This is a genomic window from Sutcliffiella sp. NPDC057660 (genome assembly GCF_042800035.1).
Classification (GTDB): domain Bacteria; phylum Bacillota; class Bacilli; order Bacillales; family Bacillaceae_I; genus Sutcliffiella_A.
This window is the reverse complement of the sequence record NZ_JBHVHV010000005.1, coordinates 230328-275995: the sequence shown is the minus strand read 5'-3', so window position 1 is coordinate 275995 and position 45668 is coordinate 230328. Positions and strand designations below refer to the sequence as shown.

Below are 45668 nucleotides of genomic sequence, written 5' to 3'. Positions count from 1 at the left end.
AATACTATTAACACATAAGTATAAAAGATTGGGTACGCATATTGGATAAGGGTGAAGTAAAAATCACTTCACCCCAACATTTGACGTAGAACCAAAATCCTTCAAAAATTGTATTCTACTATCGGCATAAACTGACAGACTTTCCGGGAGGCAGTAATATATACTAGTTTCAAATACAAAAAGGTATAAATGAGGGACTAATTTGACCGTTTATTTAGATGCCATCTGGCTCCTGAACTTTGGTTTTGATTTTCTTCTTTTAAGAATGACCGCCTTCATATTAAAACGTCAGATTGCTACTTGGAGAATGGTGATAGGTGCACTCATTGGATCAGTGATTGTTGTATTAATGTTTACGCCACTACAATATATTGTGACCCATGTTGCAGTAAAACTAATTTTTTCTGTATGTATGATTCTCGTTACCTTTGGCTTCCATCGGGCACGTACTTTTCTAGAAAATCTGGTGGTTTTCTACATCACTACTTTTGCTGTAGGCGGGGGAATGTTTGCTACCCATTATTTTTTGAGGGTCGATCATCAATTTGCAAATGATACGATTCGAACTTTGACAACAGGTCTTGGTGACCCTGTATCCTGGATGTTTGTGCTTGTTGGATTTCCGATCCTTTTATACCTTACGAAAAAACAGTTCAGTACCGTTGAAACCAGAAAATACCGCTATGATCAATTGGCCGCTATTACCATTAATCTGGAAGAGGATGTGATTGTATTATCAGGTTTGGTTGATAGTGGAAATCAGCTCCAGGACCCCATCACTAAAACCCCTGTGATGATTGTGGAAGTGGACCGTCTTCAAGAAATCATACCAGAAGAAATTGTACATGCCATGAGTTCCATCGAGAATACACAAGGCTGGCCTACATTTTCCGACGAGACGAAATGGGTGGAGAGAATTAGGATCATCCCATATCGTGCAGTCGGAAAAGAGACCACCTTGATGCTGGCACTTAAACCGGATAAGGCAATTATTCTGCATGACAATAAACAATATGAAACAACCAAATTCCTCATAGGGCTGACACGAACGGAACTTTCCTCAGAAGGGGATTATGCATGTATCCTTCATCCGAAAATGCTGCAGGGCGAAACTGCCGCAGAGCAAGTCTCCTGAGCATAGGCTGTTTACACAATCAGTCTACTTATCTGTGAGTTTTTCTATATATAAATACGCATTATCTTCATAAATAGAAGGAGGAATTCAGTTGGGAAAGCTAAAAATAAAAATCACCTACCTATGGTATAAGCTACTCATTAAGCTGGGGATAAAAACGGATGAAATATACTACATAGGTGGAAGCGAAGCATTGCCACCGCCATTATCGAAAGAAGAGGAGGCTCTTCTATTAGTTAAGCTTCCTGTTGGAGATCAAGCAGCACGATCCATCCTTATCGAAAGGAACCTGAGACTCGTCGTATACATTGCCCGGAAATTCGAGAATACCGGGATCAATATTGAAGATCTGATCAGTATTGGAACAATCGGCCTTATAAAAGCAGTAAATACTTTTAATCCCGAAAAGAAGATCAAGCTTGCCACCTATGCTTCGAGATGTATTGAAAATGAGATTTTGATGTATCTGAGACGTAACAATAAAGTTCGTTCTGAGGTATCTTTTGACGAACCGCTCAATATTGATTGGGATGGAAACGAGCTGCTGCTTTCGGACGTCCTAGGAACCGATGAGGATATCATTACAAAAGATCTAGAGGCAAATGTGGATCGGAAGCTGCTTTTAAAAGCTCTGGAGCAATTGAATGACAGGGAAAAACAGATCATGGAACTTCGGTTCGGCCTGATTGGCGGCGAGGAAAAAACGCAAAAGGATGTAGCGGATATGCTTGGTATTTCGCAGTCCTACATTTCCCGACTAGAAAAAAGAATCATTAAACGGCTGCGAAAAGAATTCAACAAAATGGTCTAAAAAAATTATTTGAGATTTTTTCCAGATTTCATAAGGGTTGGATTTATTTGTCAGAATAGATAGATTATAGCTTGTGCATATTTTTCCCTCCGGAGGAGATACTTAACTCTGAAACAGCAACTCCTGTTAGGAGGGGAAAGAATGACACGTAATAAAGTAGAAATCTGCGGAGTAGATACCTCCAAGCTTCCTGTTTTGAAGAATGAAGAAATGAGGAAGTTATTTCGTGAAATGCAAGGCGGAGAACTTTCTGCAAGAGAAAAGCTCGTGAATGGGAATTTAAGGCTTGTTCTAAGTGTTATTCAACGGTTTAACAACCGTGGTGAATTTGTAGATGACTTATTTCAAGTAGGCTGCATCGGGTTGATGAAGTCGATTGATAATTTTGACCTGGGTCAGAATGTAAAGTTTTCTACATATGCAGTACCAATGATAATCGGGGAGATAAGGCGCTATCTGCGAGATAATAATCCGATCAGGGTTTCCCGCTCATTGCGTGATATTGCCTACAAAGCCTTACAGGTCAGGGAAAGGCTGATGAGTGAAACATCAAGGGAGCCCACCGCAGAAGAAATTTCAAAAGTACTTGAAGTCCCGCATGAGGAGATTGTTTTTGCTTTAGATGCTATTCAGGATCCCGTGTCCTTATTTGAGCCTATTTATAATGATGGTGGAGATCCGATTTATGTATTGGATCAGATCAGTGACGAAAAGAACAAAGATATCCAATGGATAGAAGAGATAGCACTAAAAGAAGGAATGAGACGCCTCAATGACAGGGAAAAGCTCATTTTAAGAAAACGGTTTTTTCAAGGGAAAACGCAAATGGAAGTTGCTGATGAAATCGGGATATCGCAAGCACAAGTATCAAGACTTGAAAAAGCTGCGATCAAACAGATGAATAAAAATATTCAAAGCTGAATGCATGTAGTGATACAATGCCGTAATAAAACAAGCACCGGTCCTTCTTTTCACCGAAGAGGATCGGTGTTTTTATATTTGGCTGTACTCGCACTCATTTGTGTTATTTAGATTATATTGTACACATCAAATCTAGCCCGTTGATTGCAGCGAGGGACACAAGATTCGCCGGGGACGGATGGGAGCCTCCTCGGCTTCGCCTGCGGGGTCTCCCATGGCCTCTACTCTCCCGCAGGAGTCAAGTGTCCTCAGCTACAATCAACTCACGGGTTAAACATTATTTGCTATTAGGACCTTTTAAAAAAATTATATTAGCTATTGAAATGAAAAAATGCAATATCTGTAGCTTTAGTAAGGCACATTTTTCACTATTAGTCGCCCCTGTTGGTTGGAGTGCAAGGCGTGAGACTCCTGCGGGAGCAGCGTGTCAAGGGAGACCCCGCAGGTGCGCAAGCACCGAGGAGGCTCCCGAGGCCGCCCGCGGAAAGGGAACGCCTGGAACGGAGACCAACAGGGTGTTTAATTTGCAAATCTTATCTTTAGCCCAGCCCCATTCTTAAAGCAACAAACTTTACGAAAAGTACCTTTTATTTTGTTTCAAGAATTTTCGCCGATTAATTTGAAATACTCTTCATGAATACTGAGACCAGAATCATATATTTAACTATGATGCAATTATATGGAGGTAAGGATATGGTGAAAATTTCAGAATTCCAGATGAAAGATGTTGTGAGTGTTTCGGACGGAAAGAAGCTTGGGAATATTGGGGATATTGATATTAATCTATCCAATGGGAAAATAGAGGCAATCATAATCAGCGGCGGGGGGAGGATGTTAGGTTTTTTCGGGAAAGATGAAGAGTTTGTCATTCCTTGGAGAAACATCGTAAAAATTGGAGCAGATGTCATACTTGTCAGGTACCAGACTTCTTTGGAAACGAAGTACGAGGAATAGGAAAAGGCGAAAATTCGTGTCGAAAGTGACTTATTCATTCTTTTTTTGAAGAAAAATGTGGTACAATGTGAAGTAATATGTGTAAACAAGCAAAGAGGGTGTCTAGCATGCGAGAGCCTTTTATTCAACAATCAGAACAATATTTGTCGATACCAAATTGGGAAGGGGCCAACTCCAAACTTGTTGCAGGTTTTACGACGAAAATAGGTGGGGTAAGCAAAGGGCCATATACTTCCTTCAACATGGGATTGCATGTGTTCGATCAGGATGAGGCAGTACGAGAGAACAAAGAAATTCTTGCCCGGTCCATTCATTTCCCTCTTTCTAACTGGGTGGGATGTGATCAGGTGCATGATGCCCAAATTGAAAAAATAAATGAATCATACATCGGTAGAGGGGTAACAAGCTATGATACAGCGGTACCTAAGACAGATGGGATTTATACAGATAAGGAAGATATTCTACTAACCTTGTGCTTTGCAGATTGCGTACCATTGTATTTCCATTCACCCAATAATTCTCTTATAGGCTTGGCACATGCAGGCTGGAAGGGGACCGTTCGGGACATCAGTGGCAAAATGGTACAACGTTGGATGGAGGAGGGAGTTTTTCCAAATGAGATTCAAGCGGCAATTGGACCCTCCATCTCCTCAAATGCTTATATTGTGGATGACTACGTTCTTGGCCAAGTAAAAGGCATATTGCCAAAAGAAATCTTTCCGACTGTTTATAAAGAGGTTTCCCAAGGGCAATACAGCTTAGATCTTAAACTGATTAATCTGGAATTGCTTTTGCTTGCGGGAGTACCAAGAGAGAACATCAGCTGTAGCTCCTATTGTACAAGCACTCATGATAAGCTGTTCTTCTCCCATAGGAGAGATAATGGAAAGACTGGGAGAATGATGAGTTTTATTGGGATGAAAGGGGTACAGAACAATGGATGAGCGCATTTCTGTTCAGCTGAATCTGACTACTATCAAGGAAAATATTCATCAGGCATGCCTTCGTTCCAATAGAAATCCTGATGAGATCAAGGTAGTGGCAGTAACGAAATACGTATCGGTCGAAAGAACGGAAGAGGCCATATCATGTGGAATCGTCCATTTTGGGGAGAACCGGGACGAAGGGCTGTTGGAAAAGTGGAATCACTTGTCCAATGAGGCTGTCTGGCATTTCATCGGTTCCCTGCAAACAAAGAAAGTGAAGAAAATAATTGATAAGGTCTCCTATATTCACTCATTGGACCGAATTTCTTTGGCGGAAGAAATACATAAACGAGCAACCCAACCTGTAAAATGCTTTATTCAAGTAAATGTATCCGGTGAAGAATCCAAGCATGGACTTGAGCCGGAAGAAGTAGCGGGATTTGTGAAGGATTTATCACCTTTTACAAATATTGAATTAGTTGGCTTAATGACGATGGCACCTTACACCGAGGATGAAAAGCTTTTAAGAACATGCTTTCGTGACCTGAAGGACCTGCAGGAAAATATCAAAGCCATGAATCTATCTTATGCACCGTGCACGGAGCTTAGCATGGGAATGTCCAATGATTACATGATTGCCATTGAGGAAGGGGCTACTTTCATTAGAATTGGCAGTGCTCTTGTCGGGAGCGAACAATAACTTGGAGGTGTAAGGAATGACAATTAAATCAAAATTCAAAAGCTTTTTTGCTCTAGAGGATGAATATGAATACAAGGAACAAGAAGAATATGAAGAGGAAATGGTGGAAGAGACAAGGAAAACCAGGTCCGCTACGCATCAGCCTAAACAAAATGTGGTAAGCTTGCAAAGTGTGCAAAAATCCTCCTCTTCTAAAGTGGTTCTTTTTGAGCCCAGGTCCTATTCGGAAGCACAGGATATTGCAGACCATCTGAAGGGACGCCGCGCCATCATTGTGAATCTCCAACGGATTGATCACGATCAGGCAAAGCGAATCGTTGATTTTCTAAGTGGAACCGTATATGCTTTGGGCGGCGACATCCAGCGTGTAGGCCAAAACATATTTCTTTGTACGCCTGATAACGTGGATGTTTCCGGATCCATTTCGGAAATCATGCACCAGGAGCAGGACGACTTTAGCGATAAAAGGTGGTAGAAGTTTATGGGATTAGTATTAAATTTAATTCAACAGCTGGTCGGCTTTTATATGATAGCACTGATCATCTATATTTTCATGTCCTGGTTCCCAGGTGCCAGGGAGTCTTCCATTGGAAGGATATTGGCTAGAATCTGTGAACCATATTTGGAAATGTTCCGCAGGTTCATCCCGCCGCTGGGTATGATTGATATTTCCCCGATCGTGGCAATTTTGGTGTTGCGTTTTGCATCAGCAGGACTAAGACAGCTTTTCATTATGTTAGGGTTAGTTTAAATCAAGTAGGGAAACCACCAAGGTTCCCTACTTATATTTTGTAAAGTTGAAGTAACCTATGTGATGGTGATTCTAATGAGTATTTATATGCATTTCCGGCCGGAAGAACATGAATTTATCGATCAGGTTCTTGAATGGAAGGAAACGGTTAATGAGCAGTATGCTCCAAAACTGACAGATTTTCTTGATCCTCGTGAGCAGGAGATCATCCAGAGTATTATTGGAGCAAACGATGAAGTCAAGATTCGGCTTTTTGGTGGTGCAGAGGGTGCTGAAAGGAAAAGAGCGTTTCTGTATCCTTCTTACTATTCTCCAGGCATAGAAGATTTCCAGCTTAAAGCATACGATATTTCTTATCCGGAAAAGTTTGTCCAAATCGAGCACCGACAGATTCTTGGTTCATTGATGGGAATCGGATTGAAACGGAGCAAGTTTGGGGATATCTATTTCCACGACAAGAAAGTGCAGTTGGTCATTGGCGAAGAAGTCAGTTCGTATGTGGAATTGCAGCTACAGGAAGTGGGCAGGGTGAAAGTGTCCTTGCAGCATATTCCCCTCTCCAATCTTGTAAGCCCTCAAACCGTCTGGGAAGAAGCTTCCACTACAGCCGCTTCGCTGCGCTTGGATGTCATGCTGGCATCCATCTATAACCTCTCAAGGCAGAAGGCCCAGTTGCTGATTGGAGCAAAAAAGGTCAAGGTCAATTGGAAAGTGGTGGAGCAGTCTTCCTTCGAATGCAGGGAAGGCGACATCCTTTCTGCGAGAGGCTTCGGACGAAGCAAGCTGCTGACGATTGATGGAAAGACGAAAAAGGAAAAATGGAGAATTATTGTAGGAAAACAAAAATAATTCAACTTCCAGAAGGAATTTCCGTACTACTGTCGAATTATGTTTATAAATAATAGAGATTTTAATGGAGGTGGCATCTATGCCCTTAACACCGCTTGATATTCATAATAAAGAGTTTAACAAGGCTTTCAGAGGCTATGATGAAGATGAAGTAAACGAGTTTCTGGATCAGGTAATCAAAGATTATGAATTGGTCATCCGTGAAAAGAAGGATTTCGAAGAGAAGGTCAAAGAACTTAACAGTCGCTTGACCCACTTCAACACAATTGAGGAAACTCTGAATAAATCCATCCTTATCGCGCAGGAATCTGCAGAAGATGTCAGACGTAATGCTCAAAAGGAAGCAAAGCTTATCATTAAAGAAGCAGAAAAAAACGCGGATCGCATCATTAATGAATCCCTATTAAAATCAAGAAAGCTTCAAGTTGAAATTGACGAATTGAAGAAGCAATCCAAAATTTTCCGCAATCGTTTCAAAATGCTGGTTGAGGCACAGTTGGAACTGATCGATAACGATGATTGGGATCATCTGATGGAATATGAGGAAAAAGAGAAAGAATTAGAAGAAAATAGAGTATAACCTTGACTAATTAAGGCTATATTCAGTATAATAACGAAACAATTATCGTTTTTACCATAAGCTATTTATATATGTGAACTTATCATACTTATAAAACGTTGAAAGGGATAGTAGTTTCTTCACACACTTTTACAAGCGACTCGGGGATGGTGGAAGCCCGTGAAAAGCGAAGAAGCGAATATCACCCTGGAGTATCGGACTGAACGCAGCCTGCCTGTAAGTTCGATCGGTTTATCCACGTTAAGGATACTAAAGCGGACTTATTTTTTGCTAAGTCAATTTAGGGTGGTACCACGGGAGTTCTCTCGTCCCTTTTAGGGATGAGGGGACTTTTTTATTTTTTTATAAAATGGATTGTTGGAGGAAAGACAATGGAGTATAAAGATACGTTATTGATGCCAAAAACCGATTTCCCGATGAGAGGGAATTTACCTAACCGCGAACCACAGATTCAACAGAACTGGGATGAAATGAAGATCTATGAAAAAGTACAGGAGCGCACCAAAGGACGTCCAATGTATGTCCTTCATGACGGACCTCCATATGCGAATGGCGACATTCACATGGGTCATGCACTGAATAAAGTATTAAAGGACTTTATCGTCCGCTATAAGTCAATGAGCGGCTATCATGCTCCTTATGTACCAGGCTGGGATACACATGGACTTCCTATTGAAACGGCTTTGACAAAAAACAAAAAAGTGAAGCGCAAGGAAATGTCAGTGGCAGACTTCCGCAAGCTTTGTGAAGAATATGCGTATGAACAGGTTGACCGCCAACGTGAACAGTTTATGAGACTTGGTGTACGTGGAGACTGGTTCAACCCTTATATCACGCTTAAACCGGAATATGAAGCTCAGCAGATCAAGGTATTTGGTGATATGGCGAAAAACGGACTGATCTATAAAGGATTAAAGCCTGTTTATTGGTCCCCTTCCAGTGAGTCTGCACTTGCGGAAGCGGAAATCGAATACCAGGATAAGCGTTCTCCATCCATCTATGTTGCATTCAAAGTTGCAGATGGAAAAGGCGTATTGGAGGATAACGAGCAGTTTATCATCTGGACCACTACTCCATGGACGATCCCTGCAAACCTAGGGATTGCCGTACATCCAGAATTGGAGTATAGCGTTGTGGAAGTGGAAGGAAGCAGATATGTAATCGCATCTGAGCTTGTAGAGTCCGTTTCCAAGACAATGGAGTGGGAAACAGCTCATGTTGTCAAAACAGTGAAAGGTGCCGAGCTTGAGCATATCGTAGCAAAACACCCATTGTATGACCGCGAATCCCTTGTAATGCTTGGCGATCATGTTACTACTGATGCCGGTACAGGATGTGTTCATACTGCACCAGGACATGGGGAAGATGATTTTGTCATCGGTAAAAAATACGGCTTGGATGTACTATGTCCGGTTGATTCCAGAGGGAATATGACAGAGGAGGCGCCAGGATTCGAAGGTCTTTTCTATGATGAGGCAAACAAGCCGATCACGGAAAAACTTCAGGAAGCCGGAGCATTGCTGAAGCTGAACTTCATCACTCACTCCTATCCACATGACTGGCGTACGAAGAAGCCAACCATCTTCCGTGCCACAGCTCAGTGGTTTGCATCAATCGATAAAATCAGAGATCAACTTCTACAAGCGGTTGCGGAAACGAAATGGGTACCTGCTTGGGGAGAAACCCGCCTGTATAACATGGTTCGCGACCGTGGAGACTGGTGTATTTCTCGCCAGCGTGCATGGGGGGTTCCGATTCCGGTATTTTATGCGGAGAATGGCCAGGAAATCATCACGGATGAAACGATTGATCACGTATCTGCACTATTCAGAGAGCACGGCTCCAACATCTGGTTTGAAAGAGAAGCGAAAGATCTTTTACCGGTGGGCTTCACACATGAAGGCAGCCCGAATGGAACCTTCTCGAAAGAAATGGACATCATGGATGTCTGGTTTGACTCGGGATCTTCCCATCAATCAGTTCTTGAGGAAAGAGATGACTTGCAGCGCCCGGCAGACCTTTACCTTGAAGGCTCTGACCAGTATCGCGGCTGGTTCAACTCTTCCTTGACAACAGGTGTGGCAGTTACTGGAAAAGCGCCTTACAAAGGGATCCTGAGCCACGGGTTTGCTCTTGATGGAGACGGACGAAAAATGAGTAAATCCCTTGGGAACGTTGTATTGCCTTCCAAAGTAATGAACCAATTGGGAGCGGATATTCTTCGTCTTTGGGTCGCTTCCGTTGACTATCAATCGGATGTTCGCGTTTCAGATAACATTTTAAAGCAAGTTGCAGAAGTGTACCGCAAGATCCGTAATACATTCCGCTTCCTGCTCGGAAACCTGGCTGACTTTGATCCGACGGTTGATGCAGTTGCGGTGAAAGATCTTCGTGAAGTCGACCGTTATATGGTCGTAAAGCTGAACAATCTGATTACAAAAGTGAAAAAGTCCTATGAAGACTATGAGTTTGCCGGAATCTACCATGCAGTCCATAACTTCTGCACGATTGAACTGAGCTCATTCTATCTTGACTTTGCCAAGGATATCCTTTATATCGAAGGAAAAGACCAGCATGACCGCCATGCCATCCAAACAGTTCTTTATGAGACACTACTTGCTCTTACGAAGCTTGTTACACCAATTCTTCCGCACACTGCAGATGAGGTTTGGTCACATATTGAATTTGTGAAAGAGGAAAGCGTACAGCTGGTTGATATGCCTGATGTGTTGTCAGTGGACGATGCTGCTGCAATCGAAGAGAAGTGGGATAACTTTATGACATTACGTGATGATGTTCTTAAGGCCCTTGAGATTGCCCGTAACGAAAAAATAATCGGGAAATCCTTGGCTGCTAAAATCACGTTATACCCTAACGCTGAAACAAAAGCTTTGCTTGAATCAATCGAGGAAAATGTACAGCAGCTGTTTATCGTTTCAGGACTTGAAATTTCCGATTCGAAGGAACAGGCACCAGCAGAAGCTCAAAGCTTTGAAAATGTTGCCATTGTCGTTGCACCAGCAGAAGGCGAAACATGCGAACGTTGCTGGGTTGTCACACCAGAGGTAGGACAGGATTCCGATCATCCGTCTCTATGTCTGCGTTGTGCATCAGTTGTGAAAGAAAATTATACTGCTTAATATGTTTGACTCCGCCAGGCCTTTGCTTGGCGGAGTTTTTTGTTTTTTAGGTCCATTGGGGGTGGGCGGGGACAGTGAATACGGGTAATGGTTCTCATGCGGCCATCGGATTGCAAGCGAGGGGGAATTTCCCTGTTAAAAAGAGAAGCGTGGGAATGATAGGGAGTTACGTGAGGATAAATTCGAGTTGTGTGAGAATAAGGTAGAGATACGTGAGAATATGAGCGGGCTGTGTGAGAATAGTCGGGAGTTACGTGAAGATAGACAAATTAATCCCTGGAAAAGCCCTGTAAACTTGAACCAAATATGCATGTAAGACAATGGTTTTTATAAGACTGTTTTCGGATTCATTTTTGCTAAATTGATAAAATGTAGCCCGATGACTGCAGCGAGGGACACAAAATTCCCCGGGGACCGATGTGAGCCTCCTCGTCTTCGCCTGTGGGGTCTCCCATGCCCTCCACTCTCCAGAAGGAGTCAAGTGTCCTATGTTACAATCAACTCAGTTTTTCTATATTAATTGCTCCGCTGAATGAAAAGATGAGACAAAGTCCAATTTTCCAACTCAGCCCCTTTCACCCCTCGAGCATGGTAAAAGGTCCATCATAAGCGAGATGAAAGCCCTTTTCACCCCTTGGGCATGGCAAAAGGTCCATCATAAGCGAGATGTAGAAGGCAAATATTATACTTGGAGCCACCCCTGTTGGTTGGAGTGCAAGGCGTCAGACTCCTTGTAAATGCAAGCATTTTCTGCGTGCGATGTATCGCTGCAGGAGACTTTCTTGTACTGCGGTAGGCAGCGTGCCAAGGGAGACCCCGCAGGCATAAAAGCGCAGAGGAGGCTCCCGAGGCCGCCCTGCGGAAAGGGAACGCCTGGAACGGAGGCCAACAGGGGGTTATTGTTCACATTTTATCCTTAGTCCAGCTCCCTATGCTTAAAGCAGCAATCTTTACTAAAAAAGCCTTTTATAAAAATCAGGTAATAAACCTCGTGAATTTCCACAATCGGATACAGTAGATTGCGAGCGAAAGGAAATTTCATGAGAAATAGATAAGCGTGAGAATAATACGGGGTAACGTGAGGATAAAAGCGAGTTGCGTGAGAATGGGAAGTGTTTCGTGAGGATAAAACGATCTGCGTGACAATGTTCGGCAGATACTTAAGAATAACCCGACCGAGTTCCGTTTCTAAGGCATCAACCTGACCATCATGAAACTGCCCGACATAAAAACTATTTACGTCCTAGCCCGAATGAAACGCCAATCCTGACCAACATCTTTAGTAATTCCCCGTCACTTCAACAACCAGCTTTATTTACAATCCCTTATTTGCTATAATTCAAAGGTACATATAATAGGGCTGGGGGTACCATTGGTGATATATTATTTAATTGCACTTTTTATCATAATAGTGGATCAAGTAACAAAATATCTGGTTGTACAATACATGGAACTCGGGGAGAATATCCCGATAATCGAAAACTTTCTTTATTTATCTTCCCATCGCAACCAGGGAGCTGCCTGGGGAATCCTGCAAGGACAGATGTATTTCTTTTACATCATTACCATGCTGGTTGTGATTGGATTGATCATCTATCTGCAGAAGCTGCCGAATGATCAGAAATGGATGAAGTTTGCCTTAAGTCTCATGCTTGGAGGCGCTGTCGGAAACTTTATCGATCGCCTGCTTCATCAGGAAGTGATAGATTTTATCAACACCTTTATTTTCTCGTACGATTTCCCGATCTTTAATGTAGCGGATTCTGCATTGGTGATTGGTGTTGGAATAATTTTAGTGTTAACCTTACTGGAAGGTAAGAAAGAGAAGGAGCTATCAAATTAATGGAAGAAACAGTACAGATTCACATCGATGAAACACAGAAGAATGATCGGATCGACAAGGCGATTTCCACTCAGCACGATGAATGGTCAAGGTCACAGGTTCAGCAATGGATCAAAGAGGGACATGTTCTAGTAAATGGCGAAAAAACGAAACCGAATTATAAATGCAGCGTGGGAGACACGATTACTGTAATTATTCCAGAACCGGAAGCATTGGATGTTGTTCCTGAAGAAATGGATCTGGATATCTATTTTGAGGACTCCGATGTAATTGTCGTAAACAAGCCTAGAGGCATGGTAGTGCATCCGGCTGTTGGCCATGCGTCAGGAACGCTTGTTAACGGACTTATGGCTCATTGCAAGGACCTTTCCGGCATTAACGGAGTTTTGCGCCCTGGAATCGTGCATCGAATCGATAAGGATACAAGTGGCCTTTTGATGGTGGCAAAAAATGATTTTGCTCACGAAAAATTGGTGAATCAGCTTGTAGCCAAATCCGTGACCAGAAAATACGAAGCGATTGTCCATGGCGTGATCTCCCATGATGTCGGAACGATTGATGCACCTATCGGCCGTGACAAAAAAGATCGTCAAGCGATGACAGTAACGGATGAAAACAGCAGAAATGCCGTTACTCATTTTAGAGTGCTGGAACGGTTCAAGGATTTCACGCATGTGGAATGCCAGCTTGAAACGGGCAGAACGCATCAAATCCGTGTTCATATGAAATATATCGGTTATCCACTAGCAGGTGATCCGAAATATGGACCAAAAAAGACATTGGATATTGAAGGCCAGGCCCTGCATGCTGGCGTTTTAGGTTTCGATCATCCCCGTACAGGCGAATACATCGAATTTCAGGCACCGATTCCTGCAGATTTCGAGCATATTCTCAAAGTTTTAAAAAACCGTTGACAGCCTAAAGTTATTTTGAGATAATCAAACAAACGAATAAGACCTTTAAACGACAGTCCCGTGAGGCTGAGAAGGTAACGGATATACGAAAATTGGATGTGTTCTATACTATCCCTCTATTTTCGTGTGCAAAAACCTCTCATCATACGGTGAGAGGTTTTTTGTACGAGTCGTTACGAAAACACTGATAAAAGAGGAGGGCTTAGAATGTCGGAAAAAGCGATAATTTTAGATGAACAAGCCATTCGAAGAGCCTTGACCCGCATTGCACACGAAATCATTGAACGCAACAAAGGTGTTGATGATTCGGTCCTGGTTGGAATAAAAACAAGGGGAATTCATCTTGCCAAACGATTGGCTTCGAGAATCAATGAAATAGAGGATAAGGAAATTCCGGTAGGTGAACTGGATATCACACTATATCGCGATGACCTTACCACGAAGACACAGGATAATGAGCCTTTGGTAAAGGGATCGGATATTCCGGTTTCCATCACTAATAAAAAAGTGATTCTGGTGGATGACGTGCTTTTCACTGGTAGAACGGTTCGTGCAGGGATGGATGCCCTGATGGATTTTGGAAGACCGTCCCAGATCCAGCTCGCTGTTCTTGTTGACAGAGGTCATCGGGAGCTGCCGATCAGAGCGGACTTTGTTGGAAAGAACATTCCGACAGCTAGCTCGGAAAAAATTGTCGTCGAATTATCTGAAATAGACAATAACGATCAAGTAAGTATACATGATAAATAACAGACCCTTTTAAAAGCAGTCCCGTGAGGCAGCAAAGGGGTAAATTGGCTCTAGACCCGCTTTTACGCAGGTGTTATAGGGACCTCTCTACCTCTTTGTGCCCCAAAAAGCACAAAGAGTTTTTTTATGAAAAAAATTGGAGGTCCTACCCTATGAGAGAAAAACCTGTTTTAGACATACATGAAATACCAAGTAAACCGAAGTGGTTGATTCTGAGCTTGCAGCACCTGTTCGCCATGTTCGGTGCGACGATTTTAGTACCGATGCTGGTAGGATTGAGCCCTGCAGTGGCCTTGATGTCTAGTGGATTGGGGACGCTCGCCTATCTATTGATTACAAAAGGACAAATCCCGGCCTATCTGGGTTCCTCATTCGCCTTTATCGCTCCAATCATTCTTGTATCGCAGTTACATGGCCCTGGGGCAGCGATGATCGGGAGTTTCATGGCTGGACTTGCATATGGAGTTGTAGCCCTTCTGATTAAAAAGCTCGGACATCAATGGATATTGAAGTTGTTGCCACCGGTAGTTGTAGGACCTATCATCATTGTTATCGGATTAGGCCTGGCAGGAGTGGCGGTTGACATGGCAATGTATGAAAATCCAGGGGCACCTGAAGCGGAATTGATCTATAGTGTGAAGCACCTGATGGTTGCATTGACAACCTTGGCCATAACAATTGGTTGTACCATCTTTTTAAGAGGGATTTTCAGTCTCATACCGATCTTGATCGGGATCGTCGGAGGATATATCACCGCCTACTTTGCAGGATTGGTTGATTTGAGCGTAGTGAAAGCAGCGAATTGGATTGAAGCACCAGACTTCCTGATACCTTTTGTCAGCTATTCACCAAATTTCAATCTCTCCATCCTGTTCATCATGGTACCGGTTGCGATTGTGACCCTATCTGAACATATCGGACACCAGATGGTATTAAGCAAAGTAGTGGGGAGACCCTTTGTAGAAAAGCCTGGACTTCACAGGTCAATCCTTGGAGATGGAGTTGCCACGATGATTGCTTCCTTAATCGGAGGACCTCCAAATACAACTTACGGTGAGAATATCGGAGTACTAGCAATCACGAGAGTGTTCAGTGTCTTCGTTATCGGGGGCGCGGCGGTCATCGCCATCCTGTTCGGATTTATCGGCAAAATCTCGGCATTGATCAGTACGGTTCCAAGCGCAGTAATGGGAGGCGTTTCCATCCTACTCTTCGGGATCATCGCATCAAGCGGTCTGCGTATGCTGATTGATAATAAAGTGGATTTCAGCATCAATAGAAACTTGATCATCTCATCCGTCATCACGGTCATCGGTGTCGGGGGAGCTTTTGTGAAAATCGAAGACTTTCAGATTGCAGGCATGGCGTTAGCTGCCATCATCGGGGTAGCATTGAACCTGATCCTGCCTGAGCAAAATGCAGGAAAAAAAGCAAATGAAAAGCAAAATAAAGTAGCTTAACCTTTTAAAAGGAAGTCCAGAGAGGCTAAAGAAGGGTGAACGGCTAAAAGCAAAGGCACAAGGGGATTGGGATGTGTATCTGCATCCATCACTTGTAAACTTGCGCATGCCCAAAAACACCCTTCCTACCCAGGACAGGGTGTTTTTTTATCAATGGGAGGGTGGAGAATGAGACATTTACGTACAATGGGTGATTTAAGAAATGAAGAGATTTTCGAGCTTATAGAAGAAGCGATCTCGTTCCAGCAGGGCAAGCAGTGGACCCCTGAAAAGCAGACTTTCGTTGCCAACCTGTTCTATGAATCCAGTACAAGGACAAAATGCAGCTTTGAAGTAGCGGAAAGAAAACTTGGATTGCAAGTACTACCTTTTGAAGTGGGCACATCAAGTGTCAACAAGGGGGAAAGCTTGTATGATACCGCCAAAACACTGCAGTCCCTTGGAGTGAATGCACTTGTCATCCGACATCCGTCCGAGGCGTATTTTGAACAATTACATACTATTGATGCCGTAATCATAAACGGTGGTGATGGCTGTGGGCACCATCCGACACAGTCCTTGCTTGATCTGATGACGATCTATCAGGAATTCGGAACCTTTCATGGATTGAAAGTAACCATCATCGGAGATATCCGCCATAGCCGGGTAGCCCGCTCCAATGCGGAGGTGCTGGAAAGACTGGGCACGGAAGTGAAGTTTGTCGCACCACCGGAATGGAAAGATAAAAGCTTTCATGATGATGCCTACATCACAATGGAAGAAGCGATTGAAACAAGTGATGTCGTCATGCTGCTTAGAATTCAGCATGAAAGGCACCTAGCCAAAGAAAACGTAGTGGATGAGTATCACCAGCAATACGGATTGACATTAGAGCGAGAAAAGAGAATGAAATCGACAAGCATCATCATGCATCCAGCTCCAATAAACCGCGGAGTGGAAATTGCCACGGAACTGGTAGAATGTGAGCGTTCAAGAATCTTCAAGCAGATGGAAAATGGCCTGTATATGAGAATGGCAGTTTTAAAGAGAGCCCTGACAAAAATTGAAGGAGGAAGTAAACATGACAACATTACTAAAGAATGGGAAATGGCTTAATTCCAAAGGAGAAATGGAAAAGGTGGATGTCCTGATTCAAAACGGTAAAATAGCGAACATCTCCTCCTATATTGAAGGAACTGGGACAGAACATGTGATAGAGCTTGATGGAAACCTGGTTTCTGCAGGTTTCATTGATGTGCATGTACATCTGAGAGAACCGGGCGGCGAAAAGAAGGAAACGATTGAAACCGGAACAAAGGCAGCGGCAAAGGGCGGTTATACAACAATCTGTGCGATGCCAAATACAAGGCCAACACCGGATACGAAAGAGAGGCTGGAATGGCTGAACAAAAGAATAGCAGAAACGGCAAATGTACGGGTGCTTCCATACGCTTGCATCACGACAAGACAGCTTGGGGAAGAGCTTACCAACTTTGAAGAATTGAAGAGATCTGGTGCATTTGCTTTTACCGATGACGGAGTAGGAGTACAGGATGCATCCAAAATGCTTGCAGCCATGAAAAAAGCAGCATCGCTGAACATGGCGATTGTGGCGCACTGTGAAGAAAACACACTGATTAACAAGGGTGCGGTACATGAAGGGAAATTCTCAAAGGAACATGGACTGAACGGTATTCCTTCCGTTTGTGAATCCGTGCATATCGCAAGGGATATTCTTCTTGCAGAAGCGGCTGGCTGTCACTATCATGTGTGCCATATCAGCACAAAAGAATCGGTACGAGTGGTACGAGATGCCAAAAAAGCAGGAATTAATGTAACAGCCGAGGTAAGTCCTCATCATCTGCTTCTTTCCGAGGAGGATATTCCTGGTCTTGATTCCAACTTCAAAATGAATCCTCCATTAAGAGGAAACCAGGATCAAGAGGCACTGATTGAAGGTCTGATGGATGGGACCATCGATTTCATTGCTACAGACCATGCACCGCATACAGCAGAAGAAAAAGCCGAGGGAATGGAAAAAGCACCATTCGGCATAGTCGGACTGGAAACAGCTTTTCCTTTGCTGTACACAAATTTTGTAGAAAAAGGCATGTTCACTCTAAAACAACTTCTTGATTGGTTGACTGTAAAGCCTGCAGAAGTATTCCAGCTTCCTTACGGAAAATTGGAGGCAGGTTCACCTGCTGACCTGACCATCATTGAAATGGACAGGTCAGCAGCAATCGATCCGGACAGCTTCCTGTCTAAAGGAAAAAACACTCCTTTTGCCGGGTGGGAGTGTAAAGGCTGGCCAGTAATGACAATAGTAGATGGAAAACTAGTTTGGCAGAAAGGTAGTGTTCAAGTATGAATCGACAACTAATCTTGGAAGATGGCACTTTCTTTATAGGAAAGGCCTTTGGCAGCGAAAAGGACTCTATTGGCGAAGTGGTTTTTAATACGGGCATGACAGGATATCAGGAAATCTTATCCGATCCCTCCTATTGCGGCCAGCTTGTGACTTTGACTTATCCACTGGTGGGCAACTACGGAATCAATCGTGATGATTTTGAATCCATCCACCCTGCCATCCATGGCTTCATTGTTAAAGAGGTGAGCGATTATCCATCCAACTTCCGTAACCAATGGACTTTGGACGAATTTTTCAAAGCGAAGGATATACCGGGTATCGCAGGGATTGATACAAGAAAACTGACTCGTATCATCCGCCAATACGGAACGCTGAAGGGTGCGCTTTGCGGACTTGATGTGGACCGTGACGAAGTGATCGAAAAGCTCCGGGCGACGACACTTGCAACCAATCAGGTGGAGCAGGTTTCCACAAAAACAGCCTATCCAAGTCCAGGACGCGGCTACAGGGTCGTGCTAGTAGACTTCGGAATGAAGCATGGAATACTGCGCGAATTGAACAAACGGGGCTGTGATGTAGTTGTGGTACCTTACAATATTACAGCGGAAGAGATCATGAGGTTAAGCCCGGATGGCGTCATGCTGTCAAACGGACCTGGGGATCCAAAGGATGTTCCAGAAGCAATTACCATGATACAAGGCCTGTTCGGAAAGGTACCTGTCTTCGGGATATGCCTTGGCCACCAGTTGTTTGCTTTGGCAAGCGGTGCAGATACGGAAAAAATGAAATTCGGTCATAGAGGGTCGAACCATCCTGTCAAGGATCTTCGTACAGGCAAGGTTGCACTCACCTCCCAGAACCATGGTTACACAGTAACGGAAGTGTCAATTGCCAATACGCGACTTGAAGTGACACATATAGCATTAAACGATGGCACCGTTGAAGGTGTGAAGCATAAAGATTATCCAGTATTCACTGTACAGTATCATCCCGAGGCAAGCCCTGGTCCTGAGGATGCCAATTATCTGTTCGATCAATTCATGGAACTCATCAAGGAAGCGAAGAAGGGGGAACTAGCATGCCAAAACGTTTAGACATTCAAACAATCCTAGTAATCGGGTCCGGCCCAATCGTAATCGGTCAAGCAGCAGAATTTGACTATGCAGGTACACAAGCTTGTATCGCTTTAAGAGAAGAAGGCTACCGAGTTATTCTAGTAAACTCCAATCCTGCCACCATCATGACGGACCAGGAAATGGCGGATAAAGTGTACATGGAGCCCCTTACAGTGGAATTTGTCAGCCGGATTATCCGCAAGGAACGTCCGGATGCACTTCTTCCGACGCTTGGCGGGCAAACAGGACTTAACTTGGCAGTGGAACTAGCAGAAGCAGGTGTACTGGAGGAATGTAATGTCCAGATTCTAGGAACAAAGCTTTCCGCCATCCAAAAAGCGGAAGATCGCGACCTTTTCCGGACACTGATGAATGAACTGGGTGAGCCGGTTCCAGACAGTGACATTATCACAAACCTCAACGAAGCATACCAATTCGTGGATAGGGTCGGTTATCCAGTCATTGTAAGACCTGCTTATACGCTCGGGGGAACAGGCGGGGGGATCTGCAACGATAAGGAAGAATTAGATGAAATTGTGACAAGCGGCCTGAAGAATAGTCCGGTGACACAATGCCTATTAGAGAAAAGCATCGCCGGATTCAAGGAAATCGAGTACGAAGTGATGCGCGACTGCAATGACAACGCAATTGTTGTCTGCAACATGGAAAACATCGATCCGGTTGGCGTGCACACAGGCGATTCGATCGTAGTGGCACCGAGTCAGACTTTAAGCGACAGAGAATATCAGCTCTTGCGCAATGTGTCCTTGAAAATAATCCGTGCCTTGGAAATTGAAGGTGGCTGCAACGTTCAGCTGGCACTAGACCCTCATAGCTTCAACTATTACATCATTGAAGTAAATCCAAGGGTAAGCCGCTCATCAGCATTAGCCTCCAAGGCGACTGGTTACCCGATTGCGAAACTGGCTGCAAAAATTGCGGTGGGTCTGACGCTTGATGAAATGATGAACCCTGTAACGGGAAAAACATATGCTTGCTTTGAGCCGGCATTGGATTATATTGTAACGAAGATTCCAAGATTCCCTTTTGATAAATTTGAATCTGCCAATCGCAGACTGGGTACCCAGATGAAGGCTACAGGCGAAGTGATGGCAATCGGACGCTCTTTTGAAGAATCGATTTTAAAAGCGGTCCGTTCTCTTGAGTCCAATATCAGTTACCTGGAGCTCGAAGCAAGCGAAGGGTTCTCTGACGAACTGGTGGAAAAACGCATCAGAAAAGCAGGGGATGAAAGATTATTCTACATCGCAGAAGCAATACGCCGAGGAGTTTCCATCCAAACCATCCATGAATGGTGTGAAATAGATCTGTTCTTTCTGCAGAAATTGCACAAGATCCTGGCAATGGAAGAGTTTATCACAAGTAACAAAGGATGTCTTTCCACTCTGATTGAAGCAAAGGAAATGGGCTTCAGTGATGAGACTATTGCAAAATTATGGGCCACAAGCGAAAGGGACATCTACGAGCTTCGCTTGCAGGAAGATATTGCACCAGTCTATAAAATGGTCGATACATGTGCTGCAGAGTTCGAATCCGGTACGCCATACTATTACGGAACATATGAAGAGGAGAACGAGTCCATTGTAACGGAAAAGGAAAGCATTGTGGTGCTGGGGTCTGGCCCAATCAGGATCGGCCAGGGAATCGAGTTTGACTATGCAACCGTCCATTCCGTATGGGCAATCAAAGAGGCTGGCTATGAGGCGATCATCATCAACAACAACCCGGAAACAGTTTCAACGGATTTCAGTATCTCTGACAAGCTATATTTTGAACCCCTGACGATTGAAGATGTGATGAACATAATCAATCTGGAAAAACCAAAAGGGGTAGTCGTACAGTTTGGTGGTCAGACAGCAATCAACCTTGCAGCGGAACTTGAAGCAAGAGGCGTGAAGATCCTTGGTACCACTCTGGAGGATCTGGACCGGGCAGAGAACCGCGATAAGTTTGAACAGACCTTAACAAGCCTTGGTATCCCACAGCCAAAGGGCAAAACGGCCATCTCGATTCCAGAGGCGGTTGAAATTGCGGAATCGATAGGCTATCCGGTCCTTGTCCGACCATCCTATGTACTAGGTGGCCGTGCAATGGAGATTGTCTATAAGTCCGAAGAGCTGCTTCATTATATGAAAAACGCAGTCAAAATTAATCCTGAACACCCGGTATTAATTGATAAATACATGATTGGAAAAGAAATAGAGGTAGATGCGATTTCGGATGGCAAGGACGTATTCATCCCAGGAATCATGGAGCATATTGAGCGGGCTGGAGTGCACTCCGGAGACTCCATAGCGGTCTATCCGCCGCAGACACTAAGTCAAGATATCAAGGATCAGATTATCGACTATACAACCAGATTGGCAAAAGGCTTAAACATTATCGGATTGCTGAACATTCAATTTGTCATCTACAAGAATGAAGTATACGTCATCGAAGTTAATCCAAGATCAAGCCGTACCGTGCCATTCTTAAGTAAAATCACGCATGTACCAATGGCGAAGGTGGCAACCAAAATCATCCTAGGGTGTAGCTTGGCAACACAAGGGTATGGGTCCGGCCTGCAACCTGAAACGAAGGGAGTATTCGTAAAAGTCCCAGTCTTTTCTTTTGCGAAACTAAGAAATGTCGATATCACTCTTGGACCTGAAATGAAGTCCACCGGGGAAGTGATGGGGAAAGACATTACTCTCGAAAAAGCACTGTATAAAGGGCTTGTCGCATCTGGAATTTCCATAAAAACTTACGGATCCGTGCTGTTCACCATTGCGGATAAAGATAAAGAGGAAGCGTTGCAGCTTGCAAAAAGGTTCCATAGAATCGGCTATAAGATCCTGGCCACAGCAGGTACAGCTGGATTTTTCGGGGAAGAGAACATTCCGGTAACGGTAGTGAACAAGATTGGCGGGGAATCACCGAATCTGATCGATGTAATCAGGAAAGGCCAGGCACAGTTTGTCATTAACACGCTGACAAAAGGGAAACAGCCTGCACGTGACGGATTCAGAATTCGAAGGGAATCAGTAGAAAATGGCATTCCATGCTTAACCTCCCTGGATACGGCTAAGGCTATTCTTAGAGTATTGGAATCTATGACTTTCTCGATCGAATCCATTGAAGCATTGGAAAGCAAAGAAAATGAGGCGGTGTACAGTTAATGAAAAAAGCATGGATGAATGTAATCTCTCAAAAGAACATTGCACGTAATATTTACGAAATGACACTCGAAGGGGAGCTCGTCGATTTGATGAGTTCTCCTGGACAGTTCGTTCATATCCGTGTAGGCGAAGGGCTTGATCCGCTTCTTAGAAGACCGATCAGCATCGCCTGCATCGATGATGTTAAGCAGCAATGTAAAATTACTTATCGGGCTGAGGGAAAAGGCACCATGCTTTTAGCGAAGAAACTGCCAGGAGATCTTGTAGATGTGCTAGGGCCACTCGGTAACGGATTTCCGCTGCATGAATTGCAAAGAGGAGATCATGCCCTGATTGTCGGTGGAGGCATCGGGGTGCCCCCACTCCTTGAACTGACAAAGCAATTAAACCGGAATGGGGTTCGAACGACTCATGTCCTAGGTTTTCAATCAAAGGAAGATGTTTTTTATAAAAATGACTTTGCATATTTCGGGGACACCTATATCGCTACGGTAGATGGATCTTATGGAACACAGGGCTTTGTCACAAACGTTCTGGAAGAAATCACGCCTAGCTTTCACACACTGTATTCATGTGGACCGACTCCTATGTTGAAAGCTCTGGAAAACCTCTATCCTGAGGGCAATGTGTACTTATCCTTGGAAGAAAGGATGGGTTGTGGAATAGGTGCCTGCTTCGCATGCGTCTGTCACCTCCAGAATGATCCGAATGGATATTCCTATAAAAAAGTATGTACAGATGGACCAGTATTCCGTGCAAGGGAGGTTGTATTATGAATTGTCTAACTGTCAAAATGCCAGGACTGGACTTGAAAAATCCGATCATGCCTGCATCGGGCTGCTTCGGCTTTGGTAGAGAATATGCAAAGCTGTATGATCTAAACCTTTTAGGAGCAATCATGATTAAAGCCACGACGCTTGAACCAAGGTTTGGAAATCCCACTCCCAGGGTCGCAGAAACCAATGCAGGAATGCTGAATGCAATCGGTCTGCAAAACCCGGGATTGGAGAAGGTTCTATCAGAGGAGCTGCCATTTCTGGCAAACTATGACGTCCCAATTATTGCGAATGTAGCAGGTTCAAAGATTGAAGACTATGTATGGGTTGCCAAAGAGATCTCGAAGGCTCCAAATGTTCATGCCCTGGAGCTGAACATCTCGTGTCCGAATGTAAAGACTGGCGGAATTGCGTTTGGTACAGATCCTGCAGTCGCATTTGAAGTGACGAAGGCTGTTAAAGAAGTTTCTGAAGTGCCTGTGTATGTCAAGCTGTCACCAAACGTCTCCAATATTGTGGACATTGCAATGGCGATTGAGAAAGCCGGTGCGGACGGCTTAACGATGATTAACACACTGCTTGGGATGCGCATCGACCTGAAGACCGGGCGGCCCATTTTGGCAAATGGTTCCGGAGGTTTATCGGGACCGGCTATCAAACCTGTTGCCATTCGTATGATCCATGAAGTGAGTCAGAAGGTGACGATTCCGATAATCGGAATGGGAGGCGTTCAGTCAGCTGATGACGTCCTGGAATACTTTTTCGCAGGCGCCAGTGCAGTAGCAGTGGGAACAGCAAATTTCGTGGACCCGTTCATTTGCCCTACGATTATTGAGGAACTGCCATATAAACTGCATGAACTTGGTTTTGACCATATCTCTGAGTGTGCTGGAAGGAGCTGGAAACAACATGCGAAAATCGCTTATAGTCGCGCTTGATTTTCCGGACAGGGAAGAGGTATCAGCGTTCCTTGCCAATTTCAAAGATGAACAGCTATATGTCAAAGTGGGGATGGAGTTATTCTATCAGGAGGGACCTGACATCATCAGGCTTCTACAGGATCAGGGACATGCCATATTCCTGGATTTGAAGCTTCATGATATTCCACATACTGTCCATCATGCAATGCGTGGATTGGCCAAACTAGGTGTAACAATGACAAATGTGCATGCAGCCGGCGGAATAGAAATGATGCGTGCAGCATTGGAAGGTCTAGGAGAAGGTTGCGGTTCAAATGGTAGGCCGGCACTAATCGCCGTGACGCAGCTGACCAGTACATCCGAGGCAAGAATGAGAGAGGAACTCCTGATAGAGCGGCCTCTTAATGATGTTGTGCTACATTATGCAACGAACGCGATGGAGAGCGGTTTGGATGGTGTGGTCTGTTCCTCACTCGAAGCGCCTTTATTAACACAGAAGCTTGGAAGCACCTTCAAAAAAGTGACCCCCGGCATCCGCATGAAAGACGATGATAAAGCCGATCAAAGCAGAATCGTAACACCGTCGGATGCATGGAAGCTTGGTGCCACAGAGATAGTAGTGGGAAGAAGCATCACAAGAGCAGCAGACCCGAAACAGGCATATCAAAAGATTCTACATCAATGGCAAGGAGCGGAGACAATATGAATATAACAGTAGCAGAGGATCTTCTAAGAATAAAAGCGGTCTTTTTCCAGCCGAGTGATCCATTCATATGGTCATCCGGGATTAAATCACCCATCTATTGTGATAATCGGTTAACCATTTCCTATCCTGATGTGAGAAATAATATTGCGACATCTTTAGCAGAGCTTGTAAAAGCAAAGTATCCTGAAGCGGATGTAATTGCAGGGACCGCAACAGCGGGTATTCCTCATGCAGCCTTTGTGAGCGAAAAGCTGAACCTTCCGATGTGCTATGTCAGAAGCAAGCCGAAGGAGCATGGAAAAGGAAAGCAGATTGAAGGCAGGGTTCAGGATGGCCAGAAGGTGGTCGTAGTGGAGGATCTCATATCCACTGGAGGCAGTTCCATCAATGCGGTAGAAGCGTTGCGGGAGGCCGGCTGTGAAGTGCTGGGAGTCGTGGCAATCTTTACATATGGGCTGGAAGTGGCAAAGGATAATCTGACTACCCATCAGATTCAAGCGGACGCAATCTGTGATTATCAGACACTGATGAATGTCGCAATTGATAAAGGCTATCTGCAGGAGTCAGACCGATTGAAGCTCGGGAAATGGCTCGAGAATCCGACAAGTGAGACGTGGATGAGGTTTTAATTGGATAGGTCTAATTGTGCTGATGTTGGTGAAAGAGGATTTCGACTCTCATGTTAAGAATGTTTGCTGTAAAAGTGTGAAAAAGAGTGAAATACATTGCGAAATAAGTAGAATTGTCGGTTTTTTACTCTGTTTTATGTAATCTTGAGTGGTTATGAGCGTGTCAGCTTGGTAAGATAGGCGTATTCTAACAGATTTACCAAACATTCTAACAGTATTGCAAAACATTCTAACAAATTCAACAAACATTCTAACAGATTCAACAAACATTCTAACAATCTCGAAAATCATTCACTATTGCTCCATTTACTAACAAGTAGTCAAACATTTCAACATGCACCATCATCGAATCTGTGCTAAGAATAATATTATAAGAAAAGAAAAGGTACACTCCACATAAAGGGAGTGTACCTTTTCACTTATTGCCATTAGATCAATTTTTCAATTTCGCCTTTTTCTTTAAGGTCCTCTACGATAGCCTGAAGCTTTTTGGAAGTTTCCTGCTGTTCCAATTGGCCTTTGATATCTTCTTTCACGTCAGCAAGCTCTGGGAATGGCTGCTGCTGTTTCTTTTCCTCTTCGGACAATTCTTTTAATTGTGCATCGTTTTGTGCTTTGGCTTGATCATAATACTCCTGGATCTGCTCATCGGTAACTTCCGTTTTGCCGACTTCCTTTTCCAAGTATTTTTCTAGAGCCAGTTCATCTGCAATCTGCTTTTTAAGTGTGTCGATTGTAAGAGGGCTGCTTTTAAGTGCCTCTTCAAATTTTTCTTCACTTTCATAGCTTGCTTTGATTTCTGCCAGGTAGTCTTCCACTTCCTGTTCAGAAGCCTTGTAGCCTTTGTTTGCTACTTCCTGTGATAATAGCTTTTGTTCGATTAAAGAGTTTAAAGTTTGCTCTTTAATAGCTTCTGGATCGGTGCCTTGTCCAAATTGCATCATCATCATGGAAGTCTGCTGCATCATTGTGTTATATTCTTCACCTTTGATTTCTTCGCCATTTACTTTCACTACGACTTTCTTGGGATCGACTTCTTCAGCCTGAGCCTGTTCAGTCGGTTGCTCCTCATTGTTCTTTGCATCTTTGTCTGCCGCTTTGTCATCATTTCCGCCACAAGCTGCCAGAAGGAGAGTGGACATTAGTGTGATTAACAAGATTGTAAATTTATTTTTCATGTTGAAACCTCCATTAGAAACATTTAAAACTATTTTTCCATTTAAACATGGTTTTTATAAGGAAGCAAATGATTTCCCCTATTCTTCTTAATTTTCATGAAAAGGGTGAATGTTAGATCTCAATTTGAATTGGGGGATTTTATGTTTCTGATTAAAGACCGCTGTTGATTTCCGCACTAGGCGCAGCGACCCAAGGGGCGGTGCTGGAGCCTCCTCGGGCTTTGCCCTGCGGGGTCTCCAGCCTACCGCTGCCTCCCACAGGAGTCTTCGCCTATTGCTCCAATCAACAGCTAGATACATAAGTTCAATATTTTTGTTTTAAAAAGCCTAATCAAATTAATTACTTTTTCAAAGCAATAATCATCTCTTCGTTAGGTGTGACGTAGATGGTTTGTTGTTGTTCGTAGATGACGAAGCCGGGTTTTGCGCCTGATGGTTTTTTGACGTTTCTGACCTTTGTGAAGTCTACAGGTACGGAGCCGGAATGGCGTCCCTTGCTGAAGTAGGCGGCGATCGTTGCTGCTTCTTTGATGGTTTCTTCCGTCGGTTCGGTGCTTCGGATTACGACATGTGAGCCTGGAATATCCTTTGTATGGAGCCACACATCATCGCGTTTTGCTACCTTATTTGTCAAAAAGTCGTTTTGCTTGTTGTTTTTGCCGACCAGAATCTCGGTCCCATCGGTTGACTGATAGACTTCCAAAACCGGTTTTTGAGGCTTCAGCTTCTTTTGATTTCGCTTTTGCTTCATCTTCATATAGCCTTCCTCGGCCAACTCTTCACGAATTTCCTGTATGTCTTTAGGGGAGGCTGTCTCCACCTGTTGGAGGATCAAATTAAAATAGGTTATTTCAGCTTCTGCCTTTGAAATCTGCTCCTCGACAATAGCCAAGGAATTCTTTGCTTTTTGATACTTCTGGAAGTACCTTTGAGCATTCCCTGAAGGGCTGCGCTGCGGATCCAAAGGAATGGTTATTTTCTCCGCATCTTCACTATAGTAGTTAAGGACTTCCACCTCTTTGTCACCACGGGATATCTGGTAGAGATTTGCTGTCAGAAGCTCGCCATATAATTGGAACACTTCCGCATTTTTTGCATCCACCAATGTTTTTTCAAGTTTGATGATCTTCTTTTTATTTTTCTCGATTTCATTGGCAATGAATCGTTCCAAGTCATTTGCCTGCTGTTTGACTCTGTCTCTGGAGGCCTTTCCAAAATAAAAGCGGTCCAGCAGTTCACTTAACGTGGAGAACGTTTTCTTTTCTCCTTTGAGATGTGTCAACGGCAGAAGGTAGAATATCTCTTTGCTATCAGCCGTTATGATCTGCGGCTCAAGGAAACCCGACTTTACATCCTCTATGAGACCGGCAAAGCTTGGTGGAAGTGTCTGCCTATTTGCAAGACCGGATCTGTATACCGCTTCTTTCGCAAAAAGGGGTGAGATGCCGGCAAAGGTATTAACGAGCTGCTTATCGAGTTTTCCTCCGATGTAATCAATCTTTCTCTGTACCAAATCCTCTGTTGCTTCAAAAGGATGAATTTTGTTCTGCTCTGGGGGCAGTACATAAGGCTGTCCTGGTGAAAGGCTGCGGTGCCTGTTCTGTGACATGGAGACATGCTTGATGCTGTCTAAGATCATTCCACGTTCCTTATCAATGAAGATGATATTGGAATGGCGGCCCATGATCTCCACTATTATCTGTTTGTAAGTCACATCACCGATTTCATTCCGGGCCTTCACATCAAAAACAATGATTCGGTCCATTCCGATCTGGTGGATATCTGTAATGATGCTTCCCTCTAAATGTTTACGGAGGAGCATGCAGAACATCGGTGGTTCACTGGGATTATCGTAGCTTTCTTCCGTCAGATGAATGCGAGCGTAGCTTGGATGTGCAGAAATCAGCAGCTTATGGTTGCTTCTGCCCGAACGTATCGTCAGCACCAGTTCATTCTTATAAGGCTGGTAAATTTTCGTAATCCGTCCACTTTCCAACTTTTCCTTCAATTCTCTAACCATTGCATATGTAAAAATACCATCAAAAGACATCTATATTACTTCCCTTCCATGCCAATCCAAATTTCTTTTAGACTAAATCAATTATATACAATCAATCTTCAGAAGTCCTAAAAAGTATATCATTTTTTTGGACGAGTCTGAATAAGCTTTGTTAGATAGATTTTGTGCAAAGGTTGTGAGGTGAAACAGATGAAATGGCATGAGATGAGAACAGAAGAGGTTGTAGAAAAAATCAATTCAAATGTTAAAAATGGATTAAGTGAATCAGAAGCAAAAAATCGTCTGTTGCAGTTTGGGACGAATGAGCTTCAAGAGGCGGAGCGTCCCAACGCCTTTTTAGTGTTTTTGGAGCAATTTAAAGATTTTATGGTAGTTGTTCTTCTCGCCGCCACTTTAATATCGGGTCTCCTTGGTGAATATATCGATGCGGTTGCCATCATTGCAATTGTCATTATCAATGGGGTTTTGGGCTTCTTTCAGGAGCGAAAGGCGGAGCGATCCCTTCAGGCGCTGAAGGAACTTTCTGCCCCGCAGGTATCTGTTTTGCGAGATAAAGAATGGCGTAAGGTTGCCTCTCGTGAAATAGTGGCAGGTGATGTGGTGAAATTCTCCAGTGGGGACCGTATAGGTGCCGACATGAGAATCGTTCAGGCGAGCTCGTTGGAAATAGAGGAATCTGCATTGACTGGTGAATCTGTTCCATCTGTGAAAAGGGACACACCTGTACAAGGCGGAGATATTTCTATCGGAGATCAGGAGAATATGGCATTTATGGGTACGCTCGTCACAAGGGGATCAGGCGTGGGTATAGTAGTTGCAACGGGTATGAATACGGCAATGGGACAAATTGCAGATCTTCTACAATCGGCGGAAACCACAATCACCCCGCTGCAACGGAAACTGGAGCAGCTTGGGAAAATCCTCATTATAGTTGCCCTATTCCTTACATTGCTTGTGGTAATCCTTGGGGTGATCCAGGGACATAATATGTACGATATGTTCCTTGCCGGAGTATCATTGGCGGTTGCAGCCATCCCTGAGGGGCTTCCTGCCATCGTAACAGTAGCACTTTCGCTAGGTGTACAGCGGATGATCAAGCAGAAATCCATCGTAAGGAAACTTCCAGCAGTCGAAACCCTTGGATGCGCTTCAGTCATTTGCTCTGATAAGACAGGAACATTGACACAAAACAAGATGACGGTGACGCATGCCTGGTCAGGGGGACATACCTGGAATGTTACTGGAAACGGATATGATCCGGCAGGGGAATTCATTGCAAATGATGCCAAGGATCCCACCCAGAACAAATCCTTGCAGCAGCTTCTGACATTCGGGCTGATCTGTAACCATGCCAATATACTTGAAAAGAATAATCAATTTGTCCTGGATGGGGATCCGACAGAAGGAGCCCTGGCAGTTGCTGCAATGAAAGCGGGCTATACAAAGGAAGGTCTGCTGAAGGAATTTGCAATTGTAAAGGAATACCCATTCGATTCAGAAAGAAAAATGATGAGTATGGTAGTGGAAGATAAACAGGGGAAGTTGTTCCTGATCACTAAAGGTGCACCTGACGTCATCAGTGGAGTCAGTGAATTTATTCTGTGGGAGGGTAAAAAGCAGCTATTTACAGCCAAATATGAATCCATCGTAAAGGATACAGTCCATGTGCTGGCGTCACAAGCACTGAGAAACATAGCAGTCGCCTTTAAACCGCTAACTCACTATCACCATAGCATGACAGAAAAAGATGTGGAAAAGGAATTAATTTTAATAGGAATACAAGGAATGATCGATCCACCTCGACCGGAAGTGAAACAAGCTGTAAAGGAATGCAAGGAAGCTGGCATCAAAACAGTCATGATAACTGGAGATCACATCGTAACGGCCAAAGCTATTGCAGCAGACATCGGCATACTTCCGATGGGTGGAAAGGTTCTTGAGGGGAAAGAGCTTCAGAAGATGACACAGGAAGAGCTCGAAGAAATGGTGGATGATGTTTATGTGTTTGCAAGGGTGTCCCCGCAGCACAAGCTTTCCATTGTAAAAGCGTTGCAGAAAAAAGGGCATATCGTCGCCATGACAGGGGATGGTGTCAATGATGCCCCTGCCATCAAAGCATCCGACATAGGTATTGCCATGGGGATAACAGGGACTGACGTGGCAAAAGAGGCTTCATCGCTTGTATTATTGGATGACAACTTCGCTACCATCAAATCTGCAATCAAAGAGGGAAGAAACATCTATGAAAATATAAGAAAATTCATCAGATACCTGCTTGCCTCCAATGTGGGTGAAATTCTGGTCATGCTTTTTGCCATGCTGCTTGCCTTGCCATTGCCGCTCGTACCCATCCAGATCCTATGGGTGAATCTGGTTACAGATGGACTGCCTGCCATGGCACTTGGCTTGGATCAGGCGGAAAGCAATGTCATGAAACGCAGGCCAAGGCATCCGAAAGAGGGAGTGTTTGCGAGAGGACTTTGGTGGAAAATCATCAGCAGAGGCTTCCTGATAGGACTCGTGACCTTGATTGCCTTTATCATCGTATATAAGCAGCATCCAGACGAGCTGATTTATGCCCAGACAGTGGCTTTTGCAACCTTGGTAATGGCACAGCTGATACATGTATTCGACTGTAGGAGTGAGCGGTCCATTTATCATCGTAATCCGTTCCAGAACCTTTATTTGGTCGGGGCCGTCATTTCAAGTGTCATCCTGATGCTCATTGTCATCTACTACCCGCCATTGCAAACCATTTTCCACACAGTTTCTCTTGCACCGGAGGAATGGCTGTTAATAATGGGATTAGCTTCGCTTCCTACTTTTTTACTGGTGGGAACGCTTTTCACAGGAAAAACAAAGAAAAATATGGTATAGTATAAAAAAGGTAGTAGAGGTAAACTCTATTACCTTTTCGTTTGTTTTTGACTGTTTTCGCATTCATTGTAGCTTTTGACGTATCTAATATAAACACGTAATGTTATTTGCTTTCGTGCTCTTTTCCAGTCCAATAGATTTATTTTTTTTTGAATGAGACGAGGGTAAATGCTGTAAAAAATCCAAATGCCGATTTTTTACGAACATAAGCAACAAACTTTAAGAAAAGAGCTTTGTTTTTAGATTAGAATGAAATATCTTCTTTTAAAAAAGGTGAAACAATGCTAATATAGTGTTTGCTTAGCATCGAGATAAGCCACTACAAGGCTCTTTTTTCATTAAATGGAGTACTTGAAAAGAGCCATTCTATACTTAGGGAACGGAAGTGAGTATGATGGTAAAGAGTATGACAGGTTTTGGACGGGCAGAAACGAATGCTGAAACCTATCGGATCCTGGTGGAAATGAAATCGGTGAATCATCGTTTTTGTGAAATTAATATAAGGATGCCTAAGCAGTTTCTTTCGCTTGAGGATAAGATCAAACGCGTGATTTCCTCTACCATCCTGCGAGGAAGAGTGGAAGTCTTTATTACAATAGAAGGACAAGGGCTTGCCGAAAAGCAAGTGAATGTAGATTGGTCCCTGCTATCGGGATATATGCAATCCTTGCTGCAGGTGAAAGATACATATCAAATTTCTAGTTCCATACAAATAAGTGATATACTACAATTAGAGAATGTGTTTTCCGTTACGGAAGAAGAAACGATTCACCATGAATTGGAAGACTCACTGTTAGAAAATGTACATAAGGCAACCAAGCAATTGGTAACGATGCGTTCCATTGAAGGGGAGCAACTGCAAAAAGACATCATCGAACATGTTTCCCATATCGAAAAGACCGCGATTGAACTTCATTCATATGCCCCTATGGTAGTAGAAGCCTATCGACAACGCCTGGAGAAGAGATTGAAAGATTATATTGGATCGGTAATTGATGAACAGAGACTTGTCACAGAGGCTGCTATTTTCTCGGATAAGGCGGACATCAATGAAGAACTAAAACGAATCCATAGCCATATTGCGCAATTTACGCTCTCCCTGAAGAGTGGGGAAGCAATTGGCAGAAAACTGGATTTCCTTGTGCAGGAATTGAACCGGGAGGTCAACACCATCGGTTCCAAGGCGAATGATGCCAAAATAGCGAATCTTGTGGTGGAAATGAAATCTTGCATCGAGAAAATCAAGGAGCAAGTGCAAAACATCGAATAATCTTTGATTACTAACCTCTTAAAGGGGTTAGAATATAGTTGGTAACTAGAGGTGGAAACTATGAGTATTAAGTTGATTAACATTGGCTTTGGCAACATTGTTTCAGCAAATCGGATAATATCTATTGTAAGCCCTGAATCTGCACCGATCAAAAGGATCATCCAAGACGCAAGGGATCAAGGAATGCTTATAGATGCAACCTATGGAAGACGAACTAGGGCGGTAGTCATCATGGATAGCGATCATGTAATCTTGTCAGCTGTCCAGCCGGAAACCGTTGCACAACGACTTGTAAATAAAGATGATATGTCTGATGAAGGGTAGGTATTTATTAATTAATGAGAGATAGAGGATTATTAATCGTTCTTTCCGGTCCATCTGGGGTTGGAAAGGGAACTGTCAGAAAAGCGCTATTTTCAAAAGATGATGTAAGTCTACATTATTCCATCTCGATGACAACAAGAAATCCCCGAGCTGGAGAGTTGCATGGGACGGATTATTTCTTCCATACTAGAGAGGAATTCGAAGAACTGATTGAACAGGACAAATTCATCGAATGGGCGGAATACGTAGGGAACTACTACGGCACACCGGTAGATTATGTGGAACAATGTCTGTCAGAAGGCAAGGATGTTTTCCTCGAAATCGAAGTGCAGGGTGCCATCCAGGTGAAAAGTAAATTCCCTGAGGGTGTCTTCATTTTCCTGATGCCTCCAAGCCTGTCGGAGCTGAAAAATAGAATTACAACAAGAGGTACAGAAACAGAAGACCTCATTAATAATAGAATGACGGTTGCAAAAGAAGAAATCGAAATGATGGATGCTTATGATTATGTGGTGGAGAATGATCAAGTAGATCTGGCATGCGATCGGATTCAAGCCATCGTTCAAGCGGAACATTGCAAAAGAACAAGATTACGCGAAAAATACAAACAAATGCTGGAGGCTGAATAATTATGCTATACCCATCTATTGATTCATTGATGCAAAAACTGGATTCCAAATATACACTTGTAACGGTTTCGGCAAGACGTGCCCGCGAATTGCAGCAAGTAAACGACCAAATGATCGAAAAGACGGTTTCCTACAAGTTTGTAGGAAAAGCGCTGGAAGAAATCGATGCTGGTCTGCTTTCTGCCAAGACGATTAAAACAGCGGAAAGAAGCGAAGGAATCCTAAACCACAAATAATGCCAATCGTTTTCCAACAGTCTGAAATAACAACCTAGCGATAGGTTGTTATTTTTTTAGACACGTAAAATTTCTTATCGGGGGATAGAAAAATGCTGTTAACAAATAAGAAAATCCTTTTATGTGTAACTGGCGGCATCGCCGTATATAAAGCTGTTGCTCTCACTAGCAAGCTTGTTCAGCAAGGTGCAGAAGTAAAGGTTATCATGAGCCAGTCCGCCTGCAAGTTTGTCGCACCGCTGTCTTTTCAGGCATTATCAAGAAATGAAGTGTTCACCGATACGTTCGAAGAAAAAAATCCTTCTGTGATTTCCCATATTGACCTCGCTGATTGGGCCGATCTGATACTGGTAGCGCCCGCAACCGCCAATACAATAGGCAAGATGGCAAACGGATTGGCGGATGACATGGTCACCACCACCCTGCTTGCAGCAACTGCTCCAATCTGGGTTGCACCTGCCATGAATGTGCATATGTACGACCATCCCGCAGTAAAAGCAAACATGAACCGCTTAGCGGCGTTCGGATACAGATTTATCGAACCTGGCGAAGGGTTTCTGGCTTGCGGCTATGTCGGCAAGGGGAGATTAGAGGAGCCTGAATCCATTGTGCAAGCTGTAATAGATCATTTTACCACTGATTTTTCTAAACCTTCTCCACTCCGAGATAAAAAAATCCTGGTAACCGCAGGACCGACTTTGGAGAAAATTGATCCGGTCAGGTTCATTTCGAACCGATCAACTGGGAAAATGGGCTATTGGATTGCTGAGGTGGCGGCTGATCTAGGTGCAGAGGTTACACTGGTATCCGGACCGACTGCACTTCCTGATCCCCCGAAGGTCCATACCATCAGGGTGGAAACTGCCGAACAGATGTATGAAGCGGTCCTTGCCCAATACGACCGGACCGATGTGGTCATCAAATCGGCCGCAGTGTCCGATTACCGCCCAAAGCATATAGCAGATACGAAAATGAAAAAACAGGCTGGCGACAGTGTACTGGAAATGGAACGGACGAAAGATATACTAAAAGCACTCGGTGAAAGAAAGAAGCATCAGATTCTGGTAGGTTTTGCTGCGGAAACGAATAATGTGGAAGAATATGCAATAGGAAAACTCGAGAGAAAAAATCTCGACTATATCGTGGCCAATAATGTCACGATGGATGGAGCGGGATTTGGAACGGACACGAATATTGTCACCATCTATCGTAAAGACGGCTCAAACCTATCCCTGCCACTAATGTCCAAGAAAGAAGTCGCTGCCTCCCTATTAGAGGAGATAGCCTCCAATTTCGAGGGAAAAGCATGACATATGCAAGTGTCATAGTAGATGTTCCGGCAAAACAGACAGACAGAGCATTCGATTATGAGATCCCTGAAAAGTGGGATGGTTTTATCCAGCCTGGAATGAGAGTGGTAGTCCCATTTGGCCCCCGCCAAATACAGGGGTTTGTTATAGGTTTGAAAGAAACAACCTCGGTAAAGAAGACGAGGCCGATCTCGAGCCTGATAGATATCAGTCCAATCTTGACAACGGAGCTCCTGCAGCTCGCCGAATGGCTTAGGGACCATACATTATGTTTTACCATTTCAGCTTTTCAGGCGATGCTCCCTGCTGCGCTGAAAGCTAAATATGAAAAATGGATACTTGTAAAGGACAGGAGTAAGCTGCCTCCACATTTGGAACTGTTTTTTGATTCCTCCAACAGGGCCCGTTTCGAAGATTTTGAAGGTACTGGCCATTACAGACTGATTAAACAACTAATTGATGATGAGGTTTTGGAAGTCTATTATGAAGTCAAAGACAAACTTTCCAAGAAAACGGTAAAAGTCATAGTGCTGACTGCCTCCAAAGAGGAATTAAAGGAAGCAAAGAACAAGGTGTCCACCCGCGCACAATCCCAGCACCGCCTGATGGATTTCTTTATGGAAACCGGACAGAAGAAGATAGAAAAGAAACAGCTGCTTGAAGACCTCCAGATAGGTACAAGTGCGGTTGGAGCCCTGGTGAAACTGGGTATTCTGCAGGAAGTGGATGATGAAAGATACAGGGACCCTTATGCGAACAGGGAATTTGCAAAGTCTGAGCCTTTGGCACTTACTTCCCAGCAGCAGCAAGCAATATCGCCTATCCTTTCTTCTATTGAAAGTGGATTGCATGAAGGGTATGTCATGTTTGGTGTAACTGGAAGCGGGAAAACGGAAGTGTATATGCAGGCAGTGGATGCAGTCCTGAAAAAAGGAAAAGAGGCAATCGTACTTGTACCAGAGATTTCCCTCACCCCGCAGATGGTTAATCGCTTCAAATCTCGTTTTGGTTCCGATGTTGCTGTTATGCATAGTGGGCTTGGCATGGGAGAGAAGTATGATGAATGGCGTAAGATTCACCGCAAAGAGGTGAAAGTGGTAGTCGGTGCACGATCTGCCATTTTTGCACCTTTTGAAAATGTCGGAATCATCATAATAGATGAAGAGCATGAAACGAGCTATAAACAGGAGGATACTCCACGTTATCACGCACGTGACATCGCAATGGAGAGAGGGAGATTTCATCAGTGTCCGGTTGTATTGGGAAGTGCTACCCCAACACTTGAAACCTTTGCGAGAGCTTCCAAAGGTGTCTATCAGCTGCTGACGATGGACAAAAGAATGAGCGACCAGGGAATGCCGACTGTAGAAATAGTGGATATGAGAGAGGAATTAAGGGAAGGAAACCGTTCCATGTTCTCGAGGGACCTCCTTGAAAAGCTGCAGATCAGGCTTGAGCGTGGGGAACAATCCGTATTGTTTTTAAACAAAAGGGGGTATTCCTCCTTTGTTATGTGTCGAGACTGTGGCTATGTAGTGGAATGTCCACATTGCGACATTTCCTTGACCTATCACCGTATCAACAATCAGTTGAAATGTCATTATTGCGGATATGAAGAGCAAGTCCATTCCACTTGTCCCAGTTGTGACAGCGATCATTTCCGTTTCTTTGGAACCGGAACGCAAAAAGTGGAAGAAGAGCTGACAAAATTGCTGCCGAGTGCAAGGGTCATTAGAATGGATGTAGACACCACCAGTAGAAAAGGCTCCCATGAAAAACTCCTTCAGCAGTTCGGGGACAGGAAAGCGGATATTTTGCTCGGGACACAAATGATTGCGAAGGGACTGGACTTTCCACAAGTGACATTGGTAGGGGTATTAACAGCAGATACGATGTTAAATATCCCTGATTTCCGTTCATCGGAGAAAACCTTCCAGCTACTGACACAGGTAAGCGGACGTGCCGGAAGACATCTACTTCCCGGCGAAGTGGTCATTCAGACTTACAGCCCGGAGCATTATAGTGTAGAATTAGCAAGTACACACGACTATATTGGCTTTTATCAGAAAGAAATGCTCCTGAGAAAAAACCATCAGTACCCACCTTTCTACTACCTTGCCCTTGTTACGGTCACTCATGAGGAACTGACGAAGGTTGTTACGGTAACGGAAAGGATTACGAGCTACCTTGGTGGACAGCTTTCCAGGGAAGCGGTCATTCTGGGGCCGGTTTCTTCCCCGATTGCAAGAATAAAAGACAGATATCGATATCAATGCATCATTAAATATAAAAGGGAACCAAATCTGCACCATGCCTTAAAGAGTGTTGTGGAAAAATACCAATCACAAATGGACCAGGAAAAACTGGCGATCCATATCGATTTAAATCCTTACATGTTAATGTAATTTTTGGAGGAAGAAAAATAGTGGCAATTTTAAAGATAGTGGAATATCCAGCGGCAGTGCTGGAGCAGAAATGTGAATCTGTGACGACATTTGACAAGCGCCTGATTCGCCTGCTGAACAATATGTATGATACGATGCTAGAGGCGGATGGCGTTGGACTTGCTGCACCACAAATCGGCATCGCAAAACAGATAGCAATCGTTGAAACGGATGAGCAGGCAGGAAAAATAGAGCTCATTAATCCTGAAGTCATCTTTACAGAAGGCGAACAGGTGGGACCTGAAGGATGCTTGAGCTTTCCCGGTCTTTTTGGGGAGGTCAGCCGCTCCAACTATATTAAAGTAAAAGCGCAGAACCGCAAGGGGAAATGGTATGAGTTAGAGGCGAAAGGCTTTTTGGCGCGAGCTATTCAGCATGAAATAGACCATTTGAATGGAGTGCTTTTTACGAGTAAGGTAATCAGATATTTTGAAGAACAAGAGTTAGAAGGGTGATAAGATGAAACGTATCGTATTTATGGGAACGCCGGACTTTGCCGTTCCGGTTTTACAGCAAATACTCAACGATGGCTATAAGGTGATCGCGGTCGTTACCCAACCGGACCGTCCAAAAGGCAGAAAGAAAGTCCTGACGCCTCCCCCTGTCAAAGTGGAGGCGGAAAAGCATGGCATTCCTGTTTTTCAACCAGAAAAAATCAGACTGGCTGAAGAATATGAAAAAATCACTGGGTTGGAGCCTGATCTGATTGTAACAGCGGCATTCGGCCAGATACTTCCAAAGGCTTTGCTCGATGCGCCAAAATACGGATGCATCAATGTACATGCATCCCTTTTGCCAAAACTTAGAGGCGGTGCACCAATCCACTATTCCATCCTTCTTGGAGAAAAGAAGACAGGAGTGACCATCATGTATATGGTGGAGAAGCTAGACGCAGGGGATATCCTTACTCAAGTGGAGGTCAGCATTACGGAAAAGGATCATGTAGGTACGCTCCACAATAAATTGAGTGAGGCCGGATCCTTGCTGCTTTCCCAAACCATGCCCCTCCTTTTTGAAGGAAAATTGACACCAATCAAACAAAACGATGAAGAGGCAACGTTCGCTTCCAATATCAAAAGGGAACAGGAAAGAATCGATTGGTCCCGTACAGGTGAGGAAATCTATAATCATATCAGAGGTTTGCACCCTTGGCCGGTCGCATACACCACACTTGAAGGGCAAGTCATGAAAGTATGGTGGGGAGAGAAGGTGGAAACCGGCAGTATGGAAGCACCTGGTACGATAATCGGAAAAGAAGAAGATGGATTCATTGTGAAAACTGGTAATACTATTGGTATCAAAATAACTGACCTTCAACTCGCAGGAAAAAAACGAATGACCGGGATGCAATATTTAAACGGTGCAGGTGCTTCGTTATCAGAGGGCATACAGCTAGGAGAATAAAATGAAAAACGTGAGAGAGCTTGCTTTGGAAGCACTGGTAAATGTGGAGAAAAAGCAGGCATACAGTAATTTGCTGGTTAACAACTACTTGGATTCAGGCAAGCTGAACAAAAAAGACGCTGGGTTATTTACGGAAATTGTCTACGGGACGATTCAGCGGACGATGACAATCGACTATTATTTGACTCCTTATATAGAAAAGCAGAAGAAACTCGAGGATTGGGTGAAGGTGCTTTTGCGACTTACCTTGTACCAGATGCTCTACCTGGATAAAGTACCTGAAAGAGCAGCCATTTATGAAGCCGTTGAAATCGCAAAAAAGAAAGGGCACAAAGGTGTGGCATCTGTCGTTAACGGCGTGCTCCGATCCATACAGCGCCAAGGTGTTCCCGATTTGGAAGCGATGAAAAATGATGTGGAAAGAATATCCATTGCAACCAGCCATCCCCGTTGGATGGTGGAAAAGTGGGTAGCGCAATACGGAGTAGAAAATACCGAAAGATTGTGTGAAATGAACTTGGTGCCCCCTAGTCAGACTGCTCGGGTAAATACAGCTAAAGCTTCTGTCGAGGACGTTATCTCTATGTTGAAGGCTCAAGGATTTGATGTGGAAAAAGGCGAAGTTGCACAAGAAAGCATCGTGTCGAAAAAAGGAAACATGGCTTATTCCAATGCATTTAAAAACGGCTTTATCACCATTCAGGATGAAAGTTCGATGCTTGTAGCCAGAACACTCGATGTAGAACCCGGACAGACTGTTTACGATTCCTGTGCAGCTCCAGGCGGGAAAACGACCCATATCGCAGAATTGATGAAGGGGACAGGTACTGTCATCTCGACAGACCTTCATGAGCACAAGGTAAAGCTGATCAAAGAGCAGGCTGACCGATTGGGACTTTCTAATATTGAAGTAAAGGCAATGGATAGCCGAAAAGCACAAGAGGTATTCCATAGTGAGATGTTTGACAAAATTCTGGTGGATGCTCCTTGCTCCGGTTTTGGCGTAATAAGAAGAAAACCGGATCTGAAATACACGAAGACCATGCAGGATGTAAAACAGCTGGCTACCATTCAATCTGCTATATTGGATGAGGTTGCTCCACTTGTAAAAAAAGGTGGAACTTTAGTATATAGTACATGTACAATTGATAAAGAAGAAAATACAGAAGTTGTAAAAGCCTTCTTGGAGAACAACGAAGATTTTGAGATAGATATGTCCATCAAAGATCTAGTACCGCATAAGCTTGAAACATACATCCAGGATGGAATGCTCCAACTTTTGCCGCACTATTTCGGAACAGATGGATTCTTTATAGTAAGACTAAAAAGGCAGGTGTAAGGAAGATGGAACAAAAAACAACGAACATCAAGAAAAAAGAAGAATCGACACATAAACCCTCCATCTATTCACTCCAATTGCAAGAACTTGAAGCATGGTTAGTGAGTAATGGAGAGAAGAAATTCAGAACAAAACAGATTTTTGAATGGCTCTATAAAAAAAGAGTGACGTCCTTTGAGGACATGTCAAACCTATCGAAGGAACTGCGTGAAAAGTTGGAGCAGCACTTCACTCTAACTACGCTTAAAACGATTGTGCAGCAAACATCCTCTGATGGAACGATGAAGTTTCTTTTTGAACTGCATGACGGCTACTCCATTGAAACGGTATTGATGAAACATGAATACGGCAACTCCGTCTGCGTCACTACCCAGGTCGGCTGTCGCATCGGTTGTACGTTCTGTGCTTCCACGCTTGGAGGACTGAAAAGAAATCTCGAAGCAGGAGAAATCGTTGCCCAGGTCGTAAAAGTACAACAAGCGGTCGATGAATTGCAGGAACGTGTCAGCCATGTGGTAATCATGGGAATCGGTGAACCATTTGACAACTATGATGAAATGATGAGCTTCCTTAAAATTATCAATCATGATGAAGCATTGAATATCGGTGCCCGTCATATTACGGTATCCACCAGTGGGATCATACCGAAAATCTATAAGTTTGCAGATGAAAACATGCAGATCAACTTTGCTATTTCCCTGCATGCACCCAATACGGAAATCCGTTCCCGTCTGATGCCGATCAACAAAGCGTATAAACTGCCTGACCTGATGGAAGCTGTACATTATTACATCGAGAAGACAGGACGCAGAGTCAGCTTTGAATACGGCTTATTCGGTGGGGTTAATGATCAGGTGGAGCATGCTGAGGAATTGGCTAAGCTTGTGAAGGGGATCAAGTGCCATATCAATCTTATCCCTGTTAACTATGTACCGGAGCGTGATTATGTAAGAACGCCGAAGGAACAGATCAATCTTTTTGAGAAAACATTGAAAAATCTAGGTGTAAATGTAACAGTTCGTCGTGAGCAGGGGCATGATATTGATGCTGCGTGTGGCCAGCTACGTGCGAAGGAGCGAAAAGAAGAGACGAGGTGACGATTGTTAATGGTCTTTTTAACAGATAAAGGGAGAGTTCGTTCGCATAATGAAGATAACGGGGGAATTTTTGTTAATAAAGACGGAACTATTTTAGCAGTTGTTTGTGATGGAATGGGGGGTCATCAAGCAGGTGATGTGGCAAGCCAGAAAGCGGTGGACCATATCAGGGAATTGTGGGAGGAGTCTAACAATGTCTCTTCTCCTGAACCTGCTGAAATTTGGTTTAAAACATATATAGGTCAAATCAATCAATTCTTATTTGATTATGCAAACAGGCATGAAGAGTGTCATGGAATGGGAACAACCATCGTGGCGGCTATAATCGGGGATTCATTTTTCACCATTGCACATGTAGGTGACAGCAGGGTATATCTTATATCGAATGGCCAAGCGAAACAGTTGACTGAGGATCAGACATTTGTGAATGAATTGGTGAAAAGCGGCCAGATCTCCAAAGAGGATGCCGAGCATCATCCGCGAAAAAATGTTATACTACAAGCTTTAGGGACAGAAAAAACCGTTAAGATTGATTTGAAAACTATTACATATGATGACCCTGGCTATCTTTTGCTTTGCTCAGATGGATTGAGCAATAAAGTGAATGATAAAGAGCTGGTGGAAGTCCTAAAGAGTGAACATCATTCTCTGGAAAGTAAAGCCGAGACACTGATACTCCGAGCCAATGAAAATGGCGGAGAAGATAACATAACGGTAGCCATAGTCGAATTATCTGTCACCGAAGAGGGAAGTGGGTGATATCTTTGTTAATTGGAAAAAGATTAAATGATCGCTATAAAATAATGGAAGTCATTGGCGGCGGGGGTATGGCCAATGTCTACCTCGCCCATGATATGATTCTCGACCGGGATGTAGCCGTAAAGGTCCTACGCTTAGATTTTGCCAATGATGAAGAATTTATTCGCAGATTTCGCAGAGAAGCACAGTCTGCTACAAGCCTCGATCATCCTAATATCGTGAGTATCTATGATATCGGGGAAGAGGATGATATCTACTATATTGTCATGGAACATGTTTCCGGCAAAACCTTAAAGCAGTACATCCAGCAATTTGCACCAATGGAACAGTATAATACTGTAGAAATCATGAAACAACTTACATCAGCGATTGCACATGCACATGAGAATGGAATCATCCATCGTGATATTAAACCTCAGAATATACTCATAGATGATTACGGTACGATTAAGGTGACGGACTTTGGGATTGCAATGGCGCTTAGCTCCACTACCATAACGCAGACAAATTCCTTGTTGGGGTCTGTTCATTATTTATCACCGGAGCAGGCCAGGGGAAGCCTTGCTACCAAGAAATCTGATGTATACGCCCTAGGAATCGTCATGTTTGAAATGCTTACGGGAAGATTGCCTTTTTCAGGGGAATCTGCCGTTTCCATTGCATTGAAGCATCTGCAATCTGAGACGCCATCGCCAAAAAGGTGGAACCCTGCCATTCCACAAAGCCTGGAGAATGTGGTATTGAAGTCCATGGCAAAGGATCCGAATCATCGGTACGGTTCGGTGGAGGCAATGCTTGAAGATCTGACTACGGTACTGGATTCAAGCCGTTTGAATGAACCGAAGTTCTTCATACCAAATGACGACGATGAAGCGACAAAGGCGATACCGGTCATAAAAGGTGACCTTTCCAAGCATCTGTTGAACAATCATGAAACCAAGGTAGTCCCTACAGATACAATCGCTCCCCCGCCTAAGGAGGGGGAGCCTCCCAAAAAGAAGAAAAAGAAAAAGAAAAAGTGGATAATGTTTTTGTTTATTTTACTTTTGTTACTGGGAGTTGGTTCTGTAGCTGCCTTTACCCTACTTCCATCCATGCTTCTCCCAAAGGACATTGTCGTACCTGATGTGTCCAATATGGAGTATGAAGATGCAAGGGATGAACTGTTGGCTGAGGGCTTTATCATTAAAGCAACAGAGGATGAACCGAGTGATGAGATAGAAGAAGGATTTGTTACAAGGACATCTCCTGAAGCTGGTAAAACAAGAAAAGAAGGCTCTGAAATAACCATCTACCGCAGTGCAGGCAAAGAGAAAGTGGAAGTGGATGATTATACATCCCTGCAGGTTGATGACGCGATACGCAGAATTAAACTAGTGAAACCGAAATATAAGGATTATTCGGTGGAAGAAGTGTTTTCCGAGGAAGCGGAAGAGGGGACGGTCATCCGCCAAACTCCTGCTCCAGGTGAATTGGTCATCCCCGAAGATGAGGTAATGAAGCTCATCGTATCAAAAGGTGCAAGTCCGATTGTCCTGGATGATTATCAGGGCTCATCAATCGAGTTTGCCCAAAGGCATCTGGCAACTCTGTTGCTTGAGCCGGTCATTCAAGAAGAATTCCATGCTGAGGTTTCTGCAGGAAATATAATCAAACAGGATCCCGCACCTGAATCACAGGTGAAAAAGGGCGATAAAATCCAGCTGATTGTCTCCAAAGGACCACAGCCAGAAGACAAGACAACAGACATTCCGCTAGAAATAACGTATAAACCTTCCGAAGAAGGAGCAGAACAAAAAGTGGAGCTCTTTGTGGAAGATTTGAACACCAATATGGAACAACCGAAGGAAACCTATATCATTACGGAAGATTTGATTACGAGCTTCACTATAACCGTTCCTTATAAACAGAAGGCGAAATATAAAGTGCTTGTAGATGGGGAAGAAGTTCAATCGGTGACAATCGATTACGATGATATTGAGTAATTATTAAGGAGTGAGTGTATGCCTGAAGGCAAGATTGTCAAGGCATTAAGCGGTTTTTATTACGTTTTGACAGCAGATGGCCATATAACCCAATGCAGGGGACGAGGGGTTTTCCGCAAAAATAAGATCACCCCTCTCGTTGGGGATATGGTGGTATTCCAAGCGGACAACGACCAGGAAGGGTATATCCTTGAGGTCCTGCCCCGCAAGAATGAGCTGGTCCGTCCTCCCATTGCGAATATCAATCAGGCCATCCTGGTTTTTTCCGCAATGGAGCCCGAGTTCAGTACGGTGCTTTTGGACAGATTCCTTGTACTGATTGAATCGAAAGAAGTGACACCACTTATTTGCATATCCAAGATGGATCTGCTTGAAGAAGATGAAAAGCTGATGGGATTTGCCAACTATTATCGGGAAATCGGATATGAAGTGGTCCTGACGTCAACCAAAGAGCCGGAACAATTAAAACAAATACTTCCGTATCTCAAGGATAAGACGTCCGTTATCGCAGGACAGTCCGGAGTAGGAAAATCCTCCCTTCTCAATGTTCTTCGGCCTGAACTGGAATTGAAAACAGATGATATCTCCACGCATCTTGGCCGCGGGAAGCATACAACCAGACATGTGGAACTGATGGAAATCAATGACGGTTTTGTAGCGGATACACCAGGTTTTAGTTCCCTTGAATTTCTGGAAATGGCGGCAGAGGAAGTGAAGGAATGCTTTCCTGAGTTTGTCAGTATTAGTGATCAATGCAAATTCAGGGAATGCACCCATCTGAAAGAACCGAAATGTGCAGTGAAAGCTGCCGTGGAAGCAGAAGAAATTGCACCTTTCCGCTATAAGCATTATGTTTCCTTTGTGGAAGAAATAAAAGACAGAAAGCCGAGGTACTAAAATATGATAAAAATCGCCCCCTCAATCCTGAGCGCAGACTTTGCCAATTTGCAAAAAGACATACATGATGTGGAGCAAGGCGGAGCCGACTATATTCATATTGATGTGATGGATGGTCACTTTGTACCAAATATCACGATTGGTCCACTTGTTGTGGAAGCGATCCGTCCGATAACAAAGCTTCCATTGGACGTCCATTTGATGATTGAAAATCCTGATACATACATCCCTGCTTTTGCAAAAGCTGGAGCTGACATCATTTCGGTACATGTGGAGGCATGCCGTCATCTTCATCGTACAGTTCAACTCATCAAGGCTGAAGGAGTGAAAGCTGGAGTTGTCATTAATCCCGCAACCCCTGTGGAAAGCATTGTTCCCATCCTGAATGATGTGGATCTCGTTCTGCTTATGACGGTCAATCCGGGCTTCGGTGGACAAGCATTCATTAAGGATGTACTGACGAAAATTAGTCAGGTAAGGTCTCTCATAA

At 43.8% G+C, this 45668-nt stretch carries 40 protein-coding genes and 1 other annotated feature (1 of these 41 only partly in view); of the genes, 38 read left to right on the top strand and 2 right to left on the bottom strand.

What is annotated here, in order from left to right; translation table 11 throughout:
- Positions 1-202 precede the first annotated feature (202 nt).
- From spoIIGA to pyrE, 23 genes are all read left to right on the top strand, one after another.
- The gene (spoIIGA, locus tag ACFVAD_RS07495) at positions 203-1135 is read left to right on the top strand and encodes a sigma-E processing peptidase SpoIIGA (RefSeq protein WP_386637677.1); all 933 of its coding nucleotides are present in this window, start codon (positions 203-205) and stop codon (positions 1133-1135) included.
- Between the two features lie 91 nt (positions 1136-1226).
- Positions 1227-1946, top strand: a complete 720-nt coding sequence (gene sigE, locus ACFVAD_RS07490) for an RNA polymerase sporulation sigma factor SigE (RefSeq protein WP_386637675.1) — start codon at positions 1227-1229, stop codon at positions 1944-1946.
- 141 nt (positions 1947-2087) lie between these two features.
- On the top strand, positions 2088-2867 hold the full coding sequence (gene sigG / locus ACFVAD_RS07485) for an RNA polymerase sporulation sigma factor SigG (RefSeq protein ID WP_204413496.1): 780 nt from the start codon (positions 2088-2090) through the stop codon (positions 2865-2867).
- 693 nt (positions 2868-3560) lie between these two features.
- Positions 3561-3821: a YlmC/YmxH family sporulation protein gene (locus ACFVAD_RS07480; RefSeq protein WP_386637672.1), complete on the top strand. Its 261-nt coding sequence runs from the start codon at positions 3561-3563 to the stop codon at positions 3819-3821.
- A gap of 107 nt (positions 3822-3928) precedes the next feature.
- Positions 3929-4765 (top strand): peptidoglycan editing factor PgeF, encoded by an 837-nt coding sequence (gene pgeF, locus ACFVAD_RS07475; protein ID WP_386637670.1) that lies wholly within the window; start codon positions 3929-3931, stop codon positions 4763-4765.
- Positions 4758-5447, top strand: coding sequence for a YggS family pyridoxal phosphate-dependent enzyme (locus ACFVAD_RS07470; RefSeq protein WP_386637668.1), 690 nt, complete (start codon positions 4758-4760; stop codon positions 5445-5447). Before pgeF ends, ACFVAD_RS07470 begins: the two co-directional genes overlap by 8 nt.
- Before the next feature lie 16 nt (positions 5448-5463).
- The gene (locus ACFVAD_RS07465) at positions 5464-5922 is read left to right on the top strand and encodes a cell division protein SepF (protein ID WP_386637666.1); all 459 of its coding nucleotides are present in this window, start codon (positions 5464-5466) and stop codon (positions 5920-5922) included.
- A 6-nt stretch (positions 5923-5928) separates the two neighbouring features.
- Positions 5929-6198 (top strand): YggT family protein, encoded by a 270-nt coding sequence (locus ACFVAD_RS07460; protein ID WP_386637664.1) that lies wholly within the window; start codon positions 5929-5931, stop codon positions 6196-6198.
- Between the two features lie 75 nt (positions 6199-6273).
- Positions 6274-7047 (top strand): YlmH family RNA-binding protein, encoded by a 774-nt coding sequence (locus ACFVAD_RS07455; protein WP_386637662.1) that lies wholly within the window; start codon positions 6274-6276, stop codon positions 7045-7047.
- A 79-nt stretch (positions 7048-7126) separates the two neighbouring features.
- Positions 7127-7627 (top strand): DivIVA domain-containing protein, encoded by a 501-nt coding sequence (locus ACFVAD_RS07450; protein WP_204413513.1) that lies wholly within the window; start codon positions 7127-7129, stop codon positions 7625-7627.
- Between the two features lie 89 nt (positions 7628-7716).
- Positions 7717-7943 (top strand) — a binding site (T-box leader).
- Positions 7944-7998: 55 nt separating this feature from the next.
- Positions 7999-10767, top strand: coding sequence for an isoleucine--tRNA ligase (gene ileS, locus ACFVAD_RS07445; RefSeq protein WP_386637659.1), 2769 nt, complete (start codon positions 7999-8001; stop codon positions 10765-10767).
- A 1375-nt stretch (positions 10768-12142) separates the two neighbouring features.
- Positions 12143-12610 carry a signal peptidase II gene (lspA, locus tag ACFVAD_RS07440; protein WP_386637656.1) on the top strand — a complete coding sequence of 156 codons (468 nt, stop codon included), beginning with the start codon at positions 12143-12145 and terminating at the stop codon, positions 12608-12610.
- Positions 12610-13524 carry an RluA family pseudouridine synthase gene (locus tag ACFVAD_RS07435; protein ID WP_386637654.1) on the top strand — a complete coding sequence of 305 codons (915 nt, stop codon included), beginning with the start codon at positions 12610-12612 and terminating at the stop codon, positions 13522-13524. The genes lspA and ACFVAD_RS07435 overlap by 1 nt, the downstream gene beginning before the upstream one ends.
- Positions 13525-13731: 207 nt before the next feature.
- Complete coding sequence (pyrR, locus tag ACFVAD_RS07430; RefSeq protein ID WP_386637652.1) at positions 13732-14274, top strand: bifunctional pyr operon transcriptional regulator/uracil phosphoribosyltransferase PyrR; 543 nt, start codon at positions 13732-13734, stop codon at positions 14272-14274.
- 152 nt (positions 14275-14426) lie between these two features.
- On the top strand, positions 14427-15734 hold the full coding sequence (locus ACFVAD_RS07425; RefSeq protein ID WP_386637650.1) for a solute carrier family 23 protein: 1308 nt from the start codon (positions 14427-14429) through the stop codon (positions 15732-15734).
- A gap of 168 nt (positions 15735-15902) precedes the next feature.
- Positions 15903-16829, top strand: coding sequence for an aspartate carbamoyltransferase catalytic subunit (locus tag ACFVAD_RS07420; protein ID WP_386637647.1), 927 nt, complete (start codon positions 15903-15905; stop codon positions 16827-16829).
- Complete coding sequence (locus ACFVAD_RS07415; protein WP_386637645.1) at positions 16795-18084, top strand: dihydroorotase; 1290 nt, start codon at positions 16795-16797, stop codon at positions 18082-18084. The genes ACFVAD_RS07420 and ACFVAD_RS07415 overlap by 35 nt, the downstream gene beginning before the upstream one ends.
- Positions 18081-19178 (top strand): carbamoyl phosphate synthase small subunit, encoded by a 1098-nt coding sequence (locus ACFVAD_RS07410; protein ID WP_386637643.1) that lies wholly within the window; start codon positions 18081-18083, stop codon positions 19176-19178. Before ACFVAD_RS07415 ends, ACFVAD_RS07410 begins: the two co-directional genes overlap by 4 nt.
- Positions 19163-22378, top strand: coding sequence for a carbamoyl-phosphate synthase large subunit (gene carB / locus ACFVAD_RS07405; protein WP_386637641.1), 3216 nt, complete (start codon positions 19163-19165; stop codon positions 22376-22378). Before ACFVAD_RS07410 ends, carB begins: the two co-directional genes overlap by 16 nt.
- Positions 22378-23154, top strand: a complete 777-nt coding sequence (locus ACFVAD_RS07400; RefSeq protein WP_386637639.1) for a dihydroorotate dehydrogenase electron transfer subunit — start codon at positions 22378-22380, stop codon at positions 23152-23154. The genes carB and ACFVAD_RS07400 overlap by 1 nt, the downstream gene beginning before the upstream one ends.
- On the top strand, positions 23151-24092 hold the full coding sequence (locus ACFVAD_RS07395; RefSeq protein WP_386637637.1) for a dihydroorotate dehydrogenase: 942 nt from the start codon (positions 23151-23153) through the stop codon (positions 24090-24092). Before ACFVAD_RS07400 ends, ACFVAD_RS07395 begins: the two co-directional genes overlap by 4 nt.
- Complete coding sequence (gene pyrF / locus ACFVAD_RS07390; RefSeq protein ID WP_386637634.1) at positions 24064-24780, top strand: orotidine-5'-phosphate decarboxylase; 717 nt, start codon at positions 24064-24066, stop codon at positions 24778-24780. The genes ACFVAD_RS07395 and pyrF overlap by 29 nt, the downstream gene beginning before the upstream one ends.
- Entirely contained in the window at positions 24777-25409 is a 633-nt protein-coding gene (pyrE, locus tag ACFVAD_RS07385; RefSeq protein WP_386637632.1) for an orotate phosphoribosyltransferase, read from the top strand. Before pyrF ends, pyrE begins: the two co-directional genes overlap by 4 nt.
- A 428-nt stretch (positions 25410-25837) precedes the next feature.
- Here pyrE and ACFVAD_RS07380 read toward each other — a convergent pair whose 3' ends face one another.
- Together ACFVAD_RS07380 and ACFVAD_RS07375 are read right to left on the bottom strand one after the other, a co-directional pair.
- The gene (locus tag ACFVAD_RS07380) at positions 25838-26587 is read right to left on the bottom strand and encodes a SurA N-terminal domain-containing protein (protein WP_386637630.1); all 750 of its coding nucleotides are present in this window, start codon (positions 26585-26587) and stop codon (positions 25838-25840) included.
- A gap of 340 nt (positions 26588-26927) precedes the next feature.
- Positions 26928-28637: an Rqc2 family fibronectin-binding protein gene (locus ACFVAD_RS07375; protein WP_386637628.1), complete on the bottom strand. Its 1710-nt coding sequence runs from the start codon at positions 28635-28637 to the stop codon at positions 26928-26930.
- Between the two features lie 159 nt (positions 28638-28796).
- Between ACFVAD_RS07375 and ACFVAD_RS07370 the strand changes: the two genes are divergently transcribed.
- The 15 genes from ACFVAD_RS07370 to rpe all read left to right on the top strand — a co-directional run.
- Positions 28797-31484: a cation-translocating P-type ATPase gene (locus ACFVAD_RS07370; protein WP_386637626.1), complete on the top strand. Its 2688-nt coding sequence runs from the start codon at positions 28797-28799 to the stop codon at positions 31482-31484.
- A 394-nt stretch (positions 31485-31878) separates the two neighbouring features.
- Positions 31879-32754, top strand: coding sequence for a YicC/YloC family endoribonuclease (locus ACFVAD_RS07365; RefSeq protein ID WP_386637692.1), 876 nt, complete (start codon positions 31879-31881; stop codon positions 32752-32754).
- Positions 32755-32814: 60 nt separating this feature from the next.
- Positions 32815-33078 (top strand): extracellular matrix/biofilm regulator RemA, encoded by a 264-nt coding sequence (remA, locus tag ACFVAD_RS07360; protein WP_204413556.1) that lies wholly within the window; start codon positions 32815-32817, stop codon positions 33076-33078.
- Positions 33079-33092: 14 nt separating this feature from the next.
- On the top strand, positions 33093-33707 hold the full coding sequence (gene gmk / locus ACFVAD_RS07355) for a guanylate kinase (RefSeq protein WP_386637619.1): 615 nt from the start codon (positions 33093-33095) through the stop codon (positions 33705-33707).
- A 2-nt stretch (positions 33708-33709) separates the two neighbouring features.
- Positions 33710-33943, top strand: coding sequence for a DNA-directed RNA polymerase subunit omega (gene rpoZ, locus ACFVAD_RS07350; protein ID WP_010193109.1), 234 nt, complete (start codon positions 33710-33712; stop codon positions 33941-33943).
- Positions 33944-34038: 95 nt separating this feature from the next.
- Complete coding sequence (gene coaBC / locus ACFVAD_RS07345) at positions 34039-35253, top strand: bifunctional phosphopantothenoylcysteine decarboxylase/phosphopantothenate--cysteine ligase CoaBC (protein WP_386637690.1); 1215 nt, start codon at positions 34039-34041, stop codon at positions 35251-35253.
- A complete protein-coding gene (gene priA / locus ACFVAD_RS07340; RefSeq protein WP_386637616.1) occupies positions 35250-37658 on the top strand; it encodes a primosomal protein N' in 2409 nt (802 codons plus the stop codon). Before coaBC ends, priA begins: the two co-directional genes overlap by 4 nt.
- Positions 37659-37678: 20 nt before the next feature.
- Positions 37679-38152, top strand: a complete 474-nt coding sequence (gene def / locus ACFVAD_RS07335; protein WP_386637614.1) for a peptide deformylase — start codon at positions 37679-37681, stop codon at positions 38150-38152.
- A gap of 4 nt (positions 38153-38156) precedes the next feature.
- Positions 38157-39101 (top strand): methionyl-tRNA formyltransferase, encoded by a 945-nt coding sequence (gene fmt / locus ACFVAD_RS07330; RefSeq protein ID WP_386637612.1) that lies wholly within the window; start codon positions 38157-38159, stop codon positions 39099-39101.
- 1 nt (position 39102) lies between these two features.
- Positions 39103-40440 carry a 16S rRNA (cytosine(967)-C(5))-methyltransferase RsmB gene (rsmB, locus tag ACFVAD_RS07325; protein ID WP_386637610.1) on the top strand — a complete coding sequence of 446 codons (1338 nt, stop codon included), beginning with the start codon at positions 39103-39105 and terminating at the stop codon, positions 40438-40440.
- A 5-nt stretch (positions 40441-40445) separates the two neighbouring features.
- Positions 40446-41537 carry a dual-specificity RNA methyltransferase RlmN gene (gene rlmN / locus ACFVAD_RS07320; protein ID WP_386637608.1) on the top strand — a complete coding sequence of 364 codons (1092 nt, stop codon included), beginning with the start codon at positions 40446-40448 and terminating at the stop codon, positions 41535-41537.
- A 9-nt stretch (positions 41538-41546) separates the two neighbouring features.
- The gene (locus ACFVAD_RS07315) at positions 41547-42296 is read left to right on the top strand and encodes a Stp1/IreP family PP2C-type Ser/Thr phosphatase (protein ID WP_386637606.1); all 750 of its coding nucleotides are present in this window, start codon (positions 41547-41549) and stop codon (positions 42294-42296) included.
- Positions 42293-44281 (top strand): Stk1 family PASTA domain-containing Ser/Thr kinase, encoded by a 1989-nt coding sequence (gene pknB, locus ACFVAD_RS07310; RefSeq protein ID WP_386637604.1) that lies wholly within the window; start codon positions 42293-42295, stop codon positions 44279-44281. Before ACFVAD_RS07315 ends, pknB begins: the two co-directional genes overlap by 4 nt.
- An 18-nt stretch (positions 44282-44299) precedes the next feature.
- Positions 44300-45178: a ribosome small subunit-dependent GTPase A gene (gene rsgA / locus ACFVAD_RS07305; RefSeq protein ID WP_386637602.1), complete on the top strand. Its 879-nt coding sequence runs from the start codon at positions 44300-44302 to the stop codon at positions 45176-45178.
- A 3-nt stretch (positions 45179-45181) separates the two neighbouring features.
- Positions 45182-45668 carry the 5' portion of a ribulose-phosphate 3-epimerase gene (rpe, locus tag ACFVAD_RS07300; protein WP_386637600.1) on the top strand. The gene runs 167 nt beyond the window's last position, so 487 of the gene's 654 nt are visible here — the first part of the coding sequence; its start codon is at positions 45182-45184; the stop codon falls past the right edge of the window.

Coding starts and splice junctions, on each gene's coding strand:
- sigG (WP_204413496.1), top strand. CDS start 2,088: ATGACACGTAATAAAGTAGAAATCTGCGGAGTAGATACCTCCAAGCTT.
- ACFVAD_RS07480 (WP_386637672.1), top strand. CDS start 3,561: ATGGTGAAAATTTCAGAATTCCAGATGAAAGATGTTGTGAGTGTTTCG.
- pgeF (WP_386637670.1), top strand. CDS start 3,929: ATGCGAGAGCCTTTTATTCAACAATCAGAACAATATTTGTCGATACCA.
- ACFVAD_RS07470 (WP_386637668.1), top strand. CDS start 4,758: ATGGATGAGCGCATTTCTGTTCAGCTGAATCTGACTACTATCAAGGAA.
- ACFVAD_RS07465 (WP_386637666.1), top strand. CDS start 5,464: ATGACAATTAAATCAAAATTCAAAAGCTTTTTTGCTCTAGAGGATGAA.
- ACFVAD_RS07460 (WP_386637664.1), top strand. CDS start 5,929: ATGGGATTAGTATTAAATTTAATTCAACAGCTGGTCGGCTTTTATATG.
- ACFVAD_RS07455 (WP_386637662.1), top strand. CDS start 6,274: ATGAGTATTTATATGCATTTCCGGCCGGAAGAACATGAATTTATCGAT.
- ACFVAD_RS07450 (WP_204413513.1), top strand. CDS start 7,127: ATGCCCTTAACACCGCTTGATATTCATAATAAAGAGTTTAACAAGGCT.
- ileS (WP_386637659.1), top strand. CDS start 7,999: ATGGAGTATAAAGATACGTTATTGATGCCAAAAACCGATTTCCCGATG.
- ACFVAD_RS07435 (WP_386637654.1), top strand. CDS start 12,610: ATGGAAGAAACAGTACAGATTCACATCGATGAAACACAGAAGAATGAT.
- pyrR (WP_386637652.1), top strand. CDS start 13,732: ATGTCGGAAAAAGCGATAATTTTAGATGAACAAGCCATTCGAAGAGCC.
- ACFVAD_RS07425 (WP_386637650.1), top strand. CDS start 14,427: ATGAGAGAAAAACCTGTTTTAGACATACATGAAATACCAAGTAAACCG.
- ACFVAD_RS07420 (WP_386637647.1), top strand. CDS start 15,903: ATGAGACATTTACGTACAATGGGTGATTTAAGAAATGAAGAGATTTTC.
- ACFVAD_RS07415 (WP_386637645.1), top strand. CDS start 16,795: ATGACAACATTACTAAAGAATGGGAAATGGCTTAATTCCAAAGGAGAA.
- ACFVAD_RS07410 (WP_386637643.1), top strand. CDS start 18,081: ATGAATCGACAACTAATCTTGGAAGATGGCACTTTCTTTATAGGAAAG.
- carB (WP_386637641.1), top strand. CDS start 19,163: ATGCCAAAACGTTTAGACATTCAAACAATCCTAGTAATCGGGTCCGGC.
- ACFVAD_RS07400 (WP_386637639.1), top strand. CDS start 22,378: ATGAAAAAAGCATGGATGAATGTAATCTCTCAAAAGAACATTGCACGT.
- ACFVAD_RS07395 (WP_386637637.1), top strand. CDS start 23,151: ATGAATTGTCTAACTGTCAAAATGCCAGGACTGGACTTGAAAAATCCG.
- pyrF (WP_386637634.1), top strand. CDS start 24,064: ATGCGAAAATCGCTTATAGTCGCGCTTGATTTTCCGGACAGGGAAGAG.
- pyrE (WP_386637632.1), top strand. CDS start 24,777: ATGAATATAACAGTAGCAGAGGATCTTCTAAGAATAAAAGCGGTCTTT.
- ACFVAD_RS07380 (WP_386637630.1), bottom strand. CDS start 26,587: ATGAAAAATAAATTTACAATCTTGTTAATCACACTAATGTCCACTCTC.
- ACFVAD_RS07375 (WP_386637628.1), bottom strand. CDS start 28,637: ATGTCTTTTGATGGTATTTTTACATATGCAATGGTTAGAGAATTGAAG.
- ACFVAD_RS07370 (WP_386637626.1), top strand. CDS start 28,797: ATGAAATGGCATGAGATGAGAACAGAAGAGGTTGTAGAAAAAATCAAT.
- ACFVAD_RS07365 (WP_386637692.1), top strand. CDS start 31,879: ATGGTAAAGAGTATGACAGGTTTTGGACGGGCAGAAACGAATGCTGAA.
- remA (WP_204413556.1), top strand. CDS start 32,815: ATGAGTATTAAGTTGATTAACATTGGCTTTGGCAACATTGTTTCAGCA.
- gmk (WP_386637619.1), top strand. CDS start 33,093: ATGAGAGATAGAGGATTATTAATCGTTCTTTCCGGTCCATCTGGGGTT.
- rpoZ (WP_010193109.1), top strand. CDS start 33,710: ATGCTATACCCATCTATTGATTCATTGATGCAAAAACTGGATTCCAAA.
- priA (WP_386637616.1), top strand. CDS start 35,250: ATGACATATGCAAGTGTCATAGTAGATGTTCCGGCAAAACAGACAGAC.
- fmt (WP_386637612.1), top strand. CDS start 38,157: ATGAAACGTATCGTATTTATGGGAACGCCGGACTTTGCCGTTCCGGTT.
- rsmB (WP_386637610.1), top strand. CDS start 39,103: ATGAAAAACGTGAGAGAGCTTGCTTTGGAAGCACTGGTAAATGTGGAG.
- rlmN (WP_386637608.1), top strand. CDS start 40,446: ATGGAACAAAAAACAACGAACATCAAGAAAAAAGAAGAATCGACACAT.
- ACFVAD_RS07315 (WP_386637606.1), top strand. CDS start 41,547: ATGGTCTTTTTAACAGATAAAGGGAGAGTTCGTTCGCATAATGAAGAT.
- rsgA (WP_386637602.1), top strand. CDS start 44,300: ATGCCTGAAGGCAAGATTGTCAAGGCATTAAGCGGTTTTTATTACGTT.